This is a genomic window from Levilactobacillus angrenensis, assembly GCF_003946085.1.
Lineage (GTDB): Bacteria > Bacillota > Bacilli > Lactobacillales > Lactobacillaceae > Levilactobacillus > Levilactobacillus angrenensis.
In genome coordinates this window covers 1-42,584 of record NZ_RHOB01000021.1, presented here as the reverse complement: position 1 = coordinate 42,584, position 42,584 = coordinate 1, and the positions used below count along the sequence as shown (strand labels likewise).

40 protein-coding genes and 1 riboswitch are annotated in these 42,584 nt (G+C 52.0%); of the genes, 25 read left to right on the top strand and 15 right to left on the bottom strand.

The genetic code is table 11. The features are described from left to right. Positions 1–127 precede the first annotated feature (127 nt). From EKM83_RS11020 to EKM83_RS11000, 4 genes are all read right to left on the bottom strand, one after another. Positions 128–379, bottom strand: coding sequence for a type II toxin-antitoxin system YafQ family toxin (locus EKM83_RS11020; protein WP_263853786.1), 252 nt, complete (start codon positions 377–379; stop codon positions 128–130). 528 nt (positions 380–907) lie between these two features. Then, positions 908–2,764 (bottom strand): DUF5776 domain-containing protein, encoded by a 1,857-nt coding sequence (locus tag EKM83_RS11010; RefSeq protein WP_125577398.1) that lies wholly within the window; start codon positions 2,762–2,764, stop codon positions 908–910. Positions 2,765–3,141: 377 nt separating this feature from the next. After that, positions 3,142–3,798 carry a YczE/YyaS/YitT family protein gene (locus EKM83_RS11005; RefSeq protein ID WP_125577396.1) on the bottom strand — a complete coding sequence of 219 codons (657 nt, stop codon included), beginning with the start codon at positions 3,796–3,798 and terminating at the stop codon, positions 3,142–3,144. A gap of 81 nt (positions 3,799–3,879) precedes the next feature. After that, on the bottom strand, positions 3,880–4,605 hold the full coding sequence (locus tag EKM83_RS11000; RefSeq protein ID WP_125577394.1) for a gamma-glutamyl-gamma-aminobutyrate hydrolase family protein: 726 nt from the start codon (positions 4,603–4,605) through the stop codon (positions 3,880–3,882). 161 nt (positions 4,606–4,766) lie between these two features. On the opposite strand from EKM83_RS11000, the gene EKM83_RS10995 reads away from it, so the two are divergent. From EKM83_RS10995 to glpK, 3 genes are all read left to right on the top strand, one after another. Beyond that, positions 4,767–5,027 (top strand): hypothetical protein, encoded by a 261-nt coding sequence (locus EKM83_RS10995; RefSeq protein ID WP_125577392.1) that lies wholly within the window; start codon positions 4,767–4,769, stop codon positions 5,025–5,027. A gap of 199 nt (positions 5,028–5,226) precedes the next feature. After that, positions 5,227–5,874, top strand: a complete 648-nt coding sequence (locus tag EKM83_RS10990; RefSeq protein WP_125577390.1) for an endonuclease III domain-containing protein — start codon at positions 5,227–5,229, stop codon at positions 5,872–5,874. Positions 5,875–6,104: 230 nt separating this feature from the next. Continuing rightward, positions 6,105–7,622, top strand: a complete 1,518-nt coding sequence (gene glpK, locus EKM83_RS10985; RefSeq protein WP_125577388.1) for a glycerol kinase GlpK — start codon at positions 6,105–6,107, stop codon at positions 7,620–7,622. 50 nt (positions 7,623–7,672) lie between these two features. Here the strand turns inward: glpK and EKM83_RS10980 are convergent, their stop codons facing one another. From EKM83_RS10980 to EKM83_RS10970, 3 genes are all read right to left on the bottom strand, one after another. After that, positions 7,673–7,969, bottom strand: coding sequence for a helix-turn-helix domain-containing protein (locus EKM83_RS10980; protein ID WP_125577385.1), 297 nt, complete (start codon positions 7,967–7,969; stop codon positions 7,673–7,675). Then, a complete protein-coding gene (locus EKM83_RS10975) occupies positions 7,966–8,214 on the bottom strand; it encodes a type II toxin-antitoxin system RelE/ParE family toxin (RefSeq protein WP_263853787.1) in 249 nt (82 codons plus the stop codon). Before EKM83_RS10975 ends, EKM83_RS10980 begins: the two co-directional genes overlap by 4 nt. A gap of 349 nt (positions 8,215–8,563) precedes the next feature. Continuing rightward, the gene (locus EKM83_RS10970) at positions 8,564–9,421 is read right to left on the bottom strand and encodes a DUF368 domain-containing protein (RefSeq protein ID WP_125577384.1); all 858 of its coding nucleotides are present in this window, start codon (positions 9,419–9,421) and stop codon (positions 8,564–8,566) included. A 210-nt stretch (positions 9,422–9,631) separates the two neighbouring features. On the opposite strand from EKM83_RS10970, the gene EKM83_RS10965 reads away from it, so the two are divergent. Together EKM83_RS10965 and EKM83_RS10960 are read left to right on the top strand one after the other, a co-directional pair. Further along, positions 9,632–10,375, top strand: a complete 744-nt coding sequence (locus EKM83_RS10965; protein WP_125577382.1) for an SDR family oxidoreductase — start codon at positions 9,632–9,634, stop codon at positions 10,373–10,375. 355 nt (positions 10,376–10,730) lie between these two features. After that, positions 10,731–11,069, top strand: coding sequence for a thioredoxin domain-containing protein (locus tag EKM83_RS10960; protein ID WP_125577380.1), 339 nt, complete (start codon positions 10,731–10,733; stop codon positions 11,067–11,069). Positions 11,070–11,360: 291 nt separating this feature from the next. On the opposite strand, the gene EKM83_RS10955 is transcribed toward EKM83_RS10960, so the two are convergent. Continuing rightward, on the bottom strand, positions 11,361–11,804 hold the full coding sequence (locus EKM83_RS10955) for a hypothetical protein (RefSeq protein WP_125577379.1): 444 nt from the start codon (positions 11,802–11,804) through the stop codon (positions 11,361–11,363). Between the two features lie 82 nt (positions 11,805–11,886). After that, the gene (gene rlmD, locus EKM83_RS10950; RefSeq protein WP_125577378.1) at positions 11,887–13,413 is read right to left on the bottom strand and encodes a 23S rRNA (uracil(1939)-C(5))-methyltransferase RlmD; all 1,527 of its coding nucleotides are present in this window, start codon (positions 13,411–13,413) and stop codon (positions 11,887–11,889) included. A 361-nt stretch (positions 13,414–13,774) separates the two neighbouring features. Between rlmD and EKM83_RS10945 the strand changes: the two genes are divergently transcribed. The 9 genes from EKM83_RS10945 to EKM83_RS10905 all read left to right on the top strand — a co-directional run bounded on the left by EKM83_RS10945 (position 13,775) and on the right by EKM83_RS10905 (position 22,471). Then, positions 13,775–14,425, top strand: a complete 651-nt coding sequence (locus EKM83_RS10945) for an ABC transporter ATP-binding protein (protein WP_125577376.1) — start codon at positions 13,775–13,777, stop codon at positions 14,423–14,425. Continuing rightward, on the top strand, positions 14,422–15,180 hold the full coding sequence (locus tag EKM83_RS10940) for an ABC transporter permease (RefSeq protein ID WP_125577373.1): 759 nt from the start codon (positions 14,422–14,424) through the stop codon (positions 15,178–15,180). Before EKM83_RS10945 ends, EKM83_RS10940 begins: the two co-directional genes overlap by 4 nt. 299 nt (positions 15,181–15,479) lie before the next feature. Then, complete coding sequence (locus EKM83_RS10935) at positions 15,480–16,316, top strand: oxidoreductase (protein ID WP_125577372.1); 837 nt, start codon at positions 15,480–15,482, stop codon at positions 16,314–16,316. Positions 16,317–16,363: 47 nt separating this feature from the next. Then, a riboswitch (TPP riboswitch) is annotated at positions 16,364–16,468 on the top strand. A 200-nt stretch (positions 16,469–16,668) separates the two neighbouring features. Beyond that, positions 16,669–17,457: a hydroxyethylthiazole kinase gene (gene thiM, locus EKM83_RS10930; protein WP_125577370.1), complete on the top strand. Its 789-nt coding sequence runs from the start codon at positions 16,669–16,671 to the stop codon at positions 17,455–17,457. A gap of 372 nt (positions 17,458–17,829) precedes the next feature. After that, positions 17,830–18,645 (top strand): bifunctional hydroxymethylpyrimidine kinase/phosphomethylpyrimidine kinase, encoded by an 816-nt coding sequence (gene thiD, locus EKM83_RS10925; RefSeq protein ID WP_125577368.1) that lies wholly within the window; start codon positions 17,830–17,832, stop codon positions 18,643–18,645. Then, a complete protein-coding gene (gene thiE, locus EKM83_RS10920; RefSeq protein WP_125577366.1) occupies positions 18,645–19,298 on the top strand; it encodes a thiamine phosphate synthase in 654 nt (217 codons plus the stop codon). The genes thiD and thiE overlap by 1 nt, the downstream gene beginning before the upstream one ends. A gap of 1,167 nt (positions 19,299–20,465) precedes the next feature. Continuing rightward, positions 20,466–21,764 (top strand): Y-family DNA polymerase, encoded by a 1,299-nt coding sequence (locus EKM83_RS10915; RefSeq protein WP_125577364.1) that lies wholly within the window; start codon positions 20,466–20,468, stop codon positions 21,762–21,764. After that, positions 21,757–22,065: a hypothetical protein gene (locus EKM83_RS10910; protein WP_125577402.1), complete on the top strand. Its 309-nt coding sequence runs from the start codon at positions 21,757–21,759 to the stop codon at positions 22,063–22,065. Before EKM83_RS10915 ends, EKM83_RS10910 begins: the two co-directional genes overlap by 8 nt. A 13-nt stretch (positions 22,066–22,078) precedes the next feature. Further along, positions 22,079–22,471, top strand: a complete 393-nt coding sequence (locus tag EKM83_RS10905) for a hypothetical protein (protein ID WP_125577362.1) — start codon at positions 22,079–22,081, stop codon at positions 22,469–22,471. A gap of 599 nt (positions 22,472–23,070) precedes the next feature. Here EKM83_RS10905 and EKM83_RS10900 read toward each other — a convergent pair. Continuing rightward, positions 23,071–24,177, bottom strand: a complete 1,107-nt coding sequence (locus EKM83_RS10900) for a hypothetical protein (RefSeq protein ID WP_125577360.1) — start codon at positions 24,175–24,177, stop codon at positions 23,071–23,073. Positions 24,178–24,615: 438 nt separating this feature from the next. Between EKM83_RS10900 and EKM83_RS10895 the strand changes: the two genes are divergently transcribed. The 8 genes from EKM83_RS10895 to EKM83_RS10855 all read left to right on the top strand — a co-directional run bounded on the left by EKM83_RS10895 (position 24,616) and on the right by EKM83_RS10855 (position 33,471). Further along, positions 24,616–25,179, top strand: a complete 564-nt coding sequence (locus EKM83_RS10895; protein WP_125577358.1) for a sigma-70 family RNA polymerase sigma factor — start codon at positions 24,616–24,618, stop codon at positions 25,177–25,179. Positions 25,180–25,282: 103 nt separating this feature from the next. Continuing rightward, entirely contained in the window at positions 25,283–25,480 is a 198-nt protein-coding gene (locus EKM83_RS10890) for a hypothetical protein (RefSeq protein ID WP_125577356.1), read from the top strand. Positions 25,481–25,516: 36 nt separating this feature from the next. Then, a complete protein-coding gene (locus EKM83_RS10885) occupies positions 25,517–25,750 on the top strand; it encodes a DUF2922 domain-containing protein (RefSeq protein WP_125577354.1) in 234 nt (77 codons plus the stop codon). Between the two features lie 588 nt (positions 25,751–26,338). Further along, positions 26,339–28,918: a MucBP domain-containing protein gene (locus EKM83_RS10880; RefSeq protein WP_164505661.1), complete on the top strand. Its 2,580-nt coding sequence runs from the start codon at positions 26,339–26,341 to the stop codon at positions 28,916–28,918. Positions 28,919–29,216: 298 nt separating this feature from the next. Then, positions 29,217–31,991: a MucBP domain-containing protein gene (locus EKM83_RS13375; RefSeq protein ID WP_164505660.1), complete on the top strand. Its 2,775-nt coding sequence runs from the start codon at positions 29,217–29,219 to the stop codon at positions 31,989–31,991. A 134-nt stretch (positions 31,992–32,125) separates the two neighbouring features. Further along, entirely contained in the window at positions 32,126–32,491 is a 366-nt protein-coding gene (locus EKM83_RS10865) for a hypothetical protein (protein WP_125577350.1), read from the top strand. Between the two features lie 3 nt (positions 32,492–32,494). Then, positions 32,495–33,058, top strand: a complete 564-nt coding sequence (locus EKM83_RS10860) for a helix-turn-helix domain-containing protein (protein ID WP_125577348.1) — start codon at positions 32,495–32,497, stop codon at positions 33,056–33,058. After that, complete coding sequence (locus EKM83_RS10855; RefSeq protein WP_125577346.1) at positions 33,058–33,471, top strand: protein-export chaperone SecB; 414 nt, start codon at positions 33,058–33,060, stop codon at positions 33,469–33,471. Before EKM83_RS10860 ends, EKM83_RS10855 begins: the two co-directional genes overlap by 1 nt. Before the next feature lie 89 nt (positions 33,472–33,560). Here the strand turns inward: EKM83_RS10855 and EKM83_RS10850 are convergent, their stop codons facing one another. The 5 genes from EKM83_RS10850 to EKM83_RS10830 form a co-directional block, all read right to left on the bottom strand. After that, complete coding sequence (locus EKM83_RS10850) at positions 33,561–34,295, bottom strand: hypothetical protein (protein WP_125577344.1); 735 nt, start codon at positions 34,293–34,295, stop codon at positions 33,561–33,563. Between the two features lie 386 nt (positions 34,296–34,681). Then, positions 34,682–35,590 (bottom strand): LysR family transcriptional regulator, encoded by a 909-nt coding sequence (locus tag EKM83_RS10845; RefSeq protein WP_125577342.1) that lies wholly within the window; start codon positions 35,588–35,590, stop codon positions 34,682–34,684. A 224-nt stretch (positions 35,591–35,814) separates the two neighbouring features. Further along, complete coding sequence (locus tag EKM83_RS10840; protein ID WP_263853785.1) at positions 35,815–36,492, bottom strand: DUF4433 domain-containing protein; 678 nt, start codon at positions 36,490–36,492, stop codon at positions 35,815–35,817. A gap of 11 nt (positions 36,493–36,503) precedes the next feature. After that, positions 36,504–36,881 carry a DarT ssDNA thymidine ADP-ribosyltransferase family protein gene (locus EKM83_RS13540; protein WP_125577338.1) on the bottom strand — a complete coding sequence of 126 codons (378 nt, stop codon included), beginning with the start codon at positions 36,879–36,881 and terminating at the stop codon, positions 36,504–36,506. 4 nt (positions 36,882–36,885) lie between these two features. Next, on the bottom strand, positions 36,886–37,833 hold the full coding sequence (locus EKM83_RS10830) for a macro domain-containing protein (protein WP_125577336.1): 948 nt from the start codon (positions 37,831–37,833) through the stop codon (positions 36,886–36,888). A gap of 405 nt (positions 37,834–38,238) precedes the next feature. Between EKM83_RS10830 and EKM83_RS10825 the strand changes: the two genes are divergently transcribed. From EKM83_RS10825 to EKM83_RS10815, 3 genes are all read left to right on the top strand, one after another. Then, positions 38,239–39,453 (top strand): aminotransferase-like domain-containing protein, encoded by a 1,215-nt coding sequence (locus EKM83_RS10825; RefSeq protein WP_125577334.1) that lies wholly within the window; start codon positions 38,239–38,241, stop codon positions 39,451–39,453. Positions 39,454–39,665: 212 nt separating this feature from the next. Then, positions 39,666–40,349 (top strand): hypothetical protein, encoded by a 684-nt coding sequence (locus EKM83_RS10820; protein ID WP_125577332.1) that lies wholly within the window; start codon positions 39,666–39,668, stop codon positions 40,347–40,349. Between the two features lie 548 nt (positions 40,350–40,897). After that, positions 40,898–42,352: an S-layer protein gene (locus EKM83_RS10815; RefSeq protein ID WP_225418664.1), complete on the top strand. Its 1,455-nt coding sequence runs from the start codon at positions 40,898–40,900 to the stop codon at positions 42,350–42,352. Positions 42,353–42,584 lie beyond the last annotated feature (232 nt).

The following is a 42,584-nucleotide window of genomic DNA, read 5'->3' as shown; positions in this document are numbered from 1 at the left end:
TTTCAATGACAACACGGTTCTGGAATGATAAAATAGTGGTGCTCATCAAGGTCCTTCTTTCTAATGGATTGTGTGGTAACACCATTAAAGACCTTGATGGGTTTTTCTGTCCACTTAAATGTTCAATTTAAATTTTACAATCTGCCATTCGTAAAACTTCATGTGATCCCGTGGTGACAAGCGTCAGCGTTAAAAAATCTCGGTTGAGTTGGTAAATGACAATCCAACCGTCATAATGGCCGCCATGATTTTGTAAGCGAGCGGGGTGAAACTCTCTAAAACCTTTCCATTGTCCTTGCAACGCATGGTCGTGTATTCGTTTTTTTACAGCATCATCATCGGTGATGATTGCTTGAATACAAGTTGCAATTAGACTCACTGGATAATGCTGCTTGCCAAGCTTCTTAATTTCACGCTTGAAGGCCTACGTTTGCCTAATTTTTAGTTTCGTCAATGTTATTTAACCAATCTTCCAGGTCGTGAACCGTTCCAATATCCTCGGTGTGTCCCGACTTAGCGTCTTTTTTAGCTGCTAATGCTTCGGGTGAATCTAGAAAACTGATTAATTGAACTTCATTGTTAGCGGCTTTAACCAGTGATAAACGAATATATTCTGAGAGGGTCAAACCTTGCTTTTCTAAGTTTTTTTGGCACGGTCGCTGATGTCAGCTGTGACACGAGCAGAAACTGTTTTGTCGCGAGTCATTGTTGCCATAATAGGATTCCTTCCTTCCTTTGTTTACGTTCGTATGACATTTTAAACTTACGAAGTTATTGGCCGTTTGTTAAAAGAATTGCTTAGAGTTGATATGACATAAAAAGCCCGAGACTGCTCCCGGACTTTTTTGTGCACTGACTTAATGTTCGCCAGCTAACCGCTTTTTGCCCCACTCTCTTTTCTAAAACACTAGTTGATTCCCCGAACCAAGTGTTTATTCGCTGTTACGTAGCCGCCCGCCACGTGGTACCGGAGGGTGTCGCGCTTATTGAAGTTGTTGGCGTTGGAATAAGCCCAGCCGGTGACCTTGAGCGTCGTCTTCTTGGCGATGTGACGATTCTTCCGGGTCAGGTTAGCCGTGGTGTAACGGTTGATGGCGCGCTTAGTTTGAATCCGCTTAGGCATTTGGACCTTGCCAGCTTGGACTAATTGCTTGTTGGCCGTGATGTATTGGCCGTTGCGCAAGACGAAGCGAGTCGTCAAATTGTGGTGGACGATGCGCTTAACCTTCAGGACTTGGCCTTGGCGGTAGTGCGCCCGTTTCTTGGTTAGATTCTGCTTGGCATAGCCGTTGACCCCGGCCGGATTGATGACCGTGATTTTGGCGTGCTTCTTAGCGTAATAAATCGGCGTGGTGTAGGCACTCTTGGTCGTGACGTAACCGGTCTTGCCGGCCGTCTTGCTGTGGTGGTTGACGTCCTTGACGTGGTAGCGTTTGACCCCGTTCTTGGACTTGGCATAGCCGGTGACCACAAACATTGGTCGGTTGGTCCGTGACTTCTTGGCGTACCAACGCTTCAATTGCTTCTTGCTAAAGGTTGCCGTGCGGTAAAGGCCAATCTTCTTGGTGGCGTAGATGACGGTACCCTTAGGTGCGATGGGATTGACGGTGGCGGCGGCACTCCCCATTTGCACGACTTGCTTAGTGTAAACGTAGGTCACCGTCTGTGCGTCGCTGGTAAATTTCCCCGTGGCATTGGTCGGGGCCTTTGTCAGGGTGTAGCTCGGAATATCCAGGGCATCACTCTGATAGCTGGCGCCCAATTCACCGGTCAACAGTTGATCGGGTGCCAGCGTTTGTCCCTGCTCATCAACATAGTGGACCGTTACCGGTTGGCTCTTAGCGGGTGTTGGGGTCGGCGTTGGCGTCGGGGTCGGCGTGACCTCAGGTGGTAAGCCCGTGCTGATGAAGGAGAATAGGGTCAACGCGCTACCGCTTAGCCGGTAAGACCCATCTGAGAGCTTGGTGAGGTAATTGCTCGTGGGGGCCAGCATGAGTTTCTTTTGTTCATTGGCACTTTCCACCGGATTGAGTTTATGAACCTCTGTGGAAGATAACTTAGCTAAGCTGGGGACTTGGGCGAGAATTTGATCGTATGCTTGCTGGAAGACTGGCCAGATGTGGGCCTCAAAGTTCTCTGCAGAATAGACTGCCGGGTTGTAGTTGTTGATAGCGGCTTCAGGAAGATTCAACCGCTTTAGTTCTGGAATAATGTTTTCCGCATAGTCTTGCGTCATTGCTGCTTGATCTATCGTTCCGGTTTGGTTGGTGATCATCACCATTTTGGTCATCCAAAGGTTGATGATCGTTCTAGGAGTTATCTGATCAGCGTATTCGGTATCAGATACGTCAATATTCTCTGCGTCAAGAGAGTTAGCCACGAAAGACTTCTGTAAATCATAACTGGACACGGTTTCGGCCATGGTCAACATGCTGTCGCGGATGTCATTAATATTTAACGTGTTATCGATGGGATGACTAGCCAGCAGCTTTTGCATGTAGTCGTCATCTTTGAGTTGGTCAACCGTTAAGCTTGTTGGCCAGCCGGTTAACATTGGCAAGTGTGTTATACCGTTAGTCGTACTGAAATAAGCGTATGGTGTTTCAACTGCACTGATTTTAATAGCGCTTTCACTTTTGGCCTGTTTAGTTGTTGTGACAGTATTCGTCGTCGCATCGGCTTGGGCCAGCACTGGTGCTGCGAGTCCGACTAATAAAATGGCACTCAAACTTGCCGTCACAATTTTGCTAATTACCCTAGTCATTTAGCACACCCCTTTTACTTTTTCCTCTATCATTGAGTGTAGTATAGCATAATTATACTTGTAAAATCTACAGTAAATGGGATGATAACGGTATTTATGGTTTTTCATTGATTGGTTGATAATTGAAACTAGCGTATTGCACAGATAAATAAAAGTGACTAAAGGAATAGATGGTTTTAAGCCGAAATGATTTTACCCGAAAGTTTGCTGAAGCAATTAACTACTCGGAAGCGTGAATTGACGGGGATGAAGGCCGACGATAATTGTCGGCGACTTCGTTTAGGGGTGAGGCGATGACCGGGCGAATCCACGCAAAAACAGCGACCGTCGCCTGAAAATTCAGGTTACAGTCGCTGTTCGTTTTAAAAAATCTTTTTTTAAACGTCGACGTGATGTTTTAACCGTGGAAAGACGTGATAATCGGCCCAGCCCATGACGATGCCTTGCGTGACCAACGCCCAGATTGTCCCGAAGCCGATGGCATGCAGCTCACCGGTGAAGAGATAAGACAGGATGATGATCAACAGTGGCGGAGCGTAACTGGCCCACTGGGCAATGATGGCGGAGCCGCGAAGGTATTTGAACCGCAGGATGTACGCCAGGTCATCGTTGGGGTGCATGATAATATTGCAACGATTATAAATGGATACGGCGAACGCGACGCCAAACAAGCCAATGATGTCGACAATCACGCGGCCGGCCAGCGGCAGTTGCCCCACACCAATCCAGTTCCAGAAGTAGCCGATCCATTCGACCAGATAACTGAAGGGGATGATGTACAGCAAATTTGAGATGAATCGCCGCCGGTCAAATTGTCCCAGCAACAGCTGATTCAACAGCGTGATGACGATACCGTAGATAAACAGCGTCGTTCCTAGGGGCACGTGAATCCAGTTGGCCAGGTTCACGGACGATCCGGTCCACACGGCACTCCCGAGGTTGGTGGAGATGGTCAAGGCGTTGGCCGCTGAGTTCAGGACGATGGAGAAGCCTAAAAAACGCATTCGTTGTCCAAAGTCCTTCATTTTCGCCACGACCACACACCTCCTAGTTTTCTGTCACAAACTCTAGTGTAATGGAAGTGTCGGCCAATGAAAAGAGGCTTTACCAACTTTTTACATGCGGTTCGCCGCCCGGTCGACAAAGTTCTGGAAAATCTGGCGTGATTCCGCGTGGTGTTTGTACATGTTTTCGGGATGCCACTGCACACCTAAAATCTGGTCGGTGGTTTGAGATTCTAGAGCCTCGATGACTTGATCGTCGGCCGTGGCCGTGACCTTCAGACTGGGCGCCACGTCCTTGATGGCTTGGTGGTGGCGGGAGTTGACGTAGGGCCGCTTGCCGGTCAGTGTGGCCAGCGTGCTGTCGGGCACGACCGTGACGTGGTGGCTGGGTTGATTGCCCATGGCCGCCTGGCTGTGTTTGAGCTGAGCCAGTGGGTCTTCACTCAAATCCTGATACAGCGTGCCGCCCAGACCAACGTTGATCAGCTGAAGACCGCGGCAAATGCCCAAGATGGCCTTATTGGCGGCGACGGCCTGTTTGAGCAGTTCGATTTCAAATAAATCACGCTTGCGGTAGGTCTTGCCTAAGCGGAGATGGGGTTCCTCACCGAAAAATGTGGGGTCCACGTCGGCGCCACCGAGAAAGGCCACCCCGTCAAATAGCGGCAGGTAATCCGCCACGTCTTCCGGGTCGATACTCGGCAAAATAATCGGCAGACCGCCAGTCTTGACGATGGCTTCTACGGCTGGGCGTGGGGCAAAGGCCGCGTTTCTTTCGTTAATGATATTCGTTGCCTCGTCGAGGGTGTCGGCGGGCAAAGCAATGCGAGGACGCATGGCGTCGCTTCCTTCCATAGAAAAAGTATTTGTTGACCAGTATACCCATTTCTAAGAAAATTTGTTACCAGAACTATCAGAACTTGTAACGAAATAGTTAACAAATTTTCTAAATAACTTTACAATAAGGAAGTAGACTAAATTTAAGCGAGGTAAACATGATGACAGAACGGCAGTTGATTCAAGAAATTTTGAATTCCGAAGCGATTGAGTATCGTTTTGAAAACGTCGATGAGGATTCAAAGGAATACACGCTTTTATTGAAACGGCAAGACAAGGACGTTCGGGCCGTCGAGACAATCAACGATGAAATCAAGAAGTACTTCCAAAGCGCCAACTTCGATTACAAAGAGGAGCTGCATCCAGAAGGCATGGATGAAGATATCCGCTTGGTCATCAAGCGCAACAATGGTCAAGAATAAAAATAAGCGTTAAGGGCTAGTCACGTATCGCGCGCGGCTAGCTTTTTTGACGGGTAGGGTGGTGGTAACGCCTGCGGTTGACCGGGGTTCCGCTCGTCAAGTGTGTCGATCACGGTACGGATGATCAGTAATTTTAGCTGAATTCACCAGCACCACCCGTGTCGCCTAAAACAACTTAACCACAAATAAGGAGGACGCCATGACAATTGAAGAACTGTACCATCGCATGGCCGCCGAAATGGGGCCGCAACCCTGGTTGAAGCCAGGGACACCGTGGGCGGAGACACCCGTGGAAATCATGTTGGGCGCCATTTTGGTGCAGAACACCAACTGGCGCAACGTCGAGCCCTCACTGCTCAATTTGAAACGAACCACGGGCTTTGACCCGGCCAAATTGCGGGAGCTGACGCCGGCAACTATCACGCTACTGATTCGCTCCAGCGGTTTCTACAATCGCAAGGGTCCCGCCATCTTGGCGTTGGCCACTTGGTTGGGGCAGGCCAATGATGATTTGGCTGCGCTCAAGCAACGCTCCGGCAGTAGTCTGCGGGCGGACCTCATGGCCATTACCGGTATCGGCAACGAAACGGCCGATTACATCTTGATGTACACGCTGGACCACGGCACATTTATGGTCGACACTTATGCTCGGCGCCTGTTCGCCTGGCTCGGCGCGACCATGCCCAAGTCGTACCCGGCATTTCAGGAACAAGTTCTCCGTCAATTTCCCTTAGGTCTGGCCGATTGTCAGGAATTCCACGCCCTGATCGACGAGTTCGGCAAGCAAGTCAAGGATGGCCCGGACTTTGCGCAGTCATTTTTGGCGGGGGAGAAGTTGGTGGTTTAGTGGTGATTGGCTGTGGCGTAAGCGTTGCTAACGTCGACTAGCTCCAGCATGATTGGGCTAGGGGGTCAGACGCACCAGTTTCCAGGACGAACGGTGGATTTCTTAAGAAAGTTTCAAACGCGGTCGGACCTGGGACAAACTCTAGCATTTTTCACAAGGGTCGTGCTATGATTAATGCAATTGATTTGGAACCGCTTACTGTAACGCTAATTTTGGAGGGAGTTTTACATATGGCATTGAAGCAGCCGGAAAACTATCTGTTAGCAATTGACCAAGGGACCAGTAGCACGCGGGCGCTGATTTTTGATCATAGCGGGCGCAAGGTGATTGAGGGATACAAGGAAGTGCCACAATACTATTCGCATCCTGGTTGGGTCGAGTCGGACGCCAACGAGATCTGGAACAGCGTGTTGTCGGTGATTGCCAGCGCCCTGATCGATGCGTCGATTCACCCGGAAAATATCCAAGCCATCGGTATCAGTAGCCAACGGGAAACCACCATCGTGTGGGACCGGGTGACCGGCGAGCCGATTTATCACGCCATCGGTTGGCAAAGTAAGCAAACGGCCAGCTTAGCCAAAGACCTAGTCGCTGCCGGTCGGGCTGAAACTATCAAAGAAAAAACCGGACTGGTGGTCGACGCTTATTTCAGTGCCACCAAGGTCCGCTGGATTTTGGACCACGTGCCCGGCGCGCAGGAAAAAGCTGAAAAAGGCGACCTGTTATTCGGGACGGTCGACAGCTGGCTGGCTTGGAAATTGTCGGGTGGTAAGATTCACGTGACCGACTACAGTAATGCCAGCCGGACCATGTTGTTTAACATCCACACGCTCCAGTGGGACACGGATATTTTAAACTGGCTGAACATCCCCGCTGCCATGTTGCCGGAGGTCAAATCCAGTTCTGAAGTCTACGGTGTCACCCAGAATTTCCAATTCTACGGGGTGGAAGTCCCAATCGCCGGCATTGTCGGGGACCAATCGGCCGCGCTGTTGGGCCAACTGGCACTGGAACCGGGGACTGTGAAAAACACTTACGGCGACGGGGCCTTCGTCATGATGAATACCGGTCACGAGCCGCAATTATCCAAGCACAACCTGTTGACGACGATTGCCTATCAGCTGGACGGCCAAGTGACCTATGCGCTTGAAGGGTCCATCCTGGTGGCCGGCACCGCGCTGGCTTGGCTACACGAGAGCATGCAGATCATCAGTAGTGTGCCCGAATCACGCCAGGCGGCCATGGCCTCGACCGACGAGGATGAAGTCTACGTCGTCCCAGCCTTTAACGGTTTGGGCGCACCGTACTGGGATCCTGATGCCAAGGGGGCCGTCTTTGGCCTGACCCGGGGCACGAACCGCAACGATTTTGTGAAAGCCACTTTGCAGTCGATTGCCTATCAAACGCGCGACGTCTTGCTGACCATGAAGCAGGATACTGGCATCGGCGTCCCCGAATTAATGGCCGACGGTGGGGCATCGCGGAACCGCTATCTGATGCAGTTCCAAGCGGATATCTTAAATATCCCTGTACAGCGGGCGGCCGATGAAGAAACCACCGCCATGGGGGCCGCCATCGCAGCGGGTCTGGCCGTGGGCTTCTGGCAAAGCCTGGATGAAATCAAGGAGATTCGCAGTGCCGGTCGCGTCTTCACGCCGGACATGACCGCGGACCGCCGCCATCACCTGTACGCTGGTTGGCAACAGGCCGTCGCTGCCACGCGGGCGTTTAAACCTAATCAAGACTAATAATTAATTAAATTAGACGTAAAAAGGTCCCAACCACCGGTGATTGATGGTTAGGACCTTTGTGTGGTTAAGTGAATTGAAGAATGACTTTTTTTATTGACAGCGGCCGCAATTTCACTTAGTACTTTAACAGAGACGTTCATTTGGCCTTCTTCAATACGGGCGATTGTAGATTGTGGTTTACCAACCAATTTTCCAAATTCACGTTGTGTTAGTTGTTTCTCTTCGCGAAGTTTACGAACAGCAACGGCAACTTCAAGATTAATGGCAGTTTGGTTAGCTTGCGCTGCAAATTCAGCACTTTTTGCGCTTTGTTGAGCGATATACTCATCAATTTTGCTGGTCATGGTGGCCACTCCTTTTCGTTGTATAAAGTGTACGGCGATGGCGTCCTCGTTGAATTTCTCTTTGAGGGGGCCTTTTGGGTTTTCTTGGTAAATCCATGTGTAATGACATACTGATTATCTTTAAGATGAAAATAAATGACTCGCTGAATGTTGTTAGCCTGGCGCGAACGAATTTCAAAAAGATTATGTTCTAGCTTTCGTACCCATTTTTGTTTTCTTGAGACAATCATACCAAATTCTTGAATCTGGGATAAAGTTTCTGCTAAGTGCGCAGCATCCTTTCGGGGCAGAGACGACAGAAATGATTGAAACTCTTCCCAATCGTAGTAACTAAATTCTAACGCATTATTCCCTCCGTTGATAGCGAGTTCGCTATCAGCATGCCTATTTTTTGTGCTACATAAGACAACTACGTAAAAAATAGGAATTAATTTTTTGAATAGAGAATTTGGAGAGAAAATGTATTTACATAGTCTAATTAATCGATTGGAAAAGGCGTGTACTTTTGGCTATTGCGATAATTGTAGCAACAAAAAAACCGCCATTAATTTGAACAGCGGTCTGGACGATTACGTAAAATTTTAATGTTCTGCACTATTTATATTTCGCTTCCAACCGGCTCATCCAATACCCTAAAGCAACGCCAGCGACCAGGGCTAGGGCGCTCCAGATCAGTGTCGCCCAGGTGGCTCCGGCGTACGAGATGCTTTCGGCTGCGTGGCTGTTGGGCACCAGAATCAAGATGGTGCTGGCAGTCACGATACCCAAGATGAAGTGATACACCCGCGAGTGGAAGCGGTGGATGAGGTAGTCCATCCCCTTGGAAAACAGTGCCATGGCCAATACGCCACCGATGGCGATGGGCAAATAGACACCCAGCAGGTCGAAATTTTTAAAGCCGGTCAGCATCGGCGTGAACAGGCCCAAAATTAGCAAGAGATTTGACGGACTCAGGCCCGGGACCAGCACACCCAGCGCAATCAAGGCCCCGGCGACCACGAAGCCGCCAAAGTTAGCGGGCAACGTGCCAAACAGGTCACTCATGAAGTATAGCAGGCCACCACTAATGACTAGCGTGCCCCAAAACCACAAATGATCGATGGCGTCACGCGGGCTCTGGGTCGTGGCCGTTTGATTGAGGGCAGGCAACGTGCCCACGATGGCACCGGCAAAGCCCCACAACACAATGACTTGCCAGTGTGCCAGCAAATATTCCAGTGGCGCGGACAACAGGGCGATGCCCACGATGCCCCCCAAGCCGACCGGCACAAAGTACCAGAAGTCCCGTTTGAAATTTTGGCGAAAATGGGCCATAAAGCCCAGCAGGCGTTCGTAAATACCTAAGATAGCGGCGAGAACCCCGCCAGAAACACCGGGTAAGATAAAGCCCAGGGCAATGATGATGCCTTTAAAGAAGCGTTTCACCGGGCTGTCAGGACGCGTCGTTTGCATAGATTTCTCCTTCGTCATGCGGTTAGCGTTTTCTCTAAGATACCAGACTTGGGGGACCCGGGCAATCCGGCTGGGGCAAAGTACAGGATTATTTAAGAATTAATCAGGGGACGGCGAAACTTCTAAAAAAATTGACGCCGTCGCTTGACTTCGAGTCGCTCTAACCGCCTATACTAGCCACATTCACAAACGAATAGGAGCGATTTAAAGATGACTGTTAAAGATAAAGTTGTTGTTATCACGGGGGCCTCTTCAGGGATTGGGGCCGCTACCGCCAAGCTATTAGCTAGCAATGGCGCCAAGGTGGTCTTGGGTGCCCGGCGCGCAGATCGGCTGGAGACGCTGGTTCATGACATCACTGGTGCGGGTGGCCAAGCTGCTTACCAAGTCACGGACGTGCGGGATGCTGCCGAGGTCCAGGGCTTAGTTGATTTGGCCAAGTCTAAATTCGGTGGGATCGATGTCATCTTCAATAACGCCGGCATCATGCCGACTTCCCCCATCAGTGCGTTGCACACGCAGGAATGGAATGACATGATCGACATCAACCTACGTGGGGTCTTGAATGGCGTGGCAGCGGTCATGCCTGATTTCACGACGCAAAAGCACGGTCAAATCATCACGACGTCTTCCGTTGCCGGCATCAAGAGCTTCCCCGGTGCCGGGGTGTATGGTGCCACCAAGTTCGCCGTTCGGAACCTGATGGAAGTCATTCGGACGGAAAGCGCCCAGGAAGGGACCAACATCCGCACGGCCACGCTGTATCCGGCGGCCATTAACACGGAATTGTTGCACACCATCACCGATGAAGCCGCCAAGCAAGGCATGGATCAGTTGTACGATGCGGTCGGCATCACCCCAGACGCCATCGCCCGAGTCGTCAACTTTGCCATCGACCAACCGGCTGAAGTCAACGTTAATGAATTTACGATTTACCCCACGAAACAAGCCTAACCAGGATTAAGGGACAATTCTGTTCAAAGGCGACACAACGCGGGGCGCGATTACCTGAATGTATCTTTGACTCCTGAATAATATCTTCAAAACCTAAATGACGAGTTCTAAATCGAAAAATATCGATTTAGAACTCGTCATTTTTTGCCAAATCCACGTTGATGAATATTTCAGGTAATTGATAACTCCTTAAATTTGCCCCCTCATTTTAAGCCCAGTTACTGGTTAGGATGAGGAATTTTGTGTGACCTTTCTTTAGTGATTGGCGGCGCCTTTTTCTTCAATTCACAGGCATTTGCTGACACCAGCACCTCAGGACCTACAGCAGTGAGTGAGGTGGCAGTATGAATCAAACATGAGTGGAGTTACGCAAATAACTGGTCAAAAATTTCTAAGTAAGGCCGGCGACAGCTCCGCCGATTTTATCGTCTTCTTTGGCTTTAAGGAATGTCCCTACTGTCGGGAATTTTCGCCGACAATGAAAGAATACCTGGCAGAAGGACATCACCAGGTCTACTATGTGGACCTCGATCAATTCGATTTTGACACCGATGCCGGCATGAGCCTATTTAACTCGGTAGTTAGCACCAGTGGCATTCAGTACACACCTACAATTGAGCACTTCAAGGATGGAAAAATTCAGCAAAAGCTTGTTGGCGCCGACACAACTTTGAGTCAATTAAACAGTCTATAAAATTAATATTATTGATAAAATTATAAACAGAACGCTAAAGACACCTATACTGAGTGTCCTTTTTAAACAGCTATTTCTGCTATTAGAGACAAAACAGCCAAGGTCATTTTTGGTTTCAAATACTTCGAATTTTGAATAACATCAAATGATTTTCTTGATAGTTTTAAAGTGATTCGGCAAGGTATGATAAAATTTGGCCTTAGAGGAGAAATTTTAACTATGGAAAAAACAAAGGGGAGTTCCTAATCGCAAAAAAAGCCGACCGGCAACAACTGCCAGTCGACTCGCAACTTATTCTTTTGGTTGTGACCAATAGTGGGCACGCGCTAACAGGTCGCGGGACCGCTCATCGGCGGGGACGAACCCCTTATTGAACAGGTGCTTGAAGTACATCAGGTTGTACAACGACCCCCACAGTAAGCCCTGGAGCAACGGCCACACGGAAACCGTGAATTGTGCTGTCTGGGCGGCGGGGACCATCATCATCAGTAACATGGAAGCACCGAGGTCGATACCGAGGATACACAGTAAGTTATACCAGTCGGCCCGGAAGATGGCGGGGAACGGTGGGAAGAAGAACATCGTCCACGAGAACCCCACCTTAGCGATCCGCATATTTCCCGTCTCGGGGTTCACGACGGTCGCGTAGTTAGGCGGTAACGGCAGTCCTTGAGGGCCGTCACCATTTTGATTATTTTGATCGTCGTCGTTAAAGCCCTTAAAAGGATCTTGCATGTCATTTGCCAACTTTCTAAAAAATTCGTTCGTCAATCGTTATCTAAAAGTCTAACACGAAAAGCAGTTGCTGCCTATTAATCTATTGACGGCGGCTTAGTTTAACCACTGCTTCACAGCGCGCAGTCTGCGGCATCATGTCCACGGACTGGATGTAATCGACTTGATAATCGTGAGTCAACTCGACCAAGTCCTTGGCCAGGGTCGACGGGTTGCAGGAAATGTAGACGAACTTTTCGGGACGGACGGCCAAGATGGTTTCAATCAAGGTCGCGTCCAAACCGGTGCGTGGCGGGTCGACCACAATGGCGTCCGGCCGGAAACCAGCCATGATCCATTTTGGCAACAGGTCTTCGGCGGTGCCCACTTCGTAATGGGCGTTGGTGATGCCGTTAGCGGCGGCATTGGCGTTAGCGTCGGCCACGGCTTCGGGGATGACGTCCATCCCGCGGACTTCTTCGGCCACGTCGGCCAAGGACAAGCCAATCGTCCCGATACCAGAGTAGGCGTCGACCACCGTTTCGCCCGGTTGTAGGTCCAAGGCCTTCTTGGCTTCGGCGTACAACACGGTCATTTGTGCTGGGTTCAATTGTAAAAAGGCCCGGGCAGAGAGCTTGAACGCCAAACCGTCGAGCTTTTCCGTGATGGCTTCAGCGCCGGCCAAATGCTTGGTCTCGTCGCCCCAGACCAGTGAGGTTTCTCCGGGGTTGACGTTTTGCATGACGGAGGTCACTTGGGGCAGTTCGCTGGCGATGCGTTCAAGTAGTTCTCGCTTGTGCGGCAGTTTTTGCGAGTTGGTGATGAAGACCAGCTGCACGTCGTCGGTGTTGGCAGCCGCGCGGACGACCAGCGTCTTGACGATACCAGACTTGGCTTCTTCGTCGTAGATGGGCATGTCCAAGTCCTGGAGCATGGCGACCACGGCGCGCATGACCGTCATGGTAACGGGCATTTGCACGGAACAGGTGGCCAGGTCGACTAAATCATGGCTGCGTTCGGCGTACAGGCCGGCTTCGACTTGACCGTCGGCGTTGCGGCGGACCTGAAATTGGGCCTTGTTGCGGTAGCCGTAGGGGTCGTCCATCCCCAGCGTCGGCCGCAGATCATAGTGCCGGAAGCCTTGCGGTTGGTAGCGTTCCAGTGATTGGGCCACGATGTCGCGTTTGAACTTGAGTTGTTCGGGGTAGTCTAAATGTTCCAGCTCGAAGCCCCCGACGGCATCGGCATAGCTGTCCCGCGGTTCGACGCGGTGCGGACTGGCCTTGCGGATGCGGTGGACCTTGGCCCGCAGGTAGCGGGTGGCCACACTGGTGACCTCAACGACAGCCTCTTCATCGGTCAGCGCGCCGGGCACGAAGACGGCCATCCGCTTGTAGTAGCCGATGCCTTCGCCGTTGATACCCATGCGTTTGATGGTCAGTGGAAACCGTTGGCCGACTTCTACGGTCACGCCGGGAGTTTCCCGTTCTTGCCGGCGACGGTCGTTGTAGCCACGACTGGTGCCGTGGTCGTTACGATTGCGGTCCCGGTAACTGTGCCGGTCATTGCGGTCATTGTGGGCGTAGCGGTCGCGACCGCTACGGTGATTGTGTGATTCAAAATTAGCCATTTTTTCTCCTGTGATGCGCGTGCCGGTCGCTACCAGACACCCGCGTCGTTCTTTAGAAATTCAGTCATTAAGCCTGTAAAGACTTACGGTCTTGAATATTATACCAAACTTTCGGGTTCGCCGGGGCGTGGGACCTTGGCCAGTCAAAATCAGAAGCCGTTTTCATAGGCGATTAGCCGCGATTTCGGTACAATGGAAACAGAAGTTTTTGGTGGCGGACGGTAAGGTGACCAGGCTTTATCAAGCTTATAAAAAAGTGTCGCGGTTGCACGAGAGGCTAAACCATCTGCTGCCGAAGATTTGCCACTATCAGCGCCGCGGTAGGCGGCCACCAAAGACCAAAGAAGAAAGGGGCGACGGCATGAGTTTGATTGAACTCAAGAACGTGGGCTATCAGGTCGATGACACGGCGATTCTCACCGACATCAACCTAACGATCGACAAGGAGGAATGGGTGACGCTGACCGGACCATCCGGCGGGGGTAAATCCACGCTGGTCCGCATCATCGCGTCACTGCTCAGTAAGACCAGTGGAAGCCTGACGTTTGCCGGGCAACCCATCGAAAGCTATGACCCGGTGGCTTACCGGCGCCGCGTGTCGTACAGTTTCCAACAGCCAACGCTTTTCGGCGACACAGTCCGGGACAATTTACAATTTCCTTACCAGATTCGGCAGTTGCCATTTGACCAAGACCGCGCTGTGGAGGGCCTCAAGGTCGTGGGGTTGGCGGCTAGTGATTTGGACAAGGCAGTAACGGACCTGTCCGGGGGTCAGCGGCAACGGGTGGCACTCTTGCGCAACGTGATGGTCTATCCGGAAGTCTTGATTTTAGATGAGGTCACGGCCGGCCTCGATGCCGAAAACAAGGCGTTCGTCTGGTCGCTCATCAAACGCTTCAACCAGCAGGACCACCTGACGATTATCGCCATCACCCATGACCAATCAGAAATCGACGCGGCGAGCCGGCTCATCACGGTCAAAGACGGCCGCATCGTAGGAGGTAACGCATGAATTTAGCTGTGAATAATCAATCCTTACTGTTGGCGCTGGCGCTAGTCGTGATTGCGTTAGCGATTGGTTGGAAGGAAAAATTGGGCATTGACCGCGACATGATTATCGGCGTCGTCCGCGCTGTCGTGCAGTTGTTTGTGGTCGGGTATCTGTTGAAATACGTCTTTCGGGTCGACCACGTGTGGCTGACAACGATTTTGATTTTAATTATTATTTTTAACGCCGGGTACAACGCTAAACAGCGGAGTAACGGTATTCCACGCGCCTTGCCAATCTCCATTGGGGCCATTCTCATCAGCACCGGCGTGACCCTGGGCGTGTTGATGCTGGCGGGCGCGATTAAATTTATCCCGTCACAAATGATTCCGATTTCCGGGATGATTGCCTCCAACTCGATGGTCGCCATCGGCCTGTGTTACCGTAACCTCAACGCTCAGTTCAAGCAGGAACGCCAAGCGGTTTTGGAAAAATTGGCGTTGGGTGCGGACTTAAAGGACGCGTCGAAAGACATCGTGCGCGATAGCATCAAAACGGGCATGCAGCCGACGATTGACTCGGCGAAAACGGTGGGGATCGTTAGTCTGCCGGGAATGATGTCCGGATTGATCTTTGCCGGCGTCGACCCGGTGCGGGCCATCAAGTACCAGATCATGGTGACGTTCATGCTGATGTCGGCCACCAGCATTGGTTCGGTGCTGGCCTGTTACTGGGCTTACCGCGGCTTTTACAACGACCGCAAACAGCTGGTGATTTAAAGATTGGAAGTAACATCAACGCGATAGTTCCCGGAACGATAGTGTTCTGTCCACTAAAACTAGTGAAACCAGGGCCTGCGTCAGCCAGGGTTCCGCCTGCTATGGGGAACACCTCCAGCCTGAGGAGCGGTCTTCCGGTTCGCTTGAAAGCCTGGCAAAACCCGCCAGTCTCTCAAGTCGTCCCACGCTGTAGGCTGAGACAAAACTTGCCAGATTAATTGCAATCGCTTACGTTTATTCGCTATGCTAGGGGTAAAGCTGTTTTGACTCGATAGGAAAACCGAATTGGAGGGACAAGTATGACACACAGAAAAGTAGCTTTGGTCACCGGCGCCTCATCTGGGATTGGCAACGCGATTGCGCGGAGCCTGCACCGCAACGGCGTTATCGTTTACGCCGGTGCTCGGCGCGTCAGTCGGATGAATGATTTGGACGACTTAGGCATCACGACGTTGGCACTGGACGTGACCGACCCGATTAGCGTGGAAAACGTGGTGGACCGCATCGTCAGTGAGACGGGCCGGGTCGACATTTTGGTCAATAACGCTGGCTATGGTCTGATGGGTGCCTTGGAAGACGTGCCGATGGACCAGGCCCGCGACCAATTTGACGTGAACCTCTTCGGCGCTGCGCGGTTGATTCAGTCCGTGCTGCCCATGATGCGCCAACAACACAGCGGCCGGATCATCAATATCACGTCCGTGGATGGCAAGGTTGCGCAGCCAATGGCCAGTTGGTACGTCGCGTCGAAATTTGCGCTGGAAGGTCTTTCAGATGCCTTGCGCTTCGAATTGGAGCCGCTGGGCATTCAAACGGTGGTCATCGAACCCGGTTCCATTCAATCCGAGTGGGCCGATATTGCGGCCGACCATTTGCAAGAAATTTCCGGGCAAGGGCCGTATCGGCCAACGGTTAAACGAGCGGCCGCGGTGTTGACGGTAGCCAAGCAATTTGCCAGCAAGCCGCGCGTGATTGCCCGGTTGGTGGACCGTGCGGCACTGTCACGTCGGCCCAAGACCCGTTATCACGCGGGGGCCGGCAGCCAGGTCTTAGTGGCGCGGCGGTTGCTATCTGACAAGATGATTGACCATCTGTGGCGTGTCGTTGGTGAGGCGGCTGAACGTTTTACCCGCTAATATGAGAAGCGTTGCGTCACTAGCTAAACCTGTTATACTTAAGATAACCAGAACACTAGGGGTGTCCACGACTGGGCTGAGATACGGGCGACCGTGATCCCTTGGAACCTGTCAAGTTCAGACTTGCGAAGGGAACGTGTCGTGGCACCAGCAACGGGCCACCGGTTCACTGAACGTGAGGCGGGGCCCGCTTTTTGTTTGAGAAAATAAGGGCGCTGGCGAAAAATTAAAGCGCTCACATCAACGTTCGTTAATTGGCTAGCCAATGGGTCACGTGGTTGGCGTCATTGCGGGGCATACTGGGTATGCTAGGAGTGGTTGTTCATGGAATCAATAAGGGAGGATTTCACCAATGAAAGTGACTTTGCTAGATGAATTACGGGCCCAGAACCCGATTGTCTTTAACGTTTCTAATTTTGTCACCGTCCAAGACGTTGCCAATGGGATCAACGCGATTGGCGCGTCACCCATCATGTCCGAGGAGGTCGCCGAGGCGGATGAAATGGTCGGCTTGGCTGGCGCGGTGTGCTTGAACTTGGGCGCCGTTACGGCGAAGCAGATCACCCAGATTCGGGCCGTGGGTCAGTCGGCGAACCGACAACACCGCCCACTAGTCATCGATCCGGTGGCGGTTGGCGCGGTCCACTACCGTATGCAAATGGCGACGGGGTTGTTGGCCGATTTCCATCCCGACGTGATTCGCGGTAACGCGGGGGAAATCGCGGCGCTGGCGGGCGTTGACTGGCAAGCCAAGGGCATCGACGCTGGCGAGGGGACCGGCGATTTAGCCGCCATCGCCAAGGCGTGCGCGCAGAAATTAAAGTGCGTGGTCATTCTCTCCGGGCCGACCGACGTCATCACGGATGGCGAGCGGGTGGTCAAGGTCTTGAACGGGACGAAATTGTTCCAGATCCACGTGGGTTCGGGCGATATGCTCTCAAGTATCGTGGCGGCGTTCTGTGCGGTCACGGATGACTACTTTGAAGCGGCCCAGACGGCTTGTCTGGTCTTTGCCGCCATCGGCCAGTTGGTCGCAGACGCCACACCAGACTTGGGCGCGGGCACGTTTATCGTCAAGCTCCTCGACAAACTGCAGTCCGCCACCGTCGCTGAAATCGAAGGCATTGCCGCTTTCGAATGAGTTGCGTTAACCACGGATGTAGCTGGCCCGCCTACCGCGGTAAATGGCAGCGACCAGTTGCCTGCGGCTGCCAGGAGTTCCGCCTGCTATGGGGGGGCACTTCCAGCCTGGGAAGCGGGCTTCCAGTTCGCTTGAAAGCCTCGCCCAAACCGCGAGTCTCTCAAGTCGCCCCACGCTGTAGGCTGAGAAAGGACCTCAGCCAACACCGTCGACACAGCTGGCTCCACTCCTGGCCTCCCCCAGCGTTCCAGCCTAGATTTCGTGCCGCGGTAGGCGGCCAGTAACCACAGTGGCCGCAGGCGAACAGCTCTTCACAATTTAATTTAAAATCAAAAAAGAAAAATGCAACAGAACCAGAAGGGATGAGTAACAATGGCAAATGAATTTCCACAAACCTTAACGATCGCTGGGACCGACAGTGGTGGCGGGGCCGGCGTGATGGCCGACCTGAAGACGATGCAAGAGCGCAACGTCTTTGCCACGGCCGTTATCGTCGCGGTGACCGCGCAAAATACACTCGGGGTGCAGGACTTTATGGCGCTACCCCAAAAGCTGATTGACGAACAATTTAAGTCCTTGGCAGATGACTTGAAGATTCGCGCCTGCAAGACGGGGATGCTGGCCGATGCGGCTCATGTGCATGGCGTCGTGGAAAATTTGAAGAAATATGACTTTGGCCCATTGACGGTCGACCCGGTCATGATTGCCAAGGGCGGCGCGGCTTTGCTGGCCGACGACGCGGTGGCTACGGTGCGTGAGGAGCTGGTGCCGCTGGCGGACGTGTTAACGCCGAATTTACCGGAAGCCGAACGTTTGACTGAGCAAAAAATCACCACGGCGGCTGACATGGAAAAGGCCGCTGTGGCTCTCCAGAAGTTGGGCGCCAAGAATATCATTATCAAGGGTGGCCACGAAGCCACGCCAGACAAGGCCAGCGACTTTGTTCTGTTAGCGGACGGTCGGTCATTTTGGCTGACAGCACCGCGCTATGATACCGTCCGGACCCATGGCACGGGCGACACGCTGTCATCTTGCATCACCGCTGAACTGGCGAAGGGCAAGGATTTTGAATCAGCCATTCGCTTGGGCAAGGATTACGTGACGGCCGCTATCGCCAACCCGATTGAAGTCGGTCACGGCCACGGACCATTGAATCATTGGGCTTACAATCAAGGAGGCGCTGAATAATGTCAGTGACGTTTGAACCAGGCCTGTTACGGGCCTATTTTGTGGCGGGGAGCCAAGACGTTCCCGGTCAAGATTTGCGTAAGGTGTTGGCGACCATGCTGGATGCCGGTATCACGGCGTTTCAGTTCAGGGATAAGGGGGCCAGCACGTTAAATGACGAGCAGCGATTGGCGCTGGGTAGCGATTTGCGCGTGCAATGTCACGAGGCCAACGTGCCCTTCATCGTGGACGACGACGTGGATTTGGCCATTTTGCTCAATGCGGACGGTATCCACGTGGGCCAGAGCGACCAGAAGATTCAGCAGGTCATTCAAAAGGTAGATGGTCGGCGGATGTTCGTAGGGCTGTCGTGCAACACGGCGGACCAAGTTGCCGCGGCCAACCAAATTGACGGTATCGATTATCTTGGTAGCGGGCCCATCTATCCGACCGTTTCCAAGGCTGACGCCGATCCGGCCATGGGCGTCGACGGGCTGGCTGCGCTGGTCAACCAGGCTAACGTGCCAGTCGTGGCTATCGGTGGTGTCACGGTCGACTCGTTGCCAGCCATTGCGGCGACCGGGGCCGCTGGCGTTGCGGTGATTACGCTATTAACGCAGAGCACCGATCCGGTGGCGGATACCCAAGCCATGCGGCGCGCTTTTGCAAAATAACTAAAGATTGAAAGATGAAAATCAGCTAGACATACTGTCACTACGCGGCTCGTGACGTAAAAAATAGTCGTTTACAGCTTCGTAGTTTGAGCTGGCCGCCTACCGTCCGCCAACTATGGGTTGGAACGCGGTGGGCGGACCGGACCGAGCCTGAAAAGCGGTCTCGGCCTCGCTTTGAGCCGAAGCCCACGTCTCAAAGACGCCAGTTTGCTAAGCGGTGAGAACCGTACCGCTAAGTAAACTCCCACGGCTGAACCCATATTTGGCGGACTCTCGGCTTCAAGTGTGTGTGCTAGTAATGGTTGACTTAGCCCCAGTTAGCGGTTGATTTAGCAACTAGTCTTTAACTAACGCCGTCTTGCTGATAATCGCCAACCTCGCCGGAGGCAGCCAGGGTGGAGCCAGCTGTGTCGACGGTGTTGGCTGAGGTTCTTTCTCAGCCTACAGCGTGGGACGACTTGAAAGCCTGGTGAACTTTGCCAGGCTTTCAAGCGAACCGGAAGACCGCTCCTCAGGCTGGAGGTGTTCCCCAGAGCAGGCGGAACCCTGGCTGACGCAGGCCTCTGGTTTCGCTAGTTTTAGTGGACAAAACGCTGTCGCTCCGGGAGTCAAGACATTAATTCAGCTTTCAACCTTCAGAAAATAAAAATAAACACGCTTCTCACTCGTGATTCAGCGAATGGGAGGCGTATTTTTTGTGGATACCTGTAAACTTTCTGAAGCGGTAAGCGCATACAATTAGCCACTCCGAGAAACCTGTAACAGTCAGTTTTGACACCTGAAATAACAAAAAACAGGTCCGGTTTCACCGTGTTTAAGTGCGGCAAACTAGAACCTGCTTAAAAGTTGAGGAAGCTAGTTGACTAGGGCTAACTTCACAAATACATTCTAACACGACTACCAAATAAAAGCTACCAAAATAAGGTGATTCCACAATCCGTTAGTTAGCCAACTATCTAAACAGGTCAACTAAACTAGTGGCTAAGTTAGTTTAGTGGGTGCGGATTTTTTGTCGTAAATTGGTCGATGTTCACGACCGCTAATCAGGAGATAAATAAAAAACTCGATTGCCAGTCGGCTTAAAAAACGACGAATTAATTTGCCTGTTCCCCTTGCAAATCAGAACAAGTGTTCGTATAATGAGAACAACGAGAGGGGGAACGCGTCATGGACTACACACACGAGCCGCACGGGCTGTTCTTTATGATTGATAACAAGTCCTTTTATGCCAGCGTCGAGAGCGTTGAGCGGGGACTGAATCCACTGGAATCCATCATTGTCGTGATGTCAGAGGCCGACAACACGGGTTCGGGCCTGGTGCTGGCTACGTCGCCGATGGCTAAGAAACTCTTTGGTATCAGCAACGTGTCGCGTCAATACGAAGTGCCGCACGACCCCCGTATCATCGTCGTTCCGCCACGGATGAACCTATACATTCAAAAGAACCTAGCCATCAATAAGATTTTCCGGGAGTACGTGGCGGACGCGGACTTGTTTCCGTATTCCATCGACGAATCCATTTTGGATATGACCAAGTCGTGGCGGTTATTTGGCCGCACGCCAGAGGAGGTCGCCCGTAAGATTCAGTTACGAATTCGCCACGAATTAGGGTTGTACACGACCGTGGGCATCGGGGAAAATCCGGTGCAAGCCAAGTTAGCTTTGGACCTGCAGGCTAAACACGATCACGAGCTAATTGGTCGCTTGACCTATGAGAGCTTTCCCCGCCACATTTGGCCTATCACCGAGTTGACCAAGGTGTGGAGCATTGGCCGTCGCACTGCCGCGCACCTCCAGCGTCTGGGCATTCACAGCATGGGCGAGTTGGCCCACGTGAACCCATACGAACTCCAGCAAACGATGGGGCTGATTGGCGCACAACTTTTTGCCTTGGCCTGGGGCATCGACCGCAGTCATTTCACGCAGGTTCGCCCGCCCAAGGAGAAGAGCTGGAGTAACTCGCAGGTCCTGCCGCGCGACTACCGCGTGCAAAGTGAAATCGAGCTGGTCTTGCGAGAAATCGGCCTCCAGACGACGGCGCGCATGCGGCATCATCAGCAACAGACCAGTTGTATCAGCCTGTACGTCGGCTTTGCTTGGGATGGCCAAGCCGACGATGGCCGCAGTGGCTTACACCACAGCCGCCGCATCGACCCGACCGACAACGCCCAGACGATTATCCGGGAATTGGTGACGTTGTTTCGGGAAAATTGGGACGGCCAGCCGGTCCGCAACTTAGGGGTGGGCCTCTCGCGATTGAGTCCCAGCGGGCGTTTACAACTAGATTTGTTTCAGGACCCGCAACGCCAGATCAAAGACGATAAATTTGACCGGGTCATCGACGATTTGCGGGACCGTTTTGGTAAGACCGCGGTGATTCCTGCTAGCAGTCTGCTCAAGGGCGGCACCATGTTGCGCCGGGCGGCCTTAGTGGGCGGCCACAATGGGGGGAATAGTTTTGATTGATGAGACCAAGGAAGCAGACCTGATTTTAAGTCGGTTGGTTCCGCTCTTCACGGCCCAGTGGCACTGCCGCTATCGCTTGGACGTGGTCAATAACCAGTACGGTCACGTGTTCAATTTCTTCTTGGACATCCAGCGGCAGAACCACCGCGAGCGGTCGATTCCCCTGCATTCCGTGCGGACCACCGATCTCGCCGTCCTGGAACGGGTCATCAACCAGGTGCGTCAAGGCACGGCCCTTACGTTGAATTTCGTTGACTTCGGTCACGTTCGCTGGCCCGTGAGCCAGCGCTGGATTCGTTAGGAAGTGAAGCGTCATGATCTTGCATCAAACGGATAACGACGACCTCGCCCAGAACTTCTTTACCCGCGATTATCACGACCGGGGAATGTTGAAGTGGGGCGGCTTCTACTTGTCCGACCACACCAGCGCTTTAGCCAAAATGCATGCGGCCGAGCGGGTGGAACAGCCCTTGCCTGAACAAACTGCGGCGGTCGTCAGTGAGCGCCTCGCCGCAGCCTGGCGCAGTCAACAGCCGGTCCACCTGCAGTTAAACGTGATGGATGACAACCAGACCATTCAGTGCTTAGATGGTGTGATTGCCGGGGTGTTTGACGATCAAATCATTTGTCAGCTGCCTACCGGTAAATGCCAATCGGTAGCGTTAGCGACAATTCGATGCGTTGTTCCAACCAAAAATGCGCACTGACCACAGCGAGGGTCGGTGCGCATTTTTGGTTTAGCAAAGGGACCATCAATGCCGACCGCGACATCAGTGTTCCCTTTGTTGGAGATTGAGTTATGGTGTGTTTCACAGATGGGTTGAAGCCCACCTCGGGGCCAGTATAACATTGCGGCGGTCGTTTGTTTACTGGTTCGGTAGAGATTGTGAAATTAACTGCTTTGCTGAGAGGGGGGCGAAAGGCGGTTAGCTAGCAGAGATTACCGTTACTGGGGTAGTGGTTCACAGCAACTACCTGGAAGTCACATCTACGTTAGGGGGTTACCGGTGAATACAACCGTCACCGTAGCCGAGAGTTCGCTAGAGATGAGTTCAGCTGTGGGAGTTCCCTTAGCGGCGCGGTTTACGGCACTTAGGGAACTGGCACCTTGGAGACACGGGTCATCGGCTCCGAGGTGAGGGCCAAGACTGCTCTTTGGCTTGGGCCGGCGCCCTCAGCGCTCCAACTCATCTCTAGCGAACGGTAAAGCGGCCAGCACATACCATGTAACCAACATAGAATCGGAGAACCCAAAAAAGGTAGCCACCGCGGACCACTCGCGGCGACTACCCAATTTGATTATAAGCTAAAATTTATTATTAGTGGTCTTCATCAACTCGGCACCCTTGTTCGTCATCAGGTAGCCCGCACCGTTCTTGGTGAACTGGATACCTTCAAACTCACGCTTGCCGCTCAAGTTGGTAGCTTCGACCTGCTTAGCCTTCAAATGGCCCAGCTTGGAAACAGGCACGGATGAAATGCTACTGTCGGAGACGAAGTACAACCGGTTACGTTTAACGTTGTACGCGATAGACTGTGGCTTAGTACCTGGCCGGTAACGAAGCCCTTGCATGACCAAGTGGAATTTCACAGACTTCTTGTTGATCTTCCCCTTGTAAATCTTGACCGCACCCTTAGGCGCCCAGCCACCGTTGGAGTAAGTGAAGAAGTAGGCATTACCCTTCTTATCAAACGTCAGGTTGGAGCCCATGGTAACGGTGTTCTTCAACATGAACTTGATCTTCTTGGTTGGCTTCAACGTCTTGGTTGAGACTTGTTGCACGTTGGAGTGAATCTTAACGGGCGCGCCAATGAACCAGAGTTGGCCGTTCTTAGGGTTCATTGCCAGTGATTGGCCGTGACCAGTGTTGAACTTTGGCCCAATCTTGATGTACTTCATGATGGCCTTGTCAGTGCTAGTCATTTGGTTGACGGAGTGGTCGTAAGTGGCCCGACGCAGGGCGTCCATGTGTGACGTGCTGATGCCAAATTTACTCCGGAGTGCGCCCAAGTTGTAACGGACGATCCAGCCTTCCGTGCTTTGAGAACTGGTAGTGATCAGTTCGTATAAGGTGTTGCCGTCCTTGGACAGCACTTCACTTTGGGGATTGCCCCAGTCAGCGGAACGGCTGTACGTCACTGGCAGGAAAACGTTAGACTTGAACGTGACCTTCTTGCCCTTGGTGCTGGAAATGCTAGTTGGGCTGGTCTGGAAGATGTTCGAGTAGCTCTGCTTAAACGTGTAGCGCTTGACGAACATATTCTTGTTTTTCACGGTTTTATACTTGTTGACATTGTAATTTGCCAACGCGTTGCCGTGTTGCGTATAAGTCTTGGCGTGTGCCAGTGTCGTCGTCCCACCAAAGAGTAGGGCAGCAGTGGCCGCGGCCGTTAATAAAACTGCTTTTCTCATGACTCAAAGTCCCCTCAAATTAAATATTTGAAACTGGTTACATAATTATTTATACCACAAATTTTCAGTCTCCGAACAAAAAAGCGGCAAAAAGTTGTATAAATCGGCTGATTTAGGTGGTTGACGCTGAGATTTTAGATTGTTTGGCTGGACGTGGCCGTTTTTTTCAAAGGAGAAGCCCCCCGCGATAATCAAGGCGACTTAAAAAGAAAATTCAGCCGCCAAGAAAAAATACCCGCCTAATCCTCAAATTTCGTCATTTTGACTAAACCGCGGCGGACCGCCTTGGCGTAAAGTTGTGGGCCAAAAGTACCGCCATAATCGTTAAAAATACCAGGGTTTTACGGAAATTTTCCCGGGTAGCCAGGCACATCAACGTCCGATAAAGTAGGGGTAATCCATGGCCATGGATCATCAGAATTGAGAGGATGATTCACGATGCAACCAACACCACACGCTGCTGCTTATAAATTTCTATATACTGGCGACCACGAGATGATTTTGTACGCCACGCTCAAGCGCCTGCACATTCGCCCGGCGCATCCCGATTACGAGGACTATCTCCAAGAAGCGCGGCTACTGTTCCCGGAAGTCTACGTTGATTTCCCGGATAATCCGGAAACCAAGCCGCACCAATTTCTAGCCTACGCCCAACGCAAGATTTACTGGGCGTTGCTGGACCGGTTGCGCCGGGACCGCAAGCAAAATGAACGGCAGGAAGACGGCGACCAGACCGAATTGCTAGACGTATTACCGAGCGACGACAATATTTTGGACGCCATCGGCCAACAAGATTTTCGCCGCTATCTCTTAAAAGTCATCGGCGGCTCCGGCAGTACCGGTGAGTGGCGCTTCTTGGTGGGCACATTGGTCGACCAATTAACGGCCGACGAAATCGCCGCCAAACACGGCGTGAGCCACAATACGGTGTACAAATGGCGCCGCACGCTCATCCGCCGTTTGGTCAATCATTTGACCCCGCCAGAAAATTTTTTAAATTAATTTGGCTTTAGGGGGTTACAAATTCCGTTTGGATTTCGTTAGTAAGAGTATAAGGGTTGGCCAACCACTTATAAAAATTTCGCAACATGAGAGGAGCACCACCATGCAAACCAACTGGAAGAAGACCACCATCACTTTTATCTTAGGCAATGACGTTGACCACCCCGTCAAGATCGTTTTACAAAACGCGGTCGCCGCGCCAGAAGCCAAACAGATCGAAGCCTTTGGCGGCTACCTCGCTGGCTTGACCGGCTTGCCATTTCACACCGCGACCGTGGCCACCCAAACGGCCGTTGCCTAACGTCTGTCACTCAGTCAACCGAAAGGGAGTTATTAAATGAAAGCATTAGAATTGAGTTTTAAGGGTTCCGACCTGCGCATCAAGCACCTGCGTTTGAAGTACGTCAACACGGACTTGTCCGCAATCGAAGTGGAAAACCTGATGAAGCAAATCGCCGCAGCCAAGCTCTTCAACAAGGACGGCGTGGATCTGTACGCCACCCCAGTGCGCGCCGACATCATCGAAACGACCAAGACCAACTTGGTAGGGGACCCAGCGCCTATCGCGTAACGTCACGAACGAATTGAACTGAACTGTCAACCTGAAGATGGCCGGCTTTCCTGCGAGGAGGCCGGCCATTTTTGGCTACATAATTGGAACTGAAGACATGTGATGAGACTCATGGTGTAAAAATTAGTCGTTTACGGCTTCGTAGTTCGCACTGGCGGACTCCCGGCTACTGGAGGGTGTACTCGTAACAATCGTTTTAGCCCCAGGTGGCAACTGATCTAGCACAGATTCTTAACACAGCGTTGTCGATAATCGCCAACTCACCGGAGGCAGTCAAAGATGACCCCAGCTGTGTCGACGGTGTTGGCCGAGGTTCATTCTCAGCCTACAGTGGCAGGATAAACCGCAGAACAGCCGCGGCATGGCGCTTGCTGCCGCGCAATTTGCGTGATTGAAAACGTTATGACCCAATAAGTGAAACTAACGTGAAACTCACGCCTCAAAATTTTTACTTCAATTTCTTAACCATTTCCCACGAGGTTAATCTGACCCGCTATACTGGGTCTCGTTAAGATTTAGGGGGAATGAGTAGGACACCCCACAGTCGGTTAGAACATTAAGATTAACGCAATTGGGAGGAAGATGATTGTGAGAAAACCAATGGAAACAAAAACACATTATAAGATGTATAAAAGTGGTAAAAACTGGGTATTTGCTGGATTGGTCTGTGGCGCACTGCTGTTATCGGCGGGCGTGACAGCGCAAGCGGATAATCAGACCGGGGCCGCCGCTGAATCCGCGGTGACGGCCGTGGCACCAACTAACGACAGCACACCAACCAGCGCGGGCACGGCAACCACAACTGCAACCGCAACTGAAGCCACGACCGAAACAACGGCTACGGCGACTAGCGAAACTGCCGCACCAACCGCCGAAGCAGAAGTCGTGGGGACGACCAAGCCGGCAGCGGCAGTTGACGACGTAACGGCCCCGGTCACATCTGACGAAACGGCGCCGACTGTGGTGCCTGAAGCACCCGCGACCCCCGCGGTGACCGTGACACCGGATAGTTCCGCGGCCGCGGCGACGGAAGAGGCAACGGCGACGCTCCCAGCCACGACCGAAGAAGCGGTGGGGACGACCAAACCAGCTGGCCCGGTTGACGCGGTGACGGTCCCGGCTGCGACTGACCCAGTCACGGAACCAGTCGGCACGACCAAACCAACGGCGAGTGTCGATCCCGTCACGCCAGCAGTTGACGACGCACCAACCGTCACCCCGGTTGACACCCCTACGGCCACCGTCGACCCAATCGTGGAACCAACGGCGGTAACCCCAACCGCGACCGAATCGGCTTTGACCGACCTCGACACGACGACGCGGCCGGCTGTGGCGGTCACCCCCGTCACGACCACGGCAGCGGTGACCGTTCCCGAAACGCGGCCGGACCTGACAAATTTACCGAGTGCCTTAGCGACTAGCTGGACTCAACCGGCCGTGGACCTGGTTCAAGCCGAACTGGCCAAGCCCGCGACCATGACGCTGGCGCACACCAAAGAAACCCCAGCCATCGACCTGTGGATGCCTAACAAACGGTTACAACAGATGGTCTTGGCGGCCTTGCAGAAGTTAAATGCCAGTGACAAGACCTGGAACACGGTGGCCGACATCACGCAAGAAGATTTGGCGCGGCTGAAGAAATTGGTTGCCGTGGGCCACAACGGCATGGGCACCTACATTGATGGCCACACCGAATTTTCACTCGTGGGGCTGGAACACGCGGTCAATTTGGAAACGTTGATGTTGACCAATACGCTGGATGTGGGCACCGGGGCGTTTTACGGCGATATTGTCGACGTAACGCCGTTGGCTAACCTGCAAAGCCTGACGATTTTGGACCTGCAACACAACCGGATCAAGGACGTGACGCCGTTGGCCAATTTGAAACACCTCAAACAGCTGGCCTTGGCCTACAATGCCATTCAAGACTTTTCGCCGCTGAAAGACACGGTTCCGCGTGACCCCGGCGACTTTACCTATACCGGTCAGTTCATTTTACTCGACCCCGTGATGATCAATGATGCCGATCGCGAGGGCCACCTCCAAGTGGCGTGTACCACGGTCGACGGCGAAGTGGTCCAACTGATTGGCCTGGCAGCTGTCGCCCAACCGCTATTTTATGTGAACGGTCAACACACGTATCATGTGTACTTCACGGGTGGCAATCCGAAGCCGGACGGTCAGGGTGGGCTGCACTACACCTACATTCAAGACCAGAAACCGGGAGCAACGTCCTGGCCTGGGGATGACAGTATCATTGTTGACCAATTGGCGGACTACTATTACTTGACGGGCGTTTACAAGCCGCAGGGCGCCACCGACTTTGCGGTGGTTCAACCCTATGCCATTTCCCACAGCGCGGCCAGCGTGACGGTCCATCACGTGGACGAAATGGGGAACGAAATTGCGCCGTCGACTACCCTGAAACCGGGGATGGTCGGTGAGGCGTACGCGACGACGCCGGAAAAGATTCCGGGCTACGTCTTGCAAACGACGCCGGATAACGCCACGGGGGTCTACGGGGAGACTGCCATTGACGTGACCTACATTTATGCGGAAGAGGAAGCCGATACGGAAGAAGGCGGCCAACCAACGCCAGGTCAGCCGGGTCAACCAGGCCAGCCAGGAACACCAACGCCGGAACAACCAGCACCAACACCAACGCCAGACCCAACCCCGGCACCAGATGGAGAGACCCCCGGTGGCGATCAGGGGCAACAACCGGGTGACGACGGCCAAACTGGCGGCCAAGGCGACCACGGCAACAACTCCGGTGGTAGTCAGGGTGGCGGTCAACCAGGGACGCCGGGCAGTCAGGGAACCGGCGACCACCCCACCGGTTCGCAACCGGGTACGTCAACGCCAGGGAGCGCCCAACAACCGGGCAGCGCTGGGCCAGCCGTTACGAACGATGCGGCCGGCGATACGGTGTTACCGGGGATGACGACGCCAAGTGCCACTAGTAACCAGACCGCGGGGACGGTCACGGCGCTGGCGCACAGCCATACAGCACCAACGACAACGCACGAAGCGGGACAAACGCCAGCTACAGCCGCAGCCACGACATTGCCACAAACCAACGACCGGACCACACCGGCCGCCTGGGGTGTCGCGCTATTGGTCGGCCTGCTGGGCTTGGTCAGCTTCAAGCGTCGGGTCAAAGAGTAAGCTAGCGAGCATCACCTGAAAGTGGTCGGCACCCCAGTGCGGGACCGGCCATTTTTGGCGCGATACCGGGGACGAGGTTCAATGCAAGATTGAAAACGTTATGGTGCGATTAGAGAAACGAACGTGAAACTCACGTGCCAAAAATTTTAGTTTAATTTCTTAACCATTCTCCACGCGACTAATCGGACCAGTTATACTGAATCTCATTGAGACAGGTGGTGAATGAGTAGGACACGCCACTGTAACTTGATTCACAGCACAAACACACTACGGGAGGAAGATGATTGTGAGAACACCAATGGAAACAAAAAAGCGTTATAAGATGTACAAAAGTGGCAAGCACTGGGTATTCGCCGGTGTGATCAGTGGCGCTTTACTGTTGTCGGCAGGGGTGACGGCGCAGGCCGACGATCAGTCCACGACGACGGCACCAACTGTGACCGCGGTCGCAACGTCGACGACGGCACCTGAGGCCGCTACGTCAGCCGTTACATCGCCGGCCGATGCCACCGCAGAGACGACAACAAAGCCGTCAACCAGTGAAACGCCTGACGAGACGACCACCGCCGATTCAGTGGGGACGACTAAGCCCGCGGGCGCCGTCGATTCGGTCGCGACCCCAGCGGTTACCCCGGAGGATACGCCGACAGCGCCAACCACCCCAGCGGTCACCCCAGAGACGTCCACGGACTCGGTGACGACGACTAGCGACGCAACGACGACCAACGATGCAACGCCGGATACCCCAATCGGGACGACTAAGCCCACGGGGACCGTCGACCCGGTCGCCGTCCCGGCACCAACGGACTCGGAAACAGCAGCGACAGAGCCAGTGGGGACGACCAAACCCGCAGACCCAGTCGACACCGTGACGGCGCCAGAAGCTACTGGTGACCCGACCACCCCAGCCGACCCTAACGATGCAGTGGTGGGGACGACTAAACCGGTCGGCTTACCAGACTTAGTTTTAGATGACGCGTCAACGCTGACCAAACCAGTCACGTCCTTGACCACGTCGGTAGCGACGACCACGCCAGCCGTCACCGCGAGCTTAGACGCCGTGCCACTGGTCCAAGCAGAAGTGGCTAAACCCGGGACGCGGCGTCCGTCTGACGCGATTAATTTATACGATATTGACCGGTGGATGCCCAACAAACAGCTCCAACTCGCCATTTGGCAGGCACTGAAGAAGTTGGTGAATCCGGGGAAGACCTGGGAGAGCGTGACTGACATTGAACAAGAAGACCTGTTGCTGCTGACGGAATTGGTGGTCAACGGTCAGAACGGTATTGATACCCACATTGATGGTAAGACGCCATTTTCACTGCTGGGGTTGGAGTACGCGACGAATCTCCAGACACTGATCATGGGGCCCGACCCGCAGAAGGCTCCGGGGTGGACCCACGGGGATATCGTGGACGTGACGCCGTTGATGATGCTGACGAAATTAAAGAAATTAGATTTACGCAATAACCGCATCAACAACGTGTGGCCGTTGAGCACGCTGGTCAATTTGACCTCACTGGAGCTGGCTAACAACTGCATCACCGATTTCCGGCCGCTGAACAAGATTCCGGGCATTTCCCATGACATCAAGAACTACGCCGGCCAGTTGATCATCATGCCAGCGGTGACGGTCGACCCGAGCAACATGGGGACGGACATGCACATCACCTGTTTTGACTTCGATGGGAGGCTGATACAGCTCTCTCCCATAAACGGCGAGTACCTTGATTTGCAGTCATCGTGGGATGGCCAGGAAACGTACCACGTGTATCACACGGGTGGCTTGGGGTGCATCGGCTTTCCGACTGGTTCGGGGGGACTCTACTTTTTCGAATTACCGACCCAAAAACCGGGGAACACGACTTGGGAAAAGCCCAATGAGCCCGGCAAACACGTGGACCCCCTCCAGAATTACTACTATATGATGGGCCACGGCATCGTGGAGGAAACGGATGACATCACGGGGGTCGTCACGGTAACGGACTGCTTCGTCGTGATTCAGCCGTATAACATTCAGGCGACCGCGGAAACGGCGGGAACGGTGACCGTCCATTACGTGGATCAAGAGGGCGAATCCATCGCACCGGACCAAGTGTTGCCAACCGGTAATCTGGGGGACAAATACACGACGGCACCACTCGTGATCAACGGCTACGTCTTGCAAAGTCGGCCAACCAACGCCGCTGGCATCTTGACGGTCAATGACGTCAGCGTGACCTACGTCTATGCGCTGGAAGAAGCCGATGCGGAGGCGCCAGAAGTGCCAGGTGATGGGGATGATAACAACCTTGTCACTGATCCGGATGGTGATACTGATCCAAGTGAACCAGGTAAGCCGGGGACACCGGGTGAACCAGGTAAGCCGGACAAACCAGAGAAGCCAGAAGAACCAGGAAAACCTGAAGAACCGGGTAAGCCAAGTGAACCAGGTAAGCCAGGAGAACCCAGCAAACCGGGTGAAGGCGGCACGGAAACTAACCCGGGTGGCGATGGCGGCACCGGTTCGAACCCTGGTGACGGTGGCACCGTGACGAATCCAGATGGTGGCGGCAACGGTACCGGCGGGGGTGGTGGGTCAACCACGCCAGCCCCAGGACCACAACCGGAAACGCCAGGTGGCGGCGATGGGGGAACTTCAACGACGCCGACCCAACCAAGTACCCCAGGTGGCGACACGGGGACGACTGGTGGTAGTGACGCCGGCGACCAACCAACGGGTCAACCGACGCCCGCGCCAAGTCAACCAACAGCGCCTACTGCACCAAGTGAAACGGGGGATGCGGGTGATCAGACGGTGACGACCCAACCAACGACACCGACAACGCCTACGCCAGTCACACCGACGCCCACGGGTAGCGACAGTCATCCGGCACCAACGACAACCAGTGCCCATCGGCCAACAGTTGATTTGACGGCACCGGTGACCGCACCCGGCACCGCGCAACCAACGTCGACGCCGACCCTGCCACAAACGGACGACCACCCAACGTCGGCGGTCTGGGGAGTGGCCCTGTTGACGGGGATGCTGGGCTGGCTTGGCTTTAAGTGGAAACGTAAGCAACACTAATGATTATTTAGCGGCCAGTCTGTCATTGGTCGCAGCCACACTGTTTCGGCGGTGTGGCTTACATAAAAATTGCGTCAGTGTATTTTGTGAGATACAATTACTGTGCGCGAAAAACTAAGCTTGGACGTGCTGATATGACTAAAATTGCAGACGTAAAAGGAATCGTCAATGATATTCGAAGTAGACGCGACAGTTGGCAACTCAGTACGCGGCGAATTAATTTACTAACGCTACAAAGATTAAATATGACAGATGAGATTGTTTTTGGCATTATTTACGATCGGTTGACATGGCAGGATTATGTCTCAGGTCCAGAAGCGGACAACCATCCTAGGCCGATACCGGGTGATATCTGGATTTTTGGTCTCACGATTGGTGGCTTACCCTGTTACTTAAAATTCCAGGACAAGCCTAGTGGCCTGATACTTTGGCTATCGGTGCATGCAACGACTAAACCACTTCATTTTCCTTACAGAAGTCAGCAATCAAAAGAGGTGTGATGCATGAGAAAAAAATTTTTTAATCCCGAACTGGCAACGACAGATTGGTATACGGAGGTTTGGCGGGTTGAACTGGTTCAAGTGAAAGATGTGCCAGCTTTGTTGGTCAGAAATCACTATTGGCAAGATGCGGCCGGCGAACTGTGGGGGGATTTTGATCATCCCATGGAAAACGTTAGAGCCAGCTTTGCGGCGTATCGTGCCAAGAAAGGCTATATGACCCCCGATGAGATTCGTTCATTGCGTAAAGGCCTTGACCTGTCAGTCAGAAAATTTGCAGAACGGTTAGGGATTGCCCCATCGACATTGACCCAAATTGAAAATAACCAACGGGTCCAGGTCAAATACCAAGAGCTGCTGTTCGAGAGCGCCCGTGATTATTATCAAGCGGCCGGCCGACTCCCGGCACGTTGGTCTGCGGATGATAATGAGTTGGTCGATGACTTAGCAATCAACTCAGTCTACCGAACGACCCCGATTACCCGTTATCAGATACCACAAAATGTCCGAAAATCAATGTCCAATAAAACGTTTAGGATTTCTAGTGAATGGGGGGAACTTGCTTAATGAGTGCTTTGAAATTTAGCGGTTATCGCGTTGTTCGAATGAGTTATACGCGAAATGAAAATTATGTCGTCACAGATCACCCCTTGTTGTTGAATCCGGTCCCGGCCACAGATATTGACGTAGCTGGTGACCAAATAAAGGTAACATTAGCCATTGTCGCTGGAGCCTTGACGGGCAAGAAGATGCCCTTTAAGGTGACTTGCGTGTTAGTCGGTGACTTTACTTATGAGCCAGCGGAAGGTGCTGGTACGGCTGATTTGGATACACTGGTTCGGAATAATGCGGTCGCGATTCTTTACCCTTATGCTCGGGCGATTGTTGCGACCTTGACGAATAATTCTGGCGAGTTTCCGAGTTACAATTTGCCAACCATTAATGTTAGCGAGTGGCTAGCGGATGAAGAGAAAGGTTAAAGTGAGCGTAAAAAATACCACCAACGTCCCGCCAATGACGGCAGTAGCGTTGATGGTATTTACGTTAACAGATAATACTTTTAGTGAAATTAGCCTAACGTCGCAACGGCATCGGCCAGAGTTCCGGCGAGATTTCTACTTGCGTCGTTGATGTCGTAGTCGTTGCTAGGATCGTCGCTTGCAGCAATCACTTCTGCGAGTTGGTCGCTCATGGCGGCTAACTTAGCGTTGGTCACAGAGTCGAACCGCCCCTTGAAGCTAGCTGTGGCCTGGATGATAGCTTGTCCATCTTTGGCGGTGTAGCCGCTGATGTCTTGGATAACGTATGGTAGGCCAAAGGAAGAATAAGCATTGCTAGTCGTGACGTCCTGAAAGCGATCTAAAGTGTCTGTTTGGTCGCCAGAAGACATCGACCGTACAGCTGCTAAGACGTGCTTGATGTCTGACTTTCGCCGGGCCAAGGCCTTGGTGTTGACCTTCTTCAGGTTGCCTTTCCAGATCCAGCCCTTCACGTTGCCGCGCTTGTTCTTGACGTAGTAGTAGGTAGCCGTCTTGCCGTTACGCTTCTTGAGCTTCACGGACTTGGTGGCGTAGAAGGTGGTCTTCAGGTACTTGAAGGCTTTGTGGGCCTTCTTGGTCAGCTTCTTGTTGGCGTAAATGTAGCCACCTTTGGCGTGGTAGGCCGTTTTCTTCAGCTTCTTGGTGCTGAGGACCTTGGCCGCCTTGGTCTTGGCCAGTGCGGGTAAGGTCGTGGTCGGCAGGGATGAGACGCCCAGGCTGAGGGCAACGAGACTCACAGCGGTGGTTTTGATTAGTTTGTTCATGGTGGATACCTCCAGTTATGTAGATGTGAAATTACTTTTTAATTATATCACGATAATGCGAAAATGAATTTACTTTAGAACAATTATGCTTCAAATTCATTGGGCAGATTTATAGTTAGGCGATAGTTATTGGATACGATTGTTGAGCCGTCGGGGAAAAAGGTCCGGAACGATGCTAGTTATGGGAAGGATTACATCTTGGGAAAGTACCGTGCGTTACCCAAGTTGCAACCGCTCAAATCCCTTTAAAAAGCTAAAAAGCCACCAACAGCAACCCGTCTAAACAACGCGTCTCTGTTGGTGACTTTAACTTTGTCCGATTAAAAAATATAACGTCAATTCCTAAGACTGTAGTAGCTAGCGAACGGCAACCCGGCCAGCCAACCTTACCCCACATGCGGATGCTCCAACACCTTATCCGGATAGGCCCGCGCGACGTAGGCCGTGATGGCCGCAATCATCTTCGCGGTCGACGGGGCCTTGGCCTGCTCGGAGTTGACCACTAGACAAATCGTCCGGTAGAAACGCGTGTCGAACGGGTAGACGTTGACGTTGCCGCTGACCCGTTCCAAGGCTAGCTCGGGCAAAATGCCCATGCCCATGCCGGCCTCGACCATGGCCAAGATGGATTGGTCGTCGATGGAGAAGCGCAGGGCGTTGGGCCGAATCTGGTAGTGGTCGAGTGCGGCCTTTGTGTCCTTGTCGTAGTCGCCGCGTTGGAGGATGAAGTTCTGGTCGACCAGGTCGGCAGCCGTGACGGTGGTCCGGTTGGCGGGGATGAAATCACTCGGGGTGATGCAATAGATCTCGTCTTTGACCAGCGGCAGAACGGTCAGCTTTTCCGCGACCGGCAAGGCGGATAGGCCCAGGTCCAGCCGGCCCGTTTTGACCGCGGCGGCGATGTCACTGAACCCCGCTTGTTCTAAATTGATGTCAATTTGCGGGTAATCTTGCTTGAACTGCCGAATGATGGGCGGTAGCCAGGTGATGCATACGGAGGAAAAGGCCCCCAGCCGCACGGACCCGGCGTTTAAGCCGTTGATGTTGGCGGCGGCTTGTTGGAGCCGGTCCTCGGCGTTGATGACGCCCTGGATCAGCGGTAAGACGTTTTCCCCGTCCGGTGTCAGCTCGACGCCGGTGCGGTTGCGGATGAAGAGTGGGAAGCCTAGCTCCTTTTCCAATTGATTGACGGAGTGGCTGATGGCCGAGGGCGTGACGTTCAGCGTTTGGGCCGCTCGGTAAAAAGTTTGTTCTTGCACGATAGCTTGGAAGACGCGGTAAGCAAAAGGTAACATCGACGACACCCCCTGAAGTAGTTAGTTAAGTTGAATGCGATTCACGTAAATTCGAAATAGATGAACTATTTTTCCGTTACTGGTATTTTAGCATAACCGTGCGGCCAGGGGAACGAGAGACCGGTGGTTGGGGCGGTGAATTAGCAGTGGGGTAATGGAAAATGAAAAACGGTCAATCGTTGGGGATTGACCGTCATATAATCTGGACAGAGATAAACTTAGGGTTAAAAGGGCATATTAATATTATCAATGCTTTGGATATAATTGCCTTGGTAAGCGATATGTCCATCGATTTTAATGAGCAATGTGTATGACTGTAAAGCATCCGGCAATGTTAACTCAATTCGTTTAGTTAGCAAGGCTCGAAGAGTTTTACCAGGCCACCAGTAATAGGAACCATCAGGAAGTAAGACTTTAATTGTCACGTTTAAATAGTTATCGCTTGCATCGTTATTTAAAGCAAAACTGTATCCATTATCTAGAGCGGGATTTTTCCATTCTTCAGGATAGGCATTGTTGGTGTTACTCAGTATCTTAAATCGATTACTGGTAAGTTCAACTTCATTGACAAAATTACGATTCATAAAAAAGTAGAGCTCTTCTTGTACCATAATTTTGTTATCGAATGTATAAATATTCGCGTCATGAAGCAGGTTCAATAAGGTTTCTTCTTCAGCAGAAGATCTAACTAAAATTACCCTCAGTTGTTCAAGATCCAGTTTTTGTGGAACGATGATTTCGGCTTGCTTTCTGCCAATGATAGACTTTTTCTGCTGTTCGGTTATGTTCCAAAGGGGGCCATCCTGATAAATATCACTAAAGGGGAGCTGGCTGAATTCCTCTGGAGTACTGTATCGTTGTACCGGCCCTTTTAAAGCAAGAGACTGAGAAGTGAACTGCACACCTGGTTGTCCTAATAACTCGGGTAGTTTAAACACAAAAAATACTGGAATAGGGCAGTCAGCATGTAGCTTTTGCGGCTACTCTTTACCTGAAACCCCTCGTTATAAAATTGCGTTGGAGTTTTGGGGCGGAAGTATAATCTGACGTAATTTCCCACGTCAGAAGATGTTTGTGAAATAACTTGGTTACTAGCATTATCATTTCGCATCAATCCATTTTGAATGGCGTAGTTTCTAGAATAGATATGCTCTTCTTTAAGGATATTAACAGCATTGAGAATGTCGGTGAAATGGTAAGCGAAACGTGGCCACATTTTAAGCTTGAGGTCATCTAAATCTGTAGGTATTCTTTTATTGAGAATATCGTTAATAACTGCTTGAAAGTCCATCAGATCACCTTCCACCAGAAATCATCTTTGAATTTTCATCTGGCTTATTCACAGTCAGAACAGGTAACTGACTTTGATTGAGCGTGATCAGGCTAACTGATTTTCCGCGTAATGCAGCAGGAAGTATCTTGATATAAGGCAATGTCGATACCAATAATTTGAATAGTTCCTCGTCGTCATGATTGTGCAATTCTTGTGGGAGTTCAACAGGAACTATCACTCCTTGTCGCCGTAAACGTGTCCAGAAGTCTGATATGTCAGCTTGGGAAAGGGCATATTTGCCTTTGGGTGAACCCTCAATGGTCATAAAAACGACGGCTGTATCATCTAACTTGGATGTAGGCTGTTCATCTAATAATTCAATCCTATGTCCGTGGAATGCATTGAGATTCTCTAGTGATAACTGTTGCTTTAGCTCAGTCTTGAATTCACCGACACTTAGGACAGCTGGTTCTTTTTCCAACCATTTTTTCATGCTGCCCGGGTTAATGAATTCAGGAGTAGCAATTTTCTTATCATACAAGTGAATATAAACTTTAATCGGTAGTGGTTGTAAATATTTCTCCATAAGAGGTTTCACTTCACTTTCCCAATCTAGACCGCCGTTGCCAACGCCAAGTTGAGGAAATGCAATGGTTTTAATCTTCTTAGCTCGATATGTCGCTACGAATTTCTGTAATCCTACCTCAATATAAGCTAATTTTGATTTATTACGCCAATCCTTTTTGGTTGGGAAGTTCAAAATCCATTTATTATCTGTCTTATAAAGCCATAGCTTTCCGATAGTTAATACTTGTGCTTCGCATAGCTTTCGATATTCAGTAAACATGTTAGGATAGAGACGTTTAAAGTCGAGAGCGATGCCTTTTCCCATGACACCAACGGTATTAACAGTATTGACGAGTACTTGGGCTGGACTATCAAATAAGCTAGTCTTTAAGTAAATAAGCAAAGTATTCCCCCCTTTTCTTTGATCATTTGCGTCAGTAAAGTTCATAGTGTCGCAATAAGCTGATAACTTACTGGAAGTATAACACAGACCTGGTGGAATTTATCTATGACCCGTTGCCGTTTTTGACTGATGAGAAATTAGAGAGAAACGGGTAGAGTAGTATTGCGAGTCCGTCTATTAGACTTTATCCAATAAGCTAGCAGACGTCTCGATTAGGGCTATCTTTAACCCCACCCAAATTGGTAAAGATGAATTACATTCACGTAATTTCCGAATAGTTGAACCAGCTTTTCGCGCACCGATATTCTATCATGAACTCAAGGTCAGGGCGGGGTCACCGCGCCCGCTAGGTAAGTTGATCAGAGTGCCGGCAGCCCCGCGCTGTCAGAAAGGTGTGTGATTACCATGTTGAAAGATTTGTTGGCAACTCGTGCGAATCCAGATGTCCCGTCGGCGTTGAGCGGCCTGTTCACGAACGACCCGGACCCCAGCGCCATTTCGTTTGCGGCCGGCAGTCCCAATGAGAGCCTGTTCCCGGTGGCGGCGGTCCAGCGGGCCTTCAATACGGCCATCGCCAAGCAGGGCGCGCATTTGTTCCAGTACCAAAATCCCCAAGGCAACCCAGCGTTACGGGCCAAGTTAGCGGCACGGATTGGTAAATGGGGGCAGGTCACGACGGACGCCGATCACGTGGTCTTGACGGTCGGTGGGCAACAAGCCATCGAGCTGGTGGCCAAGGCGCTCCTGAACGTGGGTGACGAAGTAGCCGTCGAGGTGCCGACCTACGTGGGGGCGCTGGCGGCCTTAGACCTCTACCAGCCGACGTATTACGGCGTTGACCTCCAAGCAGACGGCATCGACCTTGATCAGCTGGAGACCACCTTAAAACGCCACCCCGGCATCAAGCTGTTGTACACGGTGCCAGACTTCCACAACCCGACCGGTATCACTATGAGCGTGGCCAAACGCGAACAGCTGGTGGCCCTCGCCAATCGCTATGATTTCATCATTCTGGAGGACTCACCGTATCGCGACCTGGGCTACGAGCAAGCCCCACTACCGGCCATCAAGAGCTTTGACACCGAGGGCCGCGTCGTCTTCGTGTCCAGCCTATCGAAAATTTTAATGCCCGCCTTACGGACCGGTTGGCTGGTGGCCGATGACGAATTGCTGGCGGCCATCATGAAGGTGCGGCTGGCTAGTGACCTGGAGGCGACCGGCGTGACCCACGCGGCCATCGACGCCTACCTGACGGCCAATGACCTGGACGCCCACGTCAACGTGCTCAAGGACCACTACCGCGTGCAGTGTGCGGCCATGGTGGCGGCGCTGGGGAAATACTTCCCGGACGATGCCCAATTCACCACGCCAGCCGGGGGCTTCTTCGACTGGGTCACCTTGCCTGCTGGCATCGACGCCGGCGCGCTCCTGCATGACCAGGTCACGCCCAACGCCCACGTCAGCTACGTGCCAAGCACCAACTTCTACCCGAACCGCGACGTCCACAACGGCCTGCGTCTATGCTTCAGCGGCCTGACGCCAACGGTCATCGACGCCGGCATCCACCGCCTGGGTGAACAGGTGAAGGCCGCCGTGCATGAGGCGAAGCCGGTGGTGTGAATAAACTGTTAAAGAAAAAGGCGTCGCACGGTGGCGGCGTCTTACATAGAGGTGGATTCAGGTCAGATTGATGACCTTCCAACCAAATCACCCATAAATAGGAAAAGAAAAAATTCCAACCGCCACTCACCCAACCAACGACCGCCCCCCGAGCCGTCATTTCGCCACCATCCTCGCAACGTGCTAGAGTAACGCTCAAGGAGGCGAGTGCCATGTCGAAGAACTTTGAAGTGGGCCGGCCCCGGGAGTTCGGCAACTGGGACTACCGGGTGATCCCCTTTACCTATCAACGTTACTTTGCCTACTGCCAGCGCGAATTTCCCGCCGACTGCAAGGCCCTCAGTGAATTTCAGTGTTACTTCTGTCGTATGCACTACGGGAGTGCTGCGGCCGATCAGTGGATCAATGGTAAGTATCTGCCACCCAACGGCGCGGATAGTCTGTTTGGTGAGTGGGACCTCGACCACCTGCGGCAAACGGGGGAGGTGGTCAGTCCGACGGAACCGCACGTGGTTCAACGACGGATGCCCCACCTGACCATCTGGGATTACTGGTTGAGCCTGCAGGGCAATCTCACCTGGGCGGACGCGGAGGAGACCGACTTCGTGATTGGGGATGCCGACATCTTGCCATTGGCGGAGGTCACGCACCGCATGCAAGAGTATCTGGACTGGCTGAAGTCGACGACGCTACCGTTCCCAGACTACGACAACTTCTTGTATTGGTACTGCCAGTCCGGCGTCTTCATGATGTTGACGGCGTGGCAGTACGACCTGCCTAGCCATACACCGGCCACCTTCGCCGCGTTTCTAGCGGACCAGCAGGCCGTCTTCTTAGGCCACGTCCGCACCTATATGGACACCTTGAACGGCTGGTCGCACTATTGGAAAAATTAACCTGAGCAACACAAAAGGCCGACGAATAAAATTTCGCCGGCCTTTACCTTAAAGAAGTTAGTCGTTTCCGTTCTCCGCGGAAGCGATCACTTTAAGGTAACGATTTCCTGTTGCCAAAAAGCATCACCCCCTTTCATTTGATGCCTTGAGTATGGACCCGCAGCCACGAGAATGCAAGGATTGTGTCTTGACCCAACGAACCACCTAATCTTCCAGGGCCAAAGCTTAACGCCGCATTAATCTTTACCACTTCTAAACAGTTTAAATTGACCTTAAGTCGCCCATAACGTTGTAGTTAAGCTGTTCATAGCAAAATTGTTCATGTGACAAAAACATTACAGAAGGCCGTTTATTGTTTCAATCCAACGACAAAAAGAGCATAATCCTTGTTTCTCCACAACTAACGGGCTATACTAATAGTCGTAGTTAGGGGATAGCTAAACGAGTTAGCAAACTTAAGAAATAAAATTCTTAACAAAAGCGCTAACTTCGGTTATACTATTCTTGCTTGATAAATTACATATTTTATGTTTGGAGGAAGAAATACTATGCAATCAAGTTTAAAGAAATCTCTTTACTTGGGTCTCGCTGCATTGAGCTTTGTCTCAGTTGCTGCCGTTTCAACTAACGCATCAGCTAAGTCATATGCCAAGGCTGGCGCTTACACCACTTTAAAGGCTGCTGCTACCGACCGTAACGTCGAAGCAACTGGTACTAACGCTTTATACACTAAGCCAGGTACTGTTAAGGGTGCTAAGATCGTCGCTTCTAAGAAGGTTATGGGCGAATTAGCTACTTCCAAGAAGTCAGCTAACTACTTCCGTGCTTACGGCCAAAAGGTTACTAACCGTGGTTCTGTTTACTACCGTGTTGTAACGATGGACGGCAAGTACCGTGGTTACGTTTACGGTGGTAAGACTGAAGGCACTTTCGCTGCTGGCGTTAAGTCTGCTAAGACTACCACTGATCAAACGAAGCCTACACAAACTACTGGGTACTACTTGAAGAACACTGCAAAGAATACTCTTTGGACTGCTCCTAAGTACACCCAATACAAGGCTAAGAAGGTTAGTCTGTACAACGCTTCTGCTTCAGATACTTTTACTGTTGACCAAGCTGCCACTAAGACGCGTGAAGGTTCATTATACTACCACGTAACTGATGACAACGACAATTCTATTTCTGGTTGGATTTACGCTGGTAAGGGTTATGATGCTACTATCACTGATAACTCTAAGCAAGACCTTGGTGGTCTTTCACTTAGCCAATCAGATCAGGCCGCTACTGTTAACAACAGTGTTACTGTTAACTATGTAGATAGCGCTACTAAGAAGTCTGTAGGTACTGCAACTTGGATTACTTCTGCTAAGAATACTAAGCAAAACGACCAAGTTGGTGCAACGACTACTAACGCTGCTGGAACCACTTTGGATAACTTTGCTAAGGCAAAGGCTAATGTTCCTGCTAATTACCAAGTTGACACTAGTTCAACTGCTGTAACTACTCCAGCTGTTGCTGGTGACAGCCTTTACGGTGGTACTTACACCGTTCCTGTTACTCAAACCGCTACTTCTAAGTTGACGCTTAAGGTACAAACGGTTACGGATCCTGACACGCTCAGTCTTGATCCAGCACCTGCTGCTGACTTCAAGGGTGCGGCTATTGGTGATATCTTGAATAAGACTAACGCCGTTATCCCTGCATTGAGTAATGATGATTTGACTGGTGCTACTTCTGCAGTTATGAATGACACTACTGCATTTACTTCATTATTTGCTGATAAGGGTACTCTTGCTACTATTCAAGGTACTAAGACTTACACTGATAGTGCTAAGAACACTTACCACTATGAATATGATGCAGATACGAATGCTACTCCAACGTTAAACGCTGGTACTAAGTTTGGTCAAACTTACACAGTTGCATACACTGCAAAGCTTGTTGCGGGCCCTGCTACTGCTTCTAACACTAACTCAAATACTAATACTGACTACTTAGGCTAGTATAGTGTGTGAGATGTCTCATTGATTAATGTTGATTGAGATGAAAGAAATCCAATTCGTAGATGAATTGGATTTCTTTGTTTTTTGGGCTCTTTGTCAACCGGTGTTGATGGGGAGAATTTGAGAGGTTCAATTCACTTACGAATTGGGCCTCTTTTTTGGACCCGGATATTAAATTCAATCTGTATTCTATAGTGGAAGTTGGTCCAGTTGCGGTAGCCGTAGGCGGTGC

Coding starts and splice junctions, on each gene's coding strand:
- EKM83_RS10815 (WP_225418664.1), top strand. CDS start 40,898: ATGCAATCAAGTTTAAAGAAATCTCTTTACTTGGGTCTCGCTGCATTG.
- EKM83_RS10945 (WP_125577376.1), top strand. CDS start 13,775: ATGAGTTTGATTGAACTCAAGAACGTGGGCTATCAGGTCGATGACACG.
- EKM83_RS13540 (WP_125577338.1), bottom strand. CDS start 36,881: ATGGACTTTCAAGCAGTTATTAACGATATTCTCAATAAAAGAATACCT.
- EKM83_RS10895 (WP_125577358.1), top strand. CDS start 24,616: ATGCAACCAACACCACACGCTGCTGCTTATAAATTTCTATATACTGGC.
- EKM83_RS10855 (WP_125577346.1), top strand. CDS start 33,058: ATGAGTGCTTTGAAATTTAGCGGTTATCGCGTTGTTCGAATGAGTTAT.
- EKM83_RS10900 (WP_125577360.1), bottom strand. CDS start 24,177: ATGAGAAAAGCAGTTTTATTAACGGCCGCGGCCACTGCTGCCCTACTC.
- EKM83_RS10990 (WP_125577390.1), top strand. CDS start 5,227: ATGACAATTGAAGAACTGTACCATCGCATGGCCGCCGAAATGGGGCCG.
- EKM83_RS10885 (WP_125577354.1), top strand. CDS start 25,517: ATGAAAGCATTAGAATTGAGTTTTAAGGGTTCCGACCTGCGCATCAAG.
- rlmD (WP_125577378.1), bottom strand. CDS start 13,413: ATGGCTAATTTTGAATCACACAATCACCGTAGCGGTCGCGACCGCTAC.
- EKM83_RS11010 (WP_125577398.1), bottom strand. CDS start 2,764: ATGACTAGGGTAATTAGCAAAATTGTGACGGCAAGTTTGAGTGCCATT.
- EKM83_RS10995 (WP_125577392.1), top strand. CDS start 4,767: ATGACAGAACGGCAGTTGATTCAAGAAATTTTGAATTCCGAAGCGATT.
- EKM83_RS10905 (WP_125577362.1), top strand. CDS start 22,079: ATGATCTTGCATCAAACGGATAACGACGACCTCGCCCAGAACTTCTTT.
- thiD (WP_125577368.1), top strand. CDS start 17,830: ATGGCAAATGAATTTCCACAAACCTTAACGATCGCTGGGACCGACAGT.
- EKM83_RS10915 (WP_125577364.1), top strand. CDS start 20,466: ATGGACTACACACACGAGCCGCACGGGCTGTTCTTTATGATTGATAAC.
- EKM83_RS10860 (WP_125577348.1), top strand. CDS start 32,495: ATGAGAAAAAAATTTTTTAATCCCGAACTGGCAACGACAGATTGGTAT.
- EKM83_RS10825 (WP_125577334.1), top strand. CDS start 38,239: ATGTTGAAAGATTTGTTGGCAACTCGTGCGAATCCAGATGTCCCGTCG.
- EKM83_RS10960 (WP_125577380.1), top strand. CDS start 10,731: ATGAGTGGAGTTACGCAAATAACTGGTCAAAAATTTCTAAGTAAGGCC.
- glpK (WP_125577388.1), top strand. CDS start 6,105: ATGGCATTGAAGCAGCCGGAAAACTATCTGTTAGCAATTGACCAAGGG.
- EKM83_RS10965 (WP_125577382.1), top strand. CDS start 9,632: ATGACTGTTAAAGATAAAGTTGTTGTTATCACGGGGGCCTCTTCAGGG.
- EKM83_RS13375 (WP_164505660.1), top strand. CDS start 29,217: ATGGAAACAAAAAAGCGTTATAAGATGTACAAAAGTGGCAAGCACTGG.
- EKM83_RS10890 (WP_125577356.1), top strand. CDS start 25,283: ATGCAAACCAACTGGAAGAAGACCACCATCACTTTTATCTTAGGCAAT.
- EKM83_RS10980 (WP_125577385.1), bottom strand. CDS start 7,969: ATGACCAGCAAAATTGATGAGTATATCGCTCAACAAAGCGCAAAAAGT.
- EKM83_RS10845 (WP_125577342.1), bottom strand. CDS start 35,590: ATGTTACCTTTTGCTTACCGCGTCTTCCAAGCTATCGTGCAAGAACAA.
- thiM (WP_125577370.1), top strand. CDS start 16,669: ATGAAAGTGACTTTGCTAGATGAATTACGGGCCCAGAACCCGATTGTC.
- EKM83_RS10850 (WP_125577344.1), bottom strand. CDS start 34,295: ATGAACAAACTAATCAAAACCACCGCTGTGAGTCTCGTTGCCCTCAGC.
- EKM83_RS10820 (WP_125577332.1), top strand. CDS start 39,666: ATGTCGAAGAACTTTGAAGTGGGCCGGCCCCGGGAGTTCGGCAACTGG.
- EKM83_RS10955 (WP_125577379.1), bottom strand. CDS start 11,804: ATGCAAGATCCTTTTAAGGGCTTTAACGACGACGATCAAAATAATCAA.
- EKM83_RS10970 (WP_125577384.1), bottom strand. CDS start 9,421: ATGCAAACGACGCGTCCTGACAGCCCGGTGAAACGCTTCTTTAAAGGC.
- EKM83_RS11000 (WP_125577394.1), bottom strand. CDS start 4,605: ATGCGTCCTCGCATTGCTTTGCCCGCCGACACCCTCGACGAGGCAACG.
- EKM83_RS10865 (WP_125577350.1), top strand. CDS start 32,126: ATGACTAAAATTGCAGACGTAAAAGGAATCGTCAATGATATTCGAAGT.
- EKM83_RS10935 (WP_125577372.1), top strand. CDS start 15,480: ATGACACACAGAAAAGTAGCTTTGGTCACCGGCGCCTCATCTGGGATT.
- EKM83_RS10940 (WP_125577373.1), top strand. CDS start 14,422: ATGAATTTAGCTGTGAATAATCAATCCTTACTGTTGGCGCTGGCGCTA.
- thiE (WP_125577366.1), top strand. CDS start 18,645: ATGTCAGTGACGTTTGAACCAGGCCTGTTACGGGCCTATTTTGTGGCG.